Below are 57671 nucleotides of genomic sequence, written 5' to 3' on the forward strand. Positions count from 1 at the left end.
CTGAGTGCGGACAACAATCTGGCCGAACGGAGCCTTCGTCCGCTGGTGGTAGCGCGCAAGATCAGCGGGGGTACGCGGAGTAGCCGCGGTAGCAGGATCACGTTGGCCCTGGCCAGTCTCTTTGAAACGTGGAAAGCACGTGGGCTCAATCCCCTTACGCAGTGCTTCAGTATGCTTGCTCAAGGCCCTTAACCTCGAAGCTGAAATTTCTTACCTCAAATCTGAACAGTTACTCAAGCTAGATTGTTTGACTAAAATCTCCTATTTCGTTATAATGAGCATGGAATCGCATAATTGCAACACAGAGGTCGCCCAAGGCCCGGAAGCCCGGCGACAATGGGGGAAGACCGGTTAAGTCCGGCGCTGTCCCGCAACTGTAGCCTCGGCATAACCGAGGAAGCCAGATTACCCGCCTCTGTGGTGCTCCTAGTGACCCTTCGCGAGAAAGGGGGTGGGAGAAAAAGCAAAAAGAACGGAACCCCTTGTCCGAAGTGGCAGGGGGTTTATTTTTCTTATCTCACAAAGAAAGGATTTGAGCGATGCTGAAAAAACGTATTGACTTGTTCATTGTACTGGCGTTGCTTGTTGCGTTGATCGGAATGAGTGCTTGTAAACAACGTGTACAACAGTCTCAACAAAGTCCCGCTCAACAAGCAGCGGAGAAGGCTCTGACCTGGCTGCGCACGCAGCAACAGGAAGATGGCAGTTTCAACATTGGCTTTGGCCACCCTGCGGGTGTTACCTGCGATGCCGTGCTGGCTATCGCTGCCAGTGGTGGCGATCCAGCAACATGGCGCACTGTGGCGGGCAAACCTTCCCTCATTGATTACTTGGCTGCACATAGTGAAGAATACGCAACAGACGCAGCCACCACAGGCAAATTGATCGTCACGGTGGTTGCTGCCGGCCTCAATCCCAGAAATTTTGGCGGGGTTGACTATGTGGCCCATCTGCAATCCTTTGCCAGTGCAAAAGGAGTCTACGATCCAGGTGCAGTGGGTCAAGCCTGGGCCATTCTCGCGCTGAAAGCAGCGGGGCAAGAGGTGCCTGCAGAGGCGTTGACTGTGCTTAAGAGTTACCAACTCGAAAGTGGTGCCTGGAACTCAGCCTTTGGACCAGACAACGATACCGTTTCTTATGTATTGCAGGCGCTTATCGCCGGAGGTGAACCCAAAGACTCTCCAGCGATCCGCAAGGCTCTAGCGTTTTTCCAAGAACAGCAGAATGAGGATGGCGGGTTCCCGGCCATCAAGCCTTCCGAGTGGGGCACGGACACGAACGCTAATTCCACCGCTGCGGTTATTATGGCACTGTACGCTGTCGGCGAAAAGCCCGAAGATGCCAAGTGGAGCAAACCTAGAGGCAATCCCATGACAGCCTTGTTGTCCCTGCAGGCTGCAGACGGCAAAATCGAGTTCCAGCCCGGCGTGGGTAGCCCAATCATGGCCACTGTTCAGGCCATCCCGGCGTTGCTAGGCAAGACTCTTCCAATACGCAGTCAGCGCTAGCGGAGAACTTGGTGGTCGGCGCTCGTGAGAAAACACCGACCACCAATACCTGCCTTAGGTAAAGATGATGAATGGCAAGAAATCGGCACGAACGACGTTGATCCTGGTTTTGCTGTACCTCGCGTTCATATCCACGTATACCGAAACTGCATCTTCGGGCGCTGCACAACCAAAGCACTGGGCCGGTCTTGTGGTGCAGTTTGGCGATGGCAGCTATATCACACGCTGCATACCCTTTGCTGAGGACAGCATCAGCGGCTTGGAGTTGCTCATGCGCTCGGGGCTGAGCATTGTAACGTGGGGTGGTGCTGTATGTCGCATCGAGCAGGACGGCTGTGACTATCCCACCATGCCTTGTTTCTGCCAATGCACTGGTGCCCAATGCCTTTACTGGAGTTATTGGCATTGGCGCGATGGACGTTGGGTCTATTCACAAGTGGGTTCTGCTGATTACCAGGTGCGCCATGGCGATATCGAGGGCTGGTCGTGGAGCGAGGGACAACCTCCTCCTGTCGTTCCCTTTGAGCAGATTTGCCCTCCAGAGTCAGTGGCCATTTTAGAACAAGCACATACTGCTACAGGGATTGACCGAAGCGCTATGCTGGTACAATATGCCGCTTTTGTCCTCATGACAGCGGTACTGGTCGGCAGCTTTTTCTTCCTTCAAAAACGCCAAAGGGAGCGATAACCAATGCCCTACCACACGCTTACTTGGCTGGCATGGCTTGCTGCTGGAGCGTACCTGGCTTTGGTTAACCAGCAGCCACTTCAATCGCTGCTGTTTATCCTGGCGACTGGTTTGGTCTTTACCGTAGTCAGCCGTTCTAACGGCACACAATCGGGCACGGAATCCGCCTCGCTGCCTGCAGGACAATCGCTCAAGGTCGAAGGGTGGAGCACCTTTCTGCGCTTCGGCCTGTCGGTCTGGTTCGTGGCGCTCATTTTCAACCTGCTGTTCTCGCATACTGGCAACATTGTGCTATTCGTCTTGCCATGTAAGTGGCCCTTTATCGGCGGCCCCGTCACCTTGGAGGCTTTGCTCTACGGACTGGCCACCGGAGCTAGTTTATTTGCTGTTTTGCTGGTTTTTGCCACCTTTAACCTGGGGATGGATGTGCATCGTCTGTTACGCTGGCTTCCAGCGGGGCTTTATCAGGCTGGCCTGATTGTTTCCATCGCCTTGACCCTTGTACCCCAATTGATCACCAGCCTCAAGGACATACGGGAAGCCCAACGCCTGCGTGGACATAAATTCCGAGGAATCAAAGACATGATACCCCTGTTTGTGCCTTTGTTGACCACAGCTTTGGAGCGCTCCTTGACCCTGGCTGAATCCATGGAGGCACGCGGCTTTGGCGGGATTGACCAATTCACCATGGCGGCCTCAGGCGTTGTCCCCATATCAACGACTACTGAACTCTCCACAACGAGCCTCCCACGCAATGCAACGTTGGCTGGATTGCTGGCGTTACTGGCAGGTCTTGTGTGGCAAGCGACAAACCGAGCGCGATGGCTAGGGTGGTCATTGGTTGGCTTGGGTGTTCTATTCGTATGCATTGCGCTCTACCTACAAGGCCGACGCTTGAAGCGCACGCACTATCGTCGCGAAGTATGGCAGCAGCGTGATACCCTGGTAACGCTGGCTAGCCTGGCGTCTATTTCGATTGCTGCTTATACACAGGCACGGGATCCTGCCGCCTTATTCTATTACCCATACCCGCCTTTCTCCCCGTGGCCCAGGTTCACACCGCAACTTGGATTGGCTATTCTCCTGCTCGCTGCCCCCGCTATGTTATGGCCTTCTCGTGAAATATCCATCAAGCAGGCAAAGGACGATAACGGATGAGCAATCCATGGATTGAACTGCAAGACGTGACCTTCCGCTACCCTCATAGCGACCATACTGTGCTGAACCAGGTAAGCCTGACCATACAGGAAGGAGATTTTGTCCTGGTCGTTGGGCCGTCAGGCTCTGGCAAGTCTACACTGCTACGTACACTTAATGGGCTCGTGCCTCATTTCAGCGGTGGGCGCATCTCCGGGAAGATCAGGGTAGCTGGTTACGATCCAATTGCAGAGGGGCCGCACCGCATGAGTTCCATCGTTGGTCTTGTGCAACAGGATCCGGAAACGCAATTCGTGGTAGACACGGTAGAAGATGAACTGGCTTTTGGCATGGAAAACCAGGGATTGCCACAGACCGTCATGCGCAAGCGAGTGGAAGAGGTGCTAGATCAATTGGGCATTGCCCACCTGCGCCATCGGCGGATTAGCAGCCTCTCTGCAGGCGAGAAGCAACGAGTAGCCATTGGCTCTGTGCTCACGCTACAACCCAAAGTACTCGTGCTGGATGAGCCAACCTCACAACTCGATCCTCAGGCCGCAGAGGAAGTATTAACCACGCTGCGCCACTTGAACCAGGACCTCGGTCTGACCATTGTGCTCTCTGAGCACCGCCTGGAGCGTGTCGTGCAGTACGCTGACTGCATCCTATATCTCCCCGCACTTGGCAGTCGGCCCATATTGGGTACGGCGGAAGAAGTGCTGCCCCAAGTCCCATTCGCACCGCCATTGGTACAACTGGCCCAGGCTCTCGCTTGGCAGCCTATGCCACTGACGATCAAAGAGGCTCGTGCCTTTGTCAATCAAATGAACCTGCAGCGTGCGTTTCCCCATGAAACGCTTCAGCCAATTTCGCCTCAGAGATCTGGCTCAACGCGTGTCGAGGCTCATGATGTATGGTTTAGCTACAATGGTGTGGAGGCACTACGCGGACTCTCCCTGCGTGCGGGTGAGGGCGAATTGATTGCGCTCATGGGACGTAACGGATCGGGCAAAACCACGTTGTTGAAGCATCTAGTGGGGTTGTTGCATCCCAAGCGTGGCTATGTCACGGTACATGGTCAGGATACGCGCAAGGCAACCGTGGAAGCGCTCATCCAATATGTAGGCTATGTACCGCAAGACCCCAATACTTTGCTCTTTGCCGATACGGTTCGTCAAGAACTGGAATTCACACTCCGTGCACATTCACTGTCCTTAGCAGGCTCGCAATCATGGCTGGAGCGTTTGGGATTAGCTCCACTGGCTGCATTGTATCCACGGGACCTGAGCGTTGGCCAACGTCAACGCGTAGCATTGGCTGCTATTCTGGTTGCCGAGCCGCTAACCCTGCTCCTCGATGAGCCCACGCGTGGGCTTGATCACATCGAAAAGCAAGCGCTGGCTGATTTCCTGCGCAAGCAAGCAGCGCAAGGTCGCACGGTCATTCTCGCTACGCATGATGTAGAACTGGCCGCCGAATGCGCGCAGCGTGTGGTGATCATCAGCGAGGGCCAGGTGGTTGTAGATGGCCCCGTGCGCGAAGTGATGAGCCAGTCACTTGTCTTTGCTTCACAAGTGAATAAGCTGTTCCGCGACCCTCGCCTGCTCACCGTACGCGATGTCCTGGAGGCTCAAAGGCGATGAAATGGGAGCGATTGGTGAGCTGCGCGATACTGATTCTGGCTACGCTCACTGGTATCATCGCTTTTGCCTATCCATTTTTTACCCCCACTGCAGCCAAGGGGCAATTTGCGATGGCCCATGCTCAGGATGCGCCAATCGTTGCTCTGACGCTGACCCTGTTGTGTGTAGTAATTCTTGTCGCTAACGTGACCAGCCGCCAGATGAGCGCTAGAACGATCGCTGTGCTTGGTGTACTGAGTGCGGTGAATGCCATCTTGCGAGCCATCCCAGGCCCAGGCGGATTCTCAGCCATTTTCTTCTTGTTGGTGCTGTGTGGCTACGTGTATGGGAGTACTTTTGGCTTTCTGGTAGGCGTGTTGTCGTTACTGGTCTCAGCACTCATCGGCGGGGGCGTGGGGCCGTGGCTTCCCTACCAGATGTTCACGGCGGGTTGGATGGGGCTTACATCCGGCTGGCTGCCCGATTTGCGGCGCTGGAGGCTCGCTGAGTTGCTCATGCTCGCTGTGTGGACAGTGTTATGGGGTTTCATCTTTGGGGCTATCATGAACCTCTGGTTCTGGCCGTACATCTCCCCAGCACAAACAGCTCTGAATCAAGCCTGGGAAGCAGGACTGCGCCTACATGAAGCACTCAGGCGCTATGCCGTTTTCTACGTGGCCACCTCGCTGTGGTGGGATGCATGGCGCGCGGCTGGCAATGCGCTGCTGACCCTGTCGCTGGGCGTTCCCCTGCTCAAGGTACTACGCCGCTTCGAGCGTGTGTTGGGATTTGAGGTAGCGCCTAGAGTTTGACAATTTGGATAAAGTGGAGCAAAATTGCCAAAAATACAATGCCATAAGGAGGCATCTATGAAAAAGTGGGAATGTCAAGTATGCGGATATATTTATGATCCTGCAAAAGGTGATCCCGATAATGGTGTCCCACCCGGGACAGCATTCGAAGACCTGCCTGATGACTGGGTCTGTCCAGACTGTGGGGCAGAAAAGGATATGTTCGAACCGATTGACTAGGAGGAGACGAAAATGAAATTAGGTGAAAGAATTCAATCTGCCGATTGGAAAGCAGAAAAACATGTGCCGGTGATCGAATGCCCTGATCAGGTCGAAGCGGATAAGATGTTCACGGTCAAAGTCAGCGTGGGCAAGGAGATCGCGCATCCCAATACCACCGAACACCATATCCGCTGGATAGATGTCTACTTTCAACCAGAAGGGGACAAATTCATCTACCATGTAGGTCATTTTGAATTCAGTGCCCACGGCGAGTCAGTGAAGGGGGCCAATCAGGGGCCAGTGTACACCAACCACGAAGCGCAATTCTCGATGAAGGTGAACAACCCTGGCACGCTAATTGCGTTGTCTTACTGCAACATCCACGGGCTATGGGAGAGCGCCAAAGAGATCAAGCTGTAAATCTGTTGATCTAGCGACATGGCAAAAGAAGCCCCGTTCTTTCTAGGAGAATGGGGCCTTTTTGGACCCTAAGAGCTGGAGAGGGCTCATTTGCTTAGCGTTCGTCTGGCAGTGTGCTCCTCGCCTTCACGTTCGAGAGCGATTCAATCATTTGAATAATTGCCGAATGGTCGAGTTCGCCCAAGCCGTTTGCCTGCATTGCACCGAATAATTCGCGTGCCAGAGCGGTTGCCGGCAAACTGCATTGATAAGCCCGCGCCGTTTCAAGCACGATATTCAGATCCTTGTAGTGCAATCGGCTGCGAAATCCGGGTTGGAAATCACCCTTGATGACTCGTGGACCGCGCACATCCATCACCCGTGATTGCGCAAATCCTCCGCTAAGTACCTTTAGCACAATAGCGGGGTCAACACCGGCTTTGGCGCCTAGCACAAGTGCTTCGGACATCGCGATCATGTGCAGTGCCGTAGCGATTTGATTGCAGGCTTTCACGATCTGCCCTGCGCCAGATGGACCGCAGTATATTGGTTTGCCCAGCAACTTGAAAATAGGCCTGGCGCGCTGAAAGACATCCGAGTCACCACCAACCATAATGACCAGGGTGGCATTTCTGGCGCCTACATCCCCACCTGAAACCGGAGCATCCAGCATGGGGCAGCCCTTTTCTCCTGCGGCCCTAGCCACTTTGATCGCCGTCACCGGCGAAATAGTAGACATATCAATGAGCAGAGTGCCGGGCCTGGCGCCCGCCAGTATCCCTTCCTTACCAAGGTAAACCTGTTCCACATCTGGCGAATCAGAGACCATGGAAATCACGACATCGCTGCGTTCGGCCACATCTTGGCAGGATTGCCCCGCCTCCGCACCAAGCGCCAGCAGGGGCTGCATCTTCGCTGGCGTGCGGTTGTAGACGACTAAGGGATGACCGCCACGCAGCAAATTTGTCGCCATAGGCGCGCCCATGATCCCCAGGCCAATGAAACCAAGCTTCTCTTTAGCCATGTTGTTCCTCCCTTTTGTTCATCGTGCCAAAGAGTATACTATGAAAAACCAGATTACTCGAATGAGAAAGCCAGAAACGCTGCTTCTTTGGGCTGTGGTGGTGATCGGAATCGTATTCACAAGCAGTTGTGGGCCAAGTACAACCCCTACTGAGAAACCAGCAGCAACACCGACGGCTCGGCCATCTCCTACTCCCCAACCAACAGTACTCAAACCATTAGCCAAGGTGGGATCAGCGCTAGAATGGTACCCTATTGCTGAGAAGGAAGCCATGGCTTGGCAGGGTGACGCCGTCTTGCATTCGGTGGTTAGCGGCAACATTGCTAGTGATGGCAGTTCACTGCCCTGCTTTGAAGGAGCTCTATAGATGCCCGTACGGGAGAGGTAAAGGAACGGCCATAAGTACAAGGGCAATGGCTATCCCTTGCGCTGGCCTCGACTTTTGAGCACTGCCTCTGAACCTCGTGCATAGAGAGAGTGTGGCAATAATTGAATGACTTCATTGAGCTGCTCCACGGCCTTGGCTTCCTGACCAGTGCGAAGATAGGCCAGACCTAGGTTATAGCGACAAGCTGCTTCATATTTAGGGCCACCGCGGCCATGGGGCATGTGGGCCAATACATCACTGAGCAGTGCAATGGCTTCCTCAAAACGCTTCTGCCGGATCAAAACGACTCCGATATTGATCTGCCCAATGGCCTGGCTAAATGCATCGCGGTCCAGGCGCAATGCCAGATGGAAAAGGGACAGAGCCTGACCGTATGCTCCCCGCGCCAAAAAGGCGTTACCTACGTCTATCAACAGCCGTGCGCGCATCGTGAACAGGTACACCAAGACCAGGAACAGCACAGGATGAATAGCTACTCTCGCTGCCCAGGTTATCAGGAGCACAACCCCAGTAAGTCCAAGCACTTCCCAGGCAAAGTGGCCAGGCAACCCCTCTCCGCGCATCCACGAGAGACCGCCAAAGCCCAAAATGAACAACAGAGCCACCAATACAAGCAGCATGTACGGGTTCACCGGAATCCACACTCCATTGAGCATGTAAGCCAGAGCCGTGTTTTCAGCAAAAAGTGGGGTATTGCCGAAAGAGCAAGAAAGGGTCTAGCTAGCGAAAACTCGCTCCGCTACGCGTTCCAGCATAGGCACGCCCCGCACTTCTGTCTCGAAGAGGGGCACCAGCGCACAAACATTGGGAAAACTGCGCCAGATCTCCTCCATGTAGCGCTCTTGCATTAGGACACGGTTGCGCACGAATTCTGGCGCATCAGGCCCCACAGACTCTTTATCAATCAGCATGTTGACAATTACGCCACCCACGGGAATGCCAAAATCTTTGAACCAGTTGATGAAACGCTTGATAACGGCAATGGGCAATGCCTCCGGCAAGGTGATGAAGAAGAAAGCCGTCTTTTGGTCATTGGTGAGCAGCATTTTTGCCCGCTCCATGCGTTCACGGAGGCCAACCAGGTACTCCATTAATGGGTCCTTCTCCTCTTTCTTCTTGCTATAGGAGAGAAGCTCCTTCAACGATTTGGCCTCCTCGCGGCTCTGCAGCATCTTGTTCACCCACATCGAATAGACGCTCGACATGCCTAAGAGGCGCCTGGCATTGGCCGTTGGAGCGGTGTCAAAGACATAGGCTTCGTACTTGTCCTCGAACATGAGATCAATCATGTTCTCAAACATCGCTGACTCTTCGAAAGCCGGGTTCATCGTCGCTGATTCAACAAACTCATCCGCTCTAGTTTTGATGTCCGCATAGCGCAGAAACCATTCGATCTTCTGCGTGAGTTCCACTTTTGACTTCGCAATGGTATCTTTGGTGTCAATTTCATACGCCCAGAGGTTAGGCACCCCAGCGACCGCGGTAGGCTTTCCAAAGACATCCTGATCAAGCAAACTGCTGAGGGAATGCACGGGGTTCGTCGAAGCCAACAAAGTCCGTTTCCCCTGCCGCGCCATCCACAATGCTGCTGCCCCAGCCATCACCGTCTTGCCCACGCCGCCTTTTCCCCCAAAGAAGAGGTATTTCATTTGGGGATGTTCAGCCAAAAATTGGCAGGTGTTTGTCGTAATCATGCCTCACCTCCATATAGGGCCTGCGCTACCTTGGCAATCATTTCTATACCCGTGATGTCGCGCTCGAACTCGGGCACGCATGCCAATACATCCTTGCCAAAGGTTGCATCTATCTGCTTTAGGTACCGCTCTTGCATGGCAATGCGATTGCGCAAATACTCCGGGATGTTCTGTTGCGCCAACTCTGGTGGGATCACGCGGTTGACAATGTAGCCACAGATAGGCACCTGATATTTGGCGAACAGCGCGGCTGCTTTCACCGTGTCGCGAATGATCATATCTTCTGGCGTCACCACGAAGAAGAACGCCGTTCTTTCCCGATCGGTGAGGATACCTGACGATGTGCTGATGCGCTGTCGGATATACTGTAACTCGGCCAAGATCTGATCCTCTTCGGTCTGCTTCTTGCGCTCCAGAATTGCCGCCACCTGGGCATACTCCTGCATCTCCTCACGTAGTTTGGTAATTTTCTCAATCCATTCGTTGTAGATACTAGCCATGCTCAGATAGTACAGTGCATGACCTAAGGGCACCAAGTCGTAGATGTAATAATCATAATCCCCACCGACGACGATGTCCACAACTGCATCGAAGATGGCGCTTTCCTCCATGGCGGGCTCGGCTGCGGCAGCCTGAATATAGTGTTCAATCTCCTCGGGCACGGTATCCATGCCGTACATATCGAGAATTTTGTAGCGGATTTCATCTTGATATGCTTTGATTCGTTGGTCAGCGTCAATCTCTTGGGCGAAGAGATTGGGGATAATCTCGACTGGCCCTTTGCCAAAGATATCCCGTTCAAAGATGTCTGAGAGCGAGGCCTGGGGATCTACGGAGAAGACCAGCACTTTATACCCCTGCTGGGCCAGCCAGTAAGCAGTAGCGGCAGAAAAAGTCGTCTTGCCCAGTCCGCCTTTGCCACCAAATTCGATGTAGCGGCGGTTGGGATTAGCACGAAAGTTTTGCGCGAGCAGTGTCAAGTGTACACCCCTTTCTAAGCCAAAGCATCGGTCAGGTCGCGCTCACGCAACATACGTCGCTTCCAGGTACTGATTTGTGGCACAACGTATGGCAAGAGTCGCAATGAATAATAAGGCGGCAGGATAGGCACGCCCAGTAAATCCCCCATGGTGATGAGGATGAACAGGTGTTCCATACTACCGCGCGTCTTGAGCGCATAACGGGTCATGTCATGTCCCGCCATGCCATAGAGCAGTTCCTTGAATGAACGACCAAAACGCGAAAATGCACTTTCCTGTTTTTCTTCCTCAGTCATTTTTGCTCCTTTCTAAGATTTACCTGCTACTCGAACATGATCCATTCGGCTCACAGACCGGATTCATTTCAAGAACTCAGCTCTTCGGCTTCTCGGAAAGCGAGTCAATCTACCCCCTCAATCAGCTCTGCCAGGTCTGTCCAATCCCGCTCACGGAGTAGCGAGCGTTTCCAGCGGTTGATCTGCGGTACTACGTATGGTAGCAAACGCAATGTGTAGTAAGGAGGCAGGACAGGAATTCCAACCAAGTCACCGAAGGCAATCAACATGAAAAGTTGCTCGATTTCTCCCCGCTGGCGACGCAGGCCACGTACCCAATCAAAAACGGTCATGCCATAAAAGATCTCGCCGATCAAACGCCTGGCCCAGCGGAATCTCTTCCGTATTCTACTCAGCACCGATGCATGAACCTTATCCTATCACTTAGAAACCAGGTTTCTGTCAGAAACCTGGTTTCTGTTCTGTGCTTGTCGAGTCTTGTACGGCAGAAGGCTTCGGCAGACCCCCTGCCGTACAAGACGAGATTTGGCTATGGTGCCTTCTCAACGGCTTCGGGACGCCGCTTCTGGAGGGCCTTCCAGCCATCCACAATGAGGAAGGCTGCTGCAACGACTAGCACCACGGCAATGATCCCCACCAAAACCGCAGCAATAGCGGCCTGCGAGGTCTTGGCCGTTGCTACACCCTTGAACTGGTTATAGGCGAGTAAGATCAAGGCCGCTATGGTTGTAATGAGCATGAAGAGGGAGGGATAAAGCGCCCATGTATTTCTCTTCCCCTCATCCTTCAGCCATAGTGCGATAAGTAGCAAGGCCAGGCCAGCCATCAGTTGATTAGCGGCGCCAAAGGCAACCCAAATGGTCAACCAGGGCACGACCCAGACAAAGATGGCCGTCAGGATCAAGGCTAAAATGGTACCCACATGGACATTCTTAAGGACGGGTACTTTGTCACCGGCCAATTCAGCACTGGCTACGCGCATGAAACGCACCGCCAATTGCATGATGGTCAATCCCATGATGGTCAGGAAAACCGAGCCATAGGCGACGCCAAAATCGTGAGGCACACCAAGACGATCCAAGAAACGAGCCAACCCTTCGGCAAAGACCCCTAGCGCAGCGGCTTTCCCTAGCGTTTCCTTATAGCCAGCCAGACCGCCAAAAGCGACAGTCGCCGTCAAGAAGGAAATGACCGCCAAGACCATCTCTAGGAACATGGCGCCGCCTCCAACGGGCAGGGCATCCGTCTCGCACTCCAACTGGCGCGCTGTACCAGAAGTGGAGACCAGGCTGTGCCAACCAGAGATCGCGCCGCAGGCAATGGTGACGAACAGCATCGGCCACAATGGTCCTATACCGATGGTCCAGGATGTAAAGGCTGGGAAGTCACCCATGCCAGGGCGCCAGATGAGCATGCCCAGCACACCCCCCAACATCCCCAGTGCGATGATCCAGAACGAAACATAGTTCACTGGCTGCGCCCAGGACCAGATTGGCATCACAGAGCCGAGATAGCAAAAGAGTAGGACAAGCAGGCTGCCGATAAACTGTGCCTTTGTTACGGTCAGGAAAAGCACAGGGGAATTGGGAAGACCGTACAGCCCAGAGAAGAAGTTGGACACTGCTGGCAAAGTGCTGATCCAGATTCCTACAAAGGAAAGCAGGACAGTAACAACAGTGGTCAGAATAATGTCTCTCTTCCATTTGTAGAGCATTTGCCCAGCCAAAATGCCCATCAGTGTCACGGCAATCATCCCAAACGGCACTCGCGGGTTGACCATTAAACCTTTTCCCACCGTGTTGCCGAAAGAGCCCATGATTAGTAGCAGGTAAAAATAGAGGAAGAGCATGAGGATGTTGCGCGCGCGCGGCGAGATCAGCTTGTAACTCAAGGCTCCCAAGGTGTCTCCATCACGACGCACGCCCATCATCATGCTGCCATAGTCCTGCACCCAACCGATGAAAAAGGTGCCAAGGATGATCCAGAGCAAAGCCGGCAGCCAGCCCCACTGTACGGCTGTAATCGGGCCGATGATAGGACCGAGAGCAGCGATGGACTTGAACTGATAACCGAAGAGAACGTTGCGGCTAGCCGGGATGAAATCGACGCCATCCATGTACATCTTAGCTGGGCAGGCCTTCTTAGGGTCTGGTTGGATGACATTGCGGTTTATACTGCGCGCATACACTCCATAACCCAGGTACAAAGCAATGGCAGCAATAATCAAAACAAGAATTGTGTTCATTTTTCTCCCCTCCTATAGTAGCATACCAAGATCTTCTACCTCTCATCAAGGCAAAGCATAACTCGGCATGGCTTATTGACCGACTCACCACCTCCTTTCCGAAGTGGGAATCAGCGGCACTGGATGAGGGGAATCTATGATGCCTTGTCGCTGCTCCCCATCGAACAAGCGAGCTGCCTGATTAATTGATATTTTACTCTTATTCCGCCTGTTTGTCAAATCTCAGGACGATTTGGATGTAGTTCAACTTGGGGGCAAGTTGTTAAGTCTTGGCCGTCAACGAATAAACGGATGCACGTTGCTGCACATTCGTTTATTCGTGTCCATATTCGTTGCTGGCTGTCCGGCATATCGTCGGCTATGTTCGCCCCGAAACTGAACAGCTCCCGGCAATTTGCATTGTCTCCCCAGTAGTTGCTGCGGGCTCTGGCCAGGGAATAATACTTAGCCTAGGAGAAGCAACGAATTCCCTGAAACATGTTAGCGTTACTTTGACAGCACTCCACTTGTCCACTATACTTGGCTTGACTATCAGCCCGAGAGTGACTGGAGCAAGTTATATGACTACACCAGTGCGCCGGCAATACCTGCGCATTAAGAAGCGTTTCCCAGATGCTATTGTCCTCTTCCGCCTCGGTGACTTTTACGAGACCTTCGACGACGACGCCAAGCTAGTCTCCGAAGCATGCGACATCGTGCTCACCTCTCGGCCTGTTGGCAAGGGGGAGCGTGTACCTCTCGCGGGAGTTCCCTACCATGCGGTCGAAAGCTACTTGGCGAAGCTGATCTCCGCTGGACACAAAGTAGCCATTGTCGAGCAAGTGGAACAGGCAGAATCCAGGGGACTGATGGGGCGTGAGGTGGTGCGTGTGGTCACGCCGGGCACAGTAGTTGAGCCTGCCTTGCTAGAAGAAAAACGTAACAACTACCTGGCAGCAATTGCTCTCCAATCTGAGCGGGTGGGGCTGGCGTATACTGACATCACCACAGGCGAGTTCAAGGCCACTCAGTTCGATGACAGACAGCCATTACAGCAAGCATGGCAAGAGGTAGAACGACTGCAGCCAGCCGAAGTATTGGTCAGCGAAAAAGCCAGTCTGCCTGAGGAATGGAATAATAGGTATACCTTCACAAAATACGCGGACTGGCATTTCGATGTAGGGAATGCTCAGCATGCTTTGCTGGAGCATTTTGGAGTCGCTACGCTTGATGGCTACGGTTGCGCGGGTTTGCCGCTGGCTATATCTGCGGCTGGAGCGATTGTGCAATACCTACAAGAAACGCAGAAAACAACCCTGCAGCAGCTCACTCAGTTATCCACGTATTCTACGCAAGCATTCATGACCCTCGATGCTGCCACACGCCGCAATCTGGAACTGATGAGCACCATCCGCAGTGGCACTGTGCGTGGTTCGCTGCTGGGCGTGTTGGACGATACTCAGACGGCAATGGGCGGCAGGCTTTTGCGGCAATGGCTCAGCCAGCCTCTGCTCAATTTGCCTGCGCTACAGCGCCGACTGGATGGCGTGCAGGCTTTTTACGACGATATTCCTCGGCGCACGGCCTTGCGCGCTTTGCTCAAGCGTGTTGCGGACATAGAGCGGCTCACCAACCGCGTCGTGCAGCGTATCGCTACACCACGCGAACTGATTGGGTTGCGTGACTCGCTACAGGCTGTATCGGAGATCATCCCTCTGCTCAACGCAATGGCCTCATCTACTTGCATTGCTTCCCTAGCAGGATCGCTTGATCCATGCCCTGAAGTGGTCACGCTTATCTCACGGGCTATCGTGCCCGATCCCCCAGCAACACTGGCTGCAGGAGGAGTCATCGCTCGGGGCTTTTCCAACGAACTGGATACGGTGCTAAATGCAGCGCACAATGCCAAAACTTGGGTTGCTAATCTGGAGCACCAAGAGCGTCAGCGCACAGGCATCAAGTCCTTGAAAGTAGGGTATAACAAAGTCTTTGGCTACTATATCGAGGTCACCAAAGCCAATTTGGATGCGGTGCCCAAGGATTATATCCGTAAGCAGACGCTGGTGAATGCAGAACGTTTTATCACACCTGAGCTGAAAGAGCACGAATCGGTTATCCTCAATGCCGAAGAGCGTCGCGCAGAGCTGGAACGACAGATCTACCTGCAAGTCTGTGAGCAGATAGGGGCTGCGGCTCCGCATATGCTCGCTACAGCCCGTGTTCTGGCTGAATTGGATGTGTACGCAGCACTGGCTGAAGTGGCGCAACGCAATCGCTATGTGCGACCAACTTTGAATGAAGGCGATACCATCCGTATTACTGGTGGCCGCCACCCCGTGGTCGAATTAACTCTGCACGAAGAACCTTTTGTGCCGAATGACACGTACCTTTCACCACAGGAAGCAATTTTGGTGATCACTGGCCCCAACATGTCAGGTAAGAGCACCTACTTGCGTCAGGTTGCCCTCATTGTCCTAATGGCGCAGATTGGTTCATTCGTGCCCGCGGATGCGGCGGAAATCGGCATTGTGGATCGCATTTTTACCCGCGTGGGCGCCCAAGATGAAATCAGCGCTGGACAGAGCACTTTCATGGTAGAAATGGTGGAAACCGCCAACATCCTCAACCATGCTACCAATCGCAGTTTGCTTATCCTGGATGAAATCGGGCGTGGCACAAGTACCTATGATGGCATTTCCATTGCCTGGGCGGTCGTCGAATACATCCATAACCATCCCCGCTTACAAGCCAAGACCCTTTTCGCCACGCATTATCATGAACTGACAGAATTGGCTCGATTTCTGCCTCGCGTGCGCAATTACAATGTAGCAGTGGCAGAGGAAGGCGACCGAGTGGTCTTTCTACGCAAGATCGTACCTGGTGGCGCTGACCGCAGTTACGGCATCCACGTTGCCCAATTGGCTGGCCTGCCCAAACCCGTAATCCGTCGGGCAGAGGAAATCTTGAAAAGGCTGGAAGAAGAAGTGCAACGCTCTCCTGCTGGTACAGCACCCCGCCGTGTGATGCAAGTGCAGCAATTGTCTCTCTTTCCAGCTAGCCATCCCGTGCTGGATGAACTGAAAGAATTGGATATCTCTTCTATGTCTCCCCTGGAGGCGATCAACAAACTCTATGAATTGCAGGAGAAAGCAAAACGCTCATGAGCATAGTCAATGCTTTTCAAGGTTTGTCTCCCGTCTTACAGGCGTTGCTGGCCACGTGTTTTACCTGGGGAATGACCGCCCTGGGAGCTGCTGCAGTCTTTACCTCCAATGAGATCAGCAAAAAGACACTGGACATATTGCTCGGCTTTGCCGCCGGGGTGATGATCGCGGCCAGCTACTGGTCTTTGCTTGCTCCTGCCATCGAGATGTCAGAGGGCAGGAGCATTCCCGCCTGGTTGCCCGCTGCGGTAGGCTTTCTCGCTGGCGGACTGTTCCTGCGTGGTATTGACCTAGTTCTACCGCACTTGCACCCAGGTGCTCTTATGGAAGAAGCAGAGGGCATCCATACTACCTTTAGACGGATCACCCTGCTTGTGCTAGCCATTACATTGCACAACTTCCCTGAGGGGTTGGCTGTGGGAGTGGCTTTTGGAGCGGCTGCGGCTGGTTTCCCTTCTGCCAATCTGGCAGGAGCAATTGCCCTGGCCATTGGCATCGGCATCCAGAACTTCCCAGAGGGCATGGCCGTTTCCATGCCCCTGCGCCGTGAAGGCGTTTCATCGCTAAAAAGCTTCTGCTATGGGCAGCTATCTGCGCTCGTTGAACCTATTGCAGGCGTGTTCGGGGCAGGAGCTGTTCTCTTGGCTCAGCCTATTCTGCCCTATGCTTTGGCTTTTGCGGCAGGGGCGATGATCTTTGTCGTGATTGAGGAGCTAGTGCCCGAATCGCAGCGTGGTGGCAACACCGATTGGGCCACTATGGGTGCTATGGCCGGTTTTGCCGCTATGATGATCCTGGACGTGGCCTTTGGGTAGAGTCACTTACGGGAATCATAATCGTATTGCTTAGCAATAGCCTTCAAAAGCCTATCTTTACTTTCCCCAAGTCTACCTGCTTTATCCTTTGCACAGTAATGGCTTTCTCTGTAACGCGCGGATAGCTCCTACTGCTGCTATAACCACTGCCAGCAAGCCCGCCGTCCAGGCCACCAAAGGTGTTGCCATGTGTTTCACCGCAATGCCCGCGAAAGCCCATACAATGACCAGCACATAAGCCAGGTCTCTGCGGGTGAGATGGACAGCCAAGGCTATTCCGGCAGCGATAACCAGCATAATCGCTGCCCATGCAGGGGCACTGATGCCCCAGCCGCTCCAATTCCAGTAGGACAAGAGCGCCGTAACATTCGCCACGGTCGCTACCGTGATCCAGCCCAGGTAGATGCTGAATGGAATGTCTACCAGCCATTTCTCGGCCGTTGCAATCCGCTCGTGGCCAATGTCCAAGCGGAGGTAAATCGCTATCAGCGAGATGAGGAGGATAAGCATCACGGCTACGGTCAGTGGAAAGAATTCATAATGCCAGAGAAGGATCCACACAGCATTTGCCAAGCAACTCAGGACAAACCAGTAGCCAACACGTGCTAACCGTCGGTTATCCCTTTGTGCGGGCAATAATTGATAAACGACAAACCCCAATAGTCCAAGGTAAATCAACCCCCAGATGGAGAAGACGTAGCCCGCTGGGACAAAATAAACCCGGAAGCGATCCGATATCTCTCCCGTGGTCTGGCCGTTGAGGGGCAAGGCATTGGCCAAACCATTGATAATTACCATAGCAAGGAGAGCCAATAGGTTAAGTATCTGTCTTGATCCGATCTTTTTCATCGCGCGATTCTCCCTTCCTCATGTAAGACACAATAATAAGTGTGGGGGCTTTCAGCCATGTTTTTTAGGAAGTTCCCGCTGGTAGCACTACTTTGCTAGCACTTGGGCTAACTCCAGCAAACGCACATCCAGCTCTTTCTTCTTACTCACCACTTCCTCTAGCGGAGTGCCTGTGATTTCACCTTTATTCAGACCCATCAGCAGACCATATTCGCCACGAGCGATGTGCTCTGTTGCCGCCGCCCCCATGCGAGTAGCCAGCAACCGGTCCGAAGCGGTAGGCGCACCTCCTCGCTGGACGTGTCCCAAGGTGGTTGCCCGCAATTCAAAGCCCAATCGCTCACGGTGTTTCTGGAAGTATTGTAGCAATCCTTCAGCATTGTATTTGGCTCCTTCTGCAACCACGATGAGCGCGTGCGACTTGCCGCGCCGATAACTATCGCGCAGCTCTGTAGCCAGAGCTTCTGGGTCGGTTTCTACTTCAGGGATGACCACCGCCTCTGCACCACCCGCAATACCGGACATCAGGGCTAGGTAGCCGCAATTGCGCCCCATTACTTCAACCAGGAAAGCCCGCTGATGCGATGAAGCCGTGACTTTCAGCCGGTCTATAGCCTCTAAGGCGATGTTCAGAGCAGTGTCTACACCGATGGTGATTTCCGACCCGTAAAGGTCATTGTCAATGGTGGAAGCCACTCCTACCACAGGGAAGCCCATCTGGAACAGCTCATGAGCACCACACTGCGATCCATTTCCACCGATCACTACCAGAGCCTCAATATCTTGCTGATTCAATGCCCTCAATGCTCTGAGGCGTCCTTCTTCGGTCTTGAACTCAGGGCAGCGGGCACTGCCCAGCACAGTTCCACCCATTTGGATGATGCCGCTGACATCGCGGGCTTTCAACGGCACAAAATTCCCCGCGATGAGACCTGCATAACCTTGCCGCACGCCAAAGACTTCCCAACCTTTATCCAGACCAGTACGCACCACGGCGCGAACAGCAGCGTTCATGCCTGGTGCATCTCCTCCGCTAGTCAACACCGCGATACGCTTCATGTCGTATCCTCCATCTGTTGTCGGTCAAGGCCTCGCCATATCTGCTCTGTTTGCAGCGCTCATGTATGGTAGAGACTGCTATATAGCAGAGGATGTTGCCTCCACCAACCTTGCAACAAGTATAGCATTGTATTCCCTAACGGTCAATAGCAACTGTCCCGCGCTTTCAGCCATCGTCTTACAATGCAAGAGCAGAAAGCAGAGTTCTCTTGGGCATCCAATCTCTTTGAGGTATAATACACTTGCAATTTATCAAGAAAGGGCTTTCAGGGCATGGAGATTGGCATAGTTAGACAAGTTGATATTGAGCGAGAAATGAAGACGGCGTATCTGGATTATGCCATGAGCGTGATCACTTCGCGTGCCCTGCCTGATGTCCGGGATGGGCTAAAGCCAGTGCAACGCCGCATCCTCTATGCCATGAACGACATGGGTCTGCGACACGACAAGCCCTATAAGAAGAGCGCACGCATCGTTGGCGAGGTGCTGGGCAAGTATCATCCCCATGGCGATGTGGCCGTCTACGATGCCATGACCCGCATGGCCCAAGATTTCACGATGCGCTATATGCTCGTGGATGGACAAGGCAACTTTGGCTCTATAGATGGCGACAACCCCGCCGCGATGCGCTACACGGAGGCACGCCTGGCTGCTATTGCGGAGGAAATGCTAGCCGATATTGACAAAGACACCGTGGATTTCATGGACAATTTCGATGGCACGCTGCGCGAACCAGTGGTTCTACCTACGCGTCTGCCGAATTTTCTATTGAACGGTGCCTCGGGTATCGCAGTAGGCATGGCTACTAATGTGCCGCCTCACAATTTGAACGAAGTGTGCGATGCCACGATTTTCCTCATCGACAATTACCGACGCATCGATTCCATTTCTGTTGAAGAACTGATGGAATTCATCAAGGGGCCTGATTTTCCAACGGGAGGCACCATCCTGGGACTGGAAGGGATACGCAGCGCATACGCCACCGGCGCTGGCAAGATCGTGATGCGCGCACGTGCACACTTTGAAGAGGCTGGGGGAGGCAAATCGTTGATCATCGTCACCGAGCTTCCCTATCAGGTGAGCAAGGCCGGCTTGATTGAAAGGATCGCCGAGTTAGTGCGCGACAAAAGGATCGAAACAATATCCGATCTGCGCGACGAATCAGACCGCCAGGGCATGCGTATTGTCATCGAGTTGAAGCGCGGGATGGAACCGCAGCCCACTTTGATGCAGTTGTACAAGTACACGCCAATGCAGAGCACATTCAATGTCAACATGTTGGCACTTGTCTATGGCGAACCTCGTGTTTTGTCGTTGAAGAGAAGCCTGCAACTCTTTATTGAACATCGCCAAGAAGTTATCACCCGTCGTAGCCGCTTCGAGCTCGAGCGAGCCAAATTGCGTGCGCATATTCTAGAGGGCCTGAAAATTGCGTTGGACCACCTAGACGCGGTGATTGCCACCATCCGCCAATCCCAAAGTGCCGAGACGGCGCTGACTAACTTGCAGCGCAAGTTCAAGCTAACGGAAACGCAGGCACGCGCCATCCTCGATCTGCAATTGCGTCGTCTGGCAGCGCTGGAACGACGCAAGATCGAGGAAGAGTATGCAGATACACTAAAGCAAATCCAGTACCTGCAAAGTCTACTAGCCAATCCACGCAAAATCCTGCAGCTCATCAAGACGGAACTACAAGAGTTGAAAGAGCGTTATGGGGATGGGAGACTTACGCGTATTTCGGAAAAGGAAGCGGAGGAGATCAAGGTAGAAGACTTGATACCCGAAGAGGATGTGTTCGTCGCCGTTACACAAAGAGGTTACGTGAAAAGAGTCTTGCGACGCAGCGATCTCTTTCCCCCAACAGGTCGGGATGCTGCCCTCCGCGCAGTAGCCACGAATACGCTGCATAATGTGCTCTTCTGCACGAACAAAGGACGCTGCTTTACCATCAAAGCACATCAAATTCCCGATTCGACAAACGGCATCCCTCTCTCCAACTTGCTGACCATAGAATCGGATGAAATTGTGACCTCCATTGTAGAAGTGCCGGACTTTAAGGAGGTCTCTTTCCTCACCATGTGTACAGCCCACGGGCGTATCAAACGCACTCCCGTGGCAGAGTTCTCCGCAATACGCTCAAGTGGTCTGAGTGCCATCACGTTGGACAATGGCGATGAGTTGCGTTGCGCGGTAACAACGAATGGTAGCCAGGAATTGATCCTCGTTACAGCAAAAGGGCGAGCGATACGCTTCAAAGAGGATGAAGTACGGGCCATGGGACGCAGTGCGGCTGGTGTGAATGCCATCAAACTGGATTCAGGCGACCACATCATCGGGATGGATGCAGTGCAGGAAGGAGGAACTTTGCTTGTCGTGAGTGAAAAAGGCTATGCAAAGCAGACACCTCTGACGGCATATCCGACCCAAAGTCGATATGGGAAAGGCATCGAAGCATTCTCGCCTAAGGCTCTTGCCCAAACCGGGCATTTGGTGGCTGCTTGTGTGGTGTATCCCGATGATGAAATAGGCATCTCATCTGCTAGCGGAGCGGCCTTCCGCATCAAAGCTAGCGAGATTCCCACGCAGAGCCGTTCCACGCGGGGCAGTGTCATCGCGCCTCTCAAAGGTACGGACAAGATAGCGGGCATGATGCATATTGCCGCCAAGCCCAAGAAGTCCGCTGTTGCGAGCCTGGTATCGCCACAAAGCAAGAAGCCCCGTCATGCTCGCAAATCTTCTGTGAAACAGCTTGCAACGAAGACCAAGGGAACCGCTACACAGGCGAAGAGAGGGGCGGAAAAAGGCGCAGCTTCTGCTCCCCGCGCACCCACATCCAGGAAAGAGTGAGCAAGGGGTAGCATTTTATGGACTTCAGAGAATTGCTGAGAAAAGGTCGCGGACAATTGCTGGAGCTCATGCCACAGCCAGAAGTAGAAGCGTTGGCAGAAACGCTGGTTGCATTTGCCAATGCTGATGGGGGCACAATTCTGGTTGGGCTCAGCAGCACCGGGATGTTGCTGGAGGAGGTGGAGCCCGAGCACCTGGAGGCATTGCTCCTGCGTGCGCAAGGGATGTGCCGCCCGCCAGTCAAAACAGAGTGGCAGCCACTAGAGGCTATGGGCGGAACAGCGATTGCGATTTCTGTGCCGCGTAGCCCAGAATTGCACAGCCTTTTCGATGGCCGGGTGTTGTTGCGCTCAGGTGCGAAGAATCGTCCCCTGAGTGGCGAGGAGATCAGGTACCTTGCTTCTGCTAAGGGAGCGGGCGAGTACGAATTGGAAGCGGTCCCCGGCGCGACCCTGACCGACTTCGATGAAGACATTATTGCTGAGTATGCGGCCAAGCGCCGCATACGTGGACCGCGCGGCGAGCAATTGAACGATGAGGAACTCTTATCCGATAGTGGAGCCGTGAACACGGAGGGCAAGCCCACTGTAGCTGGCATCTTGCTCTTTGGACGCAATCCGCAGCGCCTGTTATCTCACAGCGGTGCCGTGCTGGTGCGCTTTGCGGGCACGACACCAACTAACCGCGAGGGGCTTCCAGGCTATACCCGACGTGAGGAAATCACCGGATCGCTGAACCAGATCATCGACAAACTTTGGAACATTATCTGGGAAGAAATGCGCCATGAGTCGGTCATCTTCGGCTTGAAGCGCGAGGAGCGTCCCGAATACCCACCAGCTGCAGTTCGCGAGGCCATCGTCAATGCGGTTGCTCACCGCGACTATCGCCTCACGGGTCGCAAGATCGAAGTGCGCATGTTCGACGACCGGCTCGAAATCATCAGCCCTGGTGGACTTCCTGGCCACATCACGCTGGACAACATTGTCGAAGAGCACTTCTCACGCAACCCTCGTATTGTGAGAGGACTCTTCTATTGGGGTTTCATCGAGGAATTGGGACTAGGCATTGACCGCATGATCGAGGAGATGCTGCAGGCTGGACATCCCCGGCCACAGTTTGACGCTACTCCTTTCACTTTTAAGGTAACCCTGCGCAACGTGCGCGAACGCCCAGTGAGCAAATGGGAAAAAGTTCTCAACGAGCGGCAGATCAAAGCCCTGCTTTTCCTGCAGGATCACAACCGCATTACCAATCGCGAGTACCACGACCTCTGTCCAGATGTAACACCTGAAACGCTGCGCCTAGACCTGGTGGATATGGTGCAGAAGGGGATTCTACTGCGCATTGGCGACAAGAAGGGCGCCTATTACATCCTCAAATAAACGATGTAGTTATATCCCAAATTATATCCCAAATATCCCAAATGCGATGGTTCGATGCGCTGTCAAAGCCTGTTGCTGGGGTGCATCGCTAACTGCAGCGAGGATTTCTGGCTGCCTCTTCAATGAATGCCGCTAAGAGACGTCTCATCTTGGGATCGTCCCATACCAAGTCCTCTGGATGCCATTGCACGCCCAGGACGAATCGCTTGTCCGGGGCTTCCATAGCTTCGATCACACCATCTGGCGCAACAGCGGCTACTATTAAGCGAGGAGCCACGTCTCGCACTGATTGGTGGTGAAAGCTATTGACATGCACTTGATTGACGCCCAGGATGCCTGCCAGCCGAGTTCCCTCTTTGACCACTATCTCATGTCCTAGGTGGTTTCGCGGGTGTTCAGGGTGAAAGTTGTGGCGCAAGGCATGAGGAATCTGCGAGGGGATATCCTGATAGAGCGTGCCTCCCAAAGCTACGTTGAGCACCTGTATCCCGCGGCAAATGGCCAATAGAGGCAGATCATCCTCTACTGCCCAGCGCACCAAGAGCAATTCCACGCGATCGCGAGGTGGATCAATGTTCCCCAGCCTAGCTAGACGCTCTTGGCCAAAATGTCGAGGGGCGATGTCTCCCCCACCGGCTAGAAGCAATCCATCCAAGCGTTGATAGATATCCAGCAAGGCCTCCTCATCATCGAGCAACGGAATCAAAACTGGCGCTCCACCTACCGCCTCTAGCGCACGGCAGTAACTCTGCCCGACACAAAAACGGCGATAATTCGAGCGCAGGTTACCTTGGCATGGGATACCGATTAATGGACGCATGTGCGATTCCTTTAGTGGACTAGTCGCAGGAATAACGGCACGAAAGCAAGCGAGACAGCCGCAACCAATTCGACGAGAATGTTCAGAGTGGGTCCGGCCGTATCTTTCAATGGGTCTCCCACAGTGTCTCCTACCACGCTGGCGAGATGGGCCAGAGAACCCTTGCCACCATAGGCGCCAGTCTCGATGCGTTTCTTGGCATTGTCCCAGGCACCACCTACATTAGCCATGAAGATAGCCAAAAAAATACCACTCACGATATTGCCGGCTAGGAACCCAGCCAGCGCCTCACAGCCCAAGGAGAAAACGATGACGAAGGGAGCAGCAACCGCAATCAGACAAGGTGCAACCAACTGCTCCAAAGCCCCCTTAGTGGCGATGTCAATACAGCGTTGATAATCTGGCGGGATTTTGCCTTCCCGCAACCCGACAATCTCTTTGAATTGACGCCGCACCTCTGTAACAATCAAACCTGCCGTACGTCCTACCGCTTTGAGCGTCATCGAAGAGACCAAAGCCGGAAATGCTCCTCCAATTAGGATGCCAGCCATCACCTTGGCATCGCGAATATCAAGGCTTTGCACCTTTGTCGCAGCAGAGTAAGCAGTCAGCAAGGAAAGCGCAGCGGCAGCAGTAGCACTGACCGCAAAAGCCTTGGCAATGGCTGCCGTGGTGTTGCCCGCTGCATCCAGACGATCGGTGATGCGCCTAATATGCGGATGCTGCCGTGTCATTTCAGCGATACCACCTGCGTTATCGGCGATAGGTCCGTAGGCATCCATGGACAACGTGATACCAAGAATCGAGAGCAAGCCCACGCCCGACAGCGAAATGCCATAGATACCCCACGCTCTGAAGGCAATGACCATGGACAATCCCAGTATAACCATAGGCAAGGTAGCGCTCTGCATGCCCACGGCTAATCCAGTGATGAGGATAGTGGCCGCGCCGGATTCACCTGAGCGAGCAATGGTATCGACTGGGCTTCCAGAAGTGAAGTAATCTGTAATCAGCCCGATGAGCACACCGGCAACCAGTCCTGCAGAAGCAGCGTAAAAAGCGCGCATGTCTCCTAGATAAAAGATAGACAGCAATAAAATCCCCAGCAACGTTGTCGCTCCGCTGCTGACCATGCCGATGCGCAAGAGCATTTCTGGCCCTACCTTTCCAGTTCGTGCCAGCGTCTTCACCGCAATAATTCCCAGTACAGAACCAATCATTCCTACAAAAAGAATCCACAAAGGCAAGAGTATGCCTTTTTCCCCTAAAGGCGTGCCCAGGATAGTGGTAGCCGAGGCACCCAGAATAAGGGCGGCAATGGAAGTATCCACATAAGCCTGGTAGGTGTCTGCACCCATGCCTGCCACATCGCCCACATTGTCGCCCACGTTATCTGCGATGACCGCTGGGTTGCGTGGATCATCCTCCGGTATGCCTACCTCTACTTTCCCCACCATGTCAGCTCCTATGTCTGCCGCTTTGGTGAAGATGCCCCCGCCAATACGTGCGAAGATGGCGGCAAAACTTGCGCCAATGGAATAACCTGTCATCACGGTCAGTGGATTGGGCACTAGCCTCAAAAAGTGGAACAGCAGATACACCGAGGATATACCAAGGATGCCGATGCTCACGGCGGCCATGCCCAAAACCGACCCACCAGAGAAGGCCACAACAAAGGCATGGGTAGGGCCATTGCGGGCGGCAAAAGTCGTACGACCATTCGCGCGTGTGGCGATGGCCATGCCGATATAGCCAGCCAGTACAGAAGTGCCCGCGCCGATGATGAAAGTGAACATTATATATGCGTCTAACGTCACCACCAAAAAGGCAGCGAAGAAAACTGCTACGATGGCCATGATGCGGTATTCACGTCGGAGAAACGTAGCTGCGCCTTCCTGGATGAAGGCGGAGAAATTGACGATCTCAGGTGGACCTGCCTCTTTGTTCATCGTGACTCGGGCAAGATACAGGGTAAACAGCAGCCCCAGCAGCCCGGCAATGGGAAAAACAAAGGCAATTGAAGACACGGTCATTGTGTAATACTTTTCCTTCTAATTAGGATAATCAAAATTGAAAAGGTCGAGAATAATCTTCCCATAGTTTAAGGATGGGCGGCTTACCAGCCCGGCATGAAGAGATGCAGAATCGAAATAAGGCAGCCCGGTGTGGGCGTTGGCGGTGTTGGTGGCGGTGCAAACGGTGTGTTCAAATGGGCCTGATAGGCGTCCGCACGTCCTTTGCCTTGTGCATTGGCATCCAACCCCAGGTCCTTCGCTGTGTTCATTAGCCGTTCTTTCAATTGCGACGGCGTTAAATCCGGAAAAGCTTCCAGCAGCAGAGCTACGATGCCCGTGCCGTGAGGCGTAGCCATACTGGTACCAGATGCTCGCGTGTACAGTGCATCTACGGGTGTACCCATGGTGGTACCTTGTGCACGGCAAGAAACAATGCCCACACCGGGCAGTAGAATATCTGGCTTCACTCGGCCATCGCTCGTGGGCCCACGCGCGGAAAAGTTAGCAATCGTACCTTGGTTGGAGCAGGCGCCTATGGTCAGCACCTTCCTGGCGCAGCCAGGAGGTCCGACGGTGGATGCACCTGGGCCATAGTTGCCCGCGGCCACACAAACCATTACACCTTGTTCTACTGCTGCGTCACAGGCAGTGGAAAGGGCATCTGTCCCATCGCAAGGCCCCACGCCACCCAGGGATAAATTGATAACCCTTACGTTCTGCTGTACTGCCCAATCCAGGCCAGATATCACCTCGCTCATGTAACCTGAGCCGTCGCCGTGCAACACCTTAGCAGCATAGATGCGTGCTTCGGGCGCAATCCCTTTATACGTATTGCCCGCACCCGCTGCAATGCCAGCCACGTGAGTGCCATGCCCATTGTTATCACGCGGTCCTTCGCCGGTAAAATCCTCCATAGCGATAATGCGCCCGGCAAAATCGGGATGTCCGGGGTCAATACCCGTATCAACAATCGCAATCGGCACATCGCGCCCGGTAAAGCCAGCTGCCCAGACCTGCGGAGCACGGATGAAAGGAGCCGAAGTGTCCAAGCAGGTACGCACAGGCAAGTCCGGCCAGATGTATTCCACTGCAGGATCAGTAGCAAGGGCTTGAATCTGCTCAGCAGAAGCACGCATCGCCGCTGCAGGGATGAGAAAGAAATGTCGTGCACGCGAGATGCCCATCAAGGGCCGCGCGGTCAGAGCGATATGCTCTCGATATTTCACAATGATGCGATGCTCTTGCGGCGCTCCCGGAGCAGCCAGCGCGTCTGCTAGAGCAGGGGTTATTTTGTTTTCACTCATGTCTGCCTCCCTTGCTTTCCTTTTTCCGTTGCAATGTCATGCGCCTGAGCAAACACCTGGCGATCTTCCTCGATTTTCTCTACCCAAGGCTCTTGCATAAGAGCCAAAGCCATCTCTGCGGTACAGGAAATAGCTACAGCGTTGATGAGGCGGAAAGAACGCAGCACAGGGACGTTCAATTCAGACAGCCGTGTTCTCGCCTGTGCTATATCACCCGTAACATGCACAATGAGGCGTACAGTATCCTTCGGGCGTCCCTGTAACTTGGCCTCAAACGCTCGCTCTACTTTGCCCATTCTCGTCCGCCACTACAAAAGCTATAGCATAATCGCACGAATGCGATAGACTGATCGCAAACTCCCTCAGACCTAGCTCGTCAGCCCGAGCTGCCGCACGGCCATGCAAGCGGACCAATGGCTTGCCTCGTGCATCGGCCAACACTTCCATCTCGCACCATAACACTCCAGACAACCCAGTCCCCAAGGCCTTGGAAATCGCTTCCTTAGCAGCAAAGCGTACTGCTAGTTCCGGCACCCGTCCTCGGCACAAAGCAAGCTCAGCAGGGGTGTATATTCTGGTTAAGAAACGTCCCTGCCAGCGCGTGATCGCCCGCTGGATCCGCTCGATTTCCACAATGTCCACACCCACGCTGAGCATCAGGAGTTCTCACAAGGGTTGTCCATTCGCGTCGTAGCCCCGGCCAACGCCGCGATAGATAAATCCCAATTGCCTCATCTTTTCAGGTTCGTAGATATTGCGCCCGTCAAAAAGCACGCGTTGACGCATGGACTGGGCAATGCGCGCCATGTCCAGTTGCTTGAACTCATTCCATTCTGTGACCAGGATCAAAGCATCTGCACCCTCAGCCACTGCATAAGGATTATCACAATACGTCACATTGTTGAGGATCTTGCGCGCGTTGTTCATCGCCACTGGGTCATAGGCTTTTACCTGCGCCCCCTCATGCTGCAACATGTGGATGATCTCGATAGAAGGGGCATCGCGCATGTCGTCCGTATTTGGCTTGAAGGAGAGCCCCAGAATACCGATGGTCTTACCGCGGAAATTGCCCAGGATCTCGCGCACTTTCTGGATGACGCGCTTGCGCTGATCGTAGTTGATCTCCATGACTGCACGCAGCATCTGCGGGTGACAGCCGTGTGTTGCTGCGATATGGGCCAGAGCTTTGACATCCTTGGGGAAGCAAGAGCCGCCCCAGCCTACGCCTGCGCCGAGAAAGGCATGGCCAATGCGCTTGTCGCTGCCCATGCCTAGAGCCACTTCCTTTACATCTGCCCCAAGCGCCTCACAGATGTTCGCCATTTCATTGATAAACGAGATCTTGGTTGCTAGGAAGCAGTTCGAAGCGTACTTGATCATCTCCGCGGTGCGCAAGTCGGTGATAATGGTGGGAGATTGTAATGGGGCATAGAGCTCGGCCACTTTCTCCGCTGCTTGCCGATTGGTTGAGCCAAGCACGATTCGGTCGGGGTTCATGAAATCATAAACAGCCGAGCCCTCGCGCAGGAATTCTGGGTTGGAAACGACAAAGAATTCCACATCGTTCACCTTGTATTCATTGATAATGTCGGCTACCCAGTCTCCTGTCCCAATGGGCACGGTGCTCTTGTTCACGATGATCACGGGCTTGACCAGCCTTTTGGCAATATCCTCTGCGCACTGGGTTACATGGGAAAGGTCGGCTTCCCCCTCGCTTCCAGAGGGCGTGCCCACGGCGATGAAAATAAACTCGGCATCACGCAACCCTTCATCGTAGGAAATGGTGAAATCGAGGCGCTGTGCCTCATGGTTACGGCGGACCATTTCCTCCAGGCCGGGCTCGAAAATGGGCAATATGCCCTTCTTTAGTCGCTCTGCCTTCTCCTTATCGCGGTTGACGCAGATGACCTTGTTGCCCAAATCGGCCAGACATGCTCCAGTAACCAAGCCAACATAGCCTACGCCGATGACACAAATGTTTTTCATGCAGTGGATTGCCTCCTCAGGTATATGGTAACATCAGAATATAGCATTGGAGAGAGAAATTGTCAAAAACATAATAGGGGTGTGCAAGTTTGACAAGCGGCGTATTTGTTGTATAATTTTATCTCGAAACAGCGCTGTCTCTTTCGAGAGAGCACCCAATACCTGCTTTCACTGCAGTAAAGGGGAGGGTCCCCTCTTGATTCAGGAGCTCTCTTCGTGAAGAGTAGATGAGGCTCGTATGTCGTTGGTGACATGCGTGTAGGTGCCTGTACAGGCTCTGCGGCGAGCCAAGCTCTCCTGGAAGGAGTTCAGCGCTTTTTGGTTCTCGTTATGGATTGAACCAAAAAGCGCGGGATGTGGTGAAAAATAAAAAGATATACGGTACTTCTTCCGCTTTGTGAGGAGTTTCATTTTACCTGTGCCTTTGACAAGGCAGCCAAATAACTCAAAGGAGGTGATTCTGCCTTAGCCAATCCAGGTAAACCGCTGGGCTGTTGACACGGGGGTGGGTTCCCTTGGTTTTCAGCCAGTGAACTATTGATCAAGCAAGAAGGAGGGCAATTGTGAAAAGCAAGGTTTGGACTCTCATCGCTGTTTTCGTGGTGATTAGCATGGTACTGGCATCCTGCCGTCCGGCAGCCACGCCAACACCGACACCTAAGCCGCCGCCAACGCCAGTGCCACCAACTGCTACACCAAAGCCCAAGCTCAAGATTACGGTGGCCACTGATGCCACTTGGCCGCCATTTGAGTATGTGGACGAAACAACCAAAGAGTTTGTGGGCTTTGACATTGACCTGATGAAGGCCATTGCCGAGGCGGCTGGCTTTGAGGTGGAATTCGTCAATGTCGCTTGGGATCCCCTGTTGGCTGGCATGGCCACAGGCCAATACGATGCTGCCATCTCTGCTATGACCATCACAGAGGAGCGCGCAAAGCAGTTTGACTTCTCCGAACCCTACTACAATGCAGGACAGCTTATTGCTGTGCGCATTGATGATACTCGCATCAAAGGGCCAGCAGACCTGGCGGGCAAAGTAGTGGGTGCTCAGCTCGGCACAACCGGCGCTATGGAAGTGGAAAAAATCGCCGGTGCCACGCTCAAAAATTATGACACCATTGACCAAGCTTTCCTGGATCTCATCAATGGCCAGATTGACGCGGTGGTAGCGGATAACCCATTGGTGGCTGGCTATGTAGGGAAATACGCGGGTAAGATCAAGAGCGTCGGCGAACCCTTCACCGAGGAATTCTACGGCATTGCGGTGAAAAAGAACGCACCAGAGATCCTGGAAGCCATCAACAAGGGCCTCAAGGCAGTGAAGGAGAAGGGCCTCATTGCTCAGCTCGAGGAGAAATGGGTCAAAGCAGCAGCACCTGCGCCAGCGCCAACGCCTGAAGCGGCTTGTGTATTAAAATCCGTGGAGAAGGTGGATGACTACACCGTTAGGTTCACCTTCCATCGCCCCCATGCTCCCTTCCTGGCACAGTTGGCTTCAGCCATGATGCCCATGGTCAGCCCTGCGGCAGTGATGAAGTACATGGACGAGAGCTTCCGGAACCCAGTGGGCACAGGGCCGATGAAGTTCGTAGAGTGGAAGCCCGAAGATACCATCACCATTGTACGCAACGACGATTACTGGAGCGAAAAAGCCAAGCTGCAGAAGATGGTCTTCCGCGTCATCAAAGAGGACACCGCCCGGCTTCTGGAACTGCAGGCAGGGACGATTGACGGTGCTGACAGCATTCGGCCTGACGACATCCCCGTGGTCAGGGCAGATCCGAACCTGCAACTGTACCTACGTCCGGCATTCACCATCGGCTACCTGGGGATGAACACAGACCGCGAACCCTTCAACAAACTCGAAGTACGACAGGCCATCAACCATGCCATTGACAAGCAGGCCATTGTCAACGCTGTTGCACCCGAGACCGGACAGCCAGCGAAGGAATACCTGCCGCCATTGATGTGGGGCTATAATGACGAGATTGTGGACTATGAGTACAACCCTACCAAGGCTAAGGAACTGCTGGCCAAAGCTGGTTATCCCGAAGGTTTTGAGTTGTACTTGTGGTATCTACCGGTGCGCCGCTCCTACTACCCCGAGGCCAAGCTAATCGCCGAAATTATACAGAGCCAACTCAAAGCTATCGGCATTAACTGCCGCCTGGTAACTTACGACTGGGGTACTTACTTGTACAAGATCCGCCATGATGAGGCAGATCTGTGGATGCTGGGCTGGATGTCCGACTTTGGCGATCCGGACAACAACCTATTCACCTTCTTCAGCGGCTCCACCGACAGCTGGGCCAAAGGGCCGCCTGACAAGGAGCTGTATGACCTCTTAGTCAAGGCCAGGTCTGAGCCTGATATCGCCAAGCGCACTGAGCTGTATAAGCAAGCCAACCAGCGTATCCATGACATCGCTCTGGGTGTACCGGTGATGCACAATGCGGGTGCCTTTGCCGCCAAGAAGGAAGTTAAAGGCATCGTGCCTGATCCCTTCTATCTAGAGTATTGGTGGGATATCGAGACTCCTACCGGTACCTTCATCTGGGGGCGAGCTGGCGATGCAGTCGGCCTGGATGCCTGGGATGAGACCGATGGCGAATCCTTCATGGTTACGAACCAGATCTTCGAGGGTCTGTATGCCCGGAAGCCCGGAGCGACGGAAATCGAGCCAAAACTAGCGGATGGGATGCCTGAAGTTTCCGCCGATGGCTTGGTGTGGACGATCAAACTCAAGAAGGGCATCAAGTTCCACGATGGAACGGACTTTAATGCTGATGCGGTAATCTTTAATATCGAGCGGGCCTGGGATCCGGACCATCCTTATCGCAATACCGCCCACACCAATGAATATGTCTACTTTGCCGACTTCTTCGGCGGATTCAAGGGAGAATAAGTTCATCCGGTTCTAAATCCTACCACAGTGCAGGGAGAGTATTTCCCTGCACTGTGGCCTGATAAGAGGGCAGACATTTGACTCGCTATATCATCCAGCGTTTGATACTATTGGTTTTCGTTCTATTGGGGATTTCCGTCATCACTTTCACCATGATGCACCTCGTGCCAGGCACTCCGGCTGATGTGATGTTGGGAGAGCATGCCACGGACGAGAAAGTAGCACGCTTCAGGAAAGCGTACGGCCTTGATGATCCCATCCCCGTGCAATACCTGCGCTATCTCGGCAAAATTGCGCGCGGTGATTTTGGACGCTCTGTGCGTACCAATTTCCTGGTCACGGAAGAATTGGCCCAGCGTTTGCCGGCCACGGTAGAGCTGACTGTTGGCGCCATGCTTGTGGCTTGCTTGATTGGCATTCCTGCCGGCATCCTCGCTGCTTATCACCACAATTCATTTTTCGATTTAATTACCATGGTTGGTAGCCTGATCGGCGTTTCTATGCCGGTTTTCTGGCTCGGTCTGGTCTTGAGTTATATTTTTGGTTTCCGACTCCATGTACTTCCTCCTTCAGCACGCCTGACAGTGGGAGTAGAATTGCCTACTATCACAGAAGTCTATAACCTTCGCACTATCTTTACGGGTTCCTTTGGCAACAAGATCATAGCATTCAGCGATTTCCTTTCGAATTTCTATGTTTTCACTGCCCTAGTCACTGGCAATCCAGAAGCTTTGATAGATGCCTTGAAGCATCTCATCCTTCCTTCTCTAGCTCTGGGGACGATCCCTATGGCGAATATCGCCCGCATGACCCGTAGCAGCCTGCTCGAAGTCTTGGGCCAGGACTATATTCGCACTGCCCGGGCTAAGGGACTTCCGGAACGAATGGTGATCTTGGTACATGCCTTGAAGAACGCCTTTTTGCCCATCATCACCGTCATTGGCCTCTTATTGGGTGGCCTCTTGGGAGGTGCTATCCTGACAGAGACCATCTTCTCCTGGCCTGGTATGGGCCGCCTGGTAGTGGACCGCGTCCTAGCCCGTGACTATCCAGCCGTGCAAGGTGGTGTCATGGTGATTGCGTTATTATTTGTGCTGCTCAATCTTTTAGTGGATATATCCTATGCCTACCTTGATCCTCGCATCCGTTATGAGTAGAATGTTATTCCACGTCCTTGGCACTAATTACGCTTTGTTGAGAAGGCACAAATGAGATCAGCAAGCCTGCAAGAACTGAGTTCTACTACCTTCCAATTAGAAAAACGAGTTCCAACCAATCTGTGGCAGGATGCGTTACGCCGATTGTTGCGGAACAAGTTAGCTGTTGTGGGCATGTTGATTCTAGCTGTTTTTTTGCTCTGTGCACTATTTGCTCCCCTCTTAGCCCCGTACGATCCATTGGAACAAAGGTTAGTTTTGCGTCGTCAGCCCCCTTCACAACAGTATCCCTTTGGCCTGGATGATTTGGGCCGCGACATTTTGAGCCGCATTATCTTTGGGGCACAGGTCTCTTTGCGTGTAGGAGTGCTTTCAGTTAGCCTGGCCATTATCCTTGGTACTTTGTTGGGCCTTGTATCTGGCTACTTGGGAGGTTGGGCCGACAACCTAATCATGCGCTTTATGGATATTGCGTTGGCTTTTCCTGCCATGCTGTTGGCTATCGCCATTGTGGCTATCCTGGGGCCTGGCCTGATGAATATGTTGATTGCCATTGCCCTTGTTTCTATCCCTACTTATGCTCGCTTAGTCCGCTCTCAAGTGCTATCTGTCAAAGCACAGGATTATATCCTAGCTGCACGGGCGATTGGTGTAACCCACAGCCGTATACTCTTTCGCAACATCCTGCCCAATTCTATCACTCCCATTATTGTTCAGGGCACGTTAGGCATAGCTACAGCCATCCTGGATGCGGCTGGCCTCAGTTTTCTGGGGCTAGGGGCTCAACCCCCCACGCCGGAGTGGGGAGCTATGTTGGGTGAGGGCAGGTTTTCCATGTTTACTGCTCCTCACATTATCATTTTCCCTGGTATAGCGATTATGCTCACTGTTTTGGGGTTCAATCTGCTGGGCGATGGCCTGCGCGATGCCCTGGACCCACGCCTGCGCATGTAGAGCTAGCCGATTGCTGCAGTTCTAGCTACCTTCATTCATGCGGGAATGAGGAAACTTTTATCATGACATACAAAGAGATTCGTGCGAATACTAAAACGCTCACTTCTACCGAAGAGACCAAGCCTATTTGGCAACGAATAGACCGCTGGTGGCTGCTATTTATCAGCGTGGTGCTCATTACCCTGTTTTTGATCAGCAGCAAGCCAGATCCGTATCGGCGCATCTTCGTCTTCCTCGAAGATGGCGTCCGCGTGACCATGAGCATTACGGTGTTATCTTTTTTATTGATACTTTTGGTAGGACTGATCGGCGGGCTGGGGCGCATAGCCAAGAATCCTCTTATCAAAGGGATCGCCTCGATATACGTTGAGGTTATTCGTGGCATACCGCTTTTGGTACAACTCTTGTTCATCTATTATGCCTCTCCTATCTTACTGCGAGATGTTGGGATAAAACTGATAGGCGCCTGGCCGAGTTTTGCCCATAGGTTAATCAATATCAAATTGAATCCCTTTGGAGCGGCTGTAGCAGGCCTGACTATCTGTTACGGAGCGTACATGTCGGAGATCTTCCGTGCTGGTATCGAATCCATTCCCAAAGGGCAAATGGAAGCGGCACGCTCGTTGGGGATGAGTTATTTTCAGGCTATGCGCTACATCATCTTGCCCCAAGCTGTACGCATTATTTTGCCACCCGTAGGCAACGAATTTGTAGCGCTGTTGAAGGACTCTTCGCTGGTCTCGGTCGTAGCCGTCGCCGACATGACGCGTAGAGGGCGCGAGTTTATGGCCAGTACTTTTCTGGCTCTTGAAACCTGGATGATGGTGGCGCTGTTGTATTTAGTCATGACCCTGTTTCTCTCTCGTATTGTAGCCTATCTAGAGAGGAAGACGACTTTTGTCCGATAACATTATCGAAATCGAACATGTGAGCAAGCGTTTTGGGCGGGTAGTTGCCTTAGATGATGTCAGCCTGACCGTGAAACGTGGTGAGGTGGTGGTCATCATTGGCCCCAGTGGCTCCGGCAAGTCTACACTCCTTCGGTGCATCAACCATCTGGAGACAATAGACAGCGGGCGGATTGTCGTGGATGGCATCCCACTCACCGAGGCCAAGAATATTGACAAAGTACGGGCTGAGGTGGGCATGGTTTTTCAATTGTTCAATCTTTTTCCCCACCTGACAGCTCTGGAGAACATTACCTTAGCACAACGCGTCGTGCGCAAGAGGTCACAGCAGGAGGCGGAAGAGATCGCTCGTCAACTACTGGCCAAGGTAGGCATTCCGGAGAAAGCAAACGCCTATCCTGCGCAGCTTTCTGGTGGTCAACAACAACGAGTAGCTATCGCTCGCGCGCTAGCCATGCAGCCAAAGATCATGCTTTTCGACGAACCAACTTCTGCACTGGACCCAGAGATGATCAAAGAAGTATTGGACGTGATGTTGGATCTGGCCAGAGAAGGTATGACCATGGTAGTGGTATCGCACGAGATGGGCTTTGTCAAAGCCGCTGCCAAGCGCATCTTTTTCATGTGCGAGGGGCATATCATTGAAGAGACAACGCCTGATGGCCTTTCGTTGGCTGCCTGCAAGGAAGAACGCACTAGGCAATTTCTTAGCAAGATACTGATCTAGTGCCTGCCCTTTAGATTCCCCAAAGTGCTCTAGTCCTAATAATGCTCCACGCGGCGTTCCGAACCCGAGCGCAGACGCTCGATATTCGGGCGCAACTCGAACAGGATCAGACCACAAGCCAGCACTCCATAAAGCACATATATCGCTGGTGACAGGGACAGCAAACACGAGACTGCCAGTGTGATGAGCATAGTTACTGCGGCGACAATAGATGTTACGGATGCAATCCGCGATAGGCAAGCCGCTACCACAGCGGCCACGGCCATGAAGGGCAAAACGTGAGGGGCCAGTACAAGTATCACCCCAGCGTTGGTCATGGAGCCTGCGCCACCGCGAAAGCGTAGAAAAATGGAGCGATTATGTCCCAACACCGCAGCCAATCCCGCTACTACTGCTGCGCTGCTTGTCCCCAACAGCACGCGCGCCAGCCCAACGGATAATGCACCTTTCAGGAAATCTCCCATAACGGTGAATATCGCAGGGCCTTTGCCGGCGGCACGAAGGATATTCGTCCCTCCGGTGCGGCCACTGCCATACTGACGGGGATCTATACCTTTCCATAGCTTGGCAAGCACATAGCCTGTAGGAAACGATCCTAGCAAATAACCCATTCCCGCTACTAGTATATAGCGCAGCACTGTCATTGCCCACCTCGCCTCAATCCTTCAGTTTGCACTTTTAAAACACTCTTGCACCCCTGTGGTTACTATGGATGCTTTCTATTTTTCGCATTGTGGGAAAAATCGCCGTATAATGTGCCTACTAACTTCGCAAGGAGGAGAAGATGTCGCACTGGAGACAGTTCTTCTGTTTGACCATGACGGTGGTCTTGCTTATTAGCTGTGCGCCCAAACCTACCCCCATACCCATCGTGCCAACTGCAACGCCTTTGCCAGCTATAGCTACGCCAATCTCGGAAGAACCATTGTATCTGTCCATTATCTGGCACCAGCACCAACCACGTTACTACAAAGATCCCCAAACCGGCATTTACAGCAAACCTTGGGTACGCTGCCATGCCACCAAAGATTACTATGACATGGCTGCCATGCTGAAAAAGTACCCCAAGATCAAGGCAACCTTTAACCTGACACCGAGTCTGATCTTTCAACTGCAGGATTTGGTTGCAGAAGCCAAGGATCTCTATTGGGTGCTGGCTGAAAAACCGGCTGCTAGCCTAAGTGAAGAAGAGAAAATCTTTATCCTCAAGCGTTTCTTTGATGCTAATTGGGATCATGTCATTCGCCGTTATCCTCGCTATCAAGAGTTGTTGGCCAAGCGCGGCAGCGATGACAGCGATGCCACTGTGCAGAAAGCATTGCCCAACTTCACCGAACAAGATTTTCGTGACCTTCAGGTGTGGTTCAACTTAGCCTGGTTCGATCCCGATTTTCTGGCTGAGGAGCCATTGCTGAGCCTGGTGAACAAGGGGAAAGGCTTTAGCGAGGAAGACAAAACTATTATCTTTGCTAAAGCTTTGGAAGTGATGGAAATGGTCCTGCCTATGCATAAAGAACTGCAAGATACCGGGCAGATTGAGGTAACCTTCACGCCCTATACACATCCCATTCTGCCCTTGCTCTATGACACGAACCTAGCCCTGATCGGTATGCCTGATGCCAAACTGCCGGAACGTTTCTCTTTCCCTAACGATGCCATTGCGCAGATCCAGAAGGGAGTGGCCAAGTACAAGGAACTATTTGGCAGGGAGCCTCGCGGGATGTGGCCGGCAGAGGGAGCTGTCGCCCAGGAAATCGTGAAAATGGTTTCTGATGCCGGTGTTATTTGGATGGCTTCTGGAGAACAGGTGCTGGCCCGTTCCCTGGGAATGGATGGGTTTACTCGCAATAGCAAGGACGTTGTACAGGAAGCCGATCGGTTATATCGCCCCTACTATGTCCAACACGGCGATGGGCGCCCAGTGGGCATGGTTTTCCGCGACCTGCTTATCTCGGATAAGGTAGGCTTCACGTACAGTGGCATGCCTGGTCAGGAAGCGGCGAAGGATTTCATGCGCAGGTTGCGTGATATCAAGGTCCGTCTGAAGGAAGAAAATGCTGCCGGCCCGCATCTGGTCACTGTGCTGCTGGATGGAGAGAACGCTTGGGAATACTACGATAATGACGGCAAGGAGTTCTTGAACGCTTTGTACCAGCAATTGTCCGAGGCTTCGGATATTGTCACCATCACTCCCTCTGAGTATCTGCAAAAGTTTCCAGAGCAGCGCAAGATCGAAAAGCTCTGGGCAGGCTGCTGGTTTACACCGGACTTTTCCACTTGGATTGGGGAAGACGAAGAAAATCAGGCTTGGAACTACTTGCAGAAGACGCGGATGATGCTCATTAACCGGCGCAATGCGGTTTCCGAGAAGCAATTCGAGGAAGCCATGGAGTTGATGTACTTTGCCGAGGGCTCAGACTGGTTCTGGTGGTACGGCTCGGATCAGAGCGTAGCGGATGAGCGCGCTTTCGACACGATGTTCCGGCAGACGCTTATGGATATCTATCGCACGATGGGCGATGGCGTACCAGACTGGCTATATGTACCCATCATGCCACCACAACCTCCTGTGCCGACGCAAGAGATAGCCGGTTTGTTCACGCCTGTGATAGATGGTGTGGCCTCTGAAGGTGAGTGGGCGCAGGCTGGTTATTACCTCAAATCAGGGGGAGCCATGGCCCGCGCCGAGGATGTGATTTCCGCTCTATACTACGGCTTTGACAAGAAGAATATCTATCTGCGCATAGACGGGCGCAGCAATTGGTTTACGCTGGCTCCTGATCTCACCATCGCGGTTTACTTCTCGAACCCACACGCGAAACAAGTTAACACCTTCTCGCGCTATGGTGCTGTTGCCACTCCCAAAACTATCCTAGGGTTCGGTGCGGCTGGCGAAGCCGCAGTGCGCATCCAACAGGGCACAGTGAGTGCATTTTATGCCAATGCTCTGGGATACAATCAGTGGGAAAAAGAAACGCCACTGGCAGATGCTGCTGTCAAAGGGACAGCCATTGAATTGGCTGTGCCGTTCAAAAACCTAACAGATTTGGAGGCAGGCGATCGGATCAATCTGTACGTTGTCGTGAGTCGAGCGCTGACAGACATTGATGCAGCACCACTGGGTGGTCCAGCTTTGCTTGTTGTGCCCGATATCAGCGCTATCACACCCATTCTCGTCATTGACGATCCTGAACACGATGACTATGGCCCAGGAAGTTACACCTATCCTACCGATGGCGTGTTCTTGGCGCAGTGCTTCGATGGCAAGCAATTTGTTGTCGGCTACGATGAGAACAACCTCGTACTCATCTTCTCCATGTATGGCCCTGTTGCCAACCCTTGGGGTTCTGCCGTCAATTTGTCCGTGCAAGCATTCGATGTCTACATAGATATGGACCACCAATCTGGTTCAGGGCGACGGTTGCTGTTGCCTGGACGCAATGCTGCCGTTTCCAGCGAGGATGCCTGGGACTATGCGGTATGGGTAGAAGGCTGGACACCGGGAGTCTTCAAACTGGATGCAAAGGGCAACCCCCAGAAAGTAGATGTTTCCATGAAGATTGTTGTGGATCCTCCGGGCAGGAAGGTTACCGTACGTGTGCCCAAGAATGCATTCAGTAGCTGGGAGCCGCAGAGGTGGGGTTACTTAGCTGTTGTACTTGGTCAGGAGGGATATCCGGCTGCTGGGGTATGGCGCGTGCGCGACGTGGAAGCACAGAGTGCACAGTGGCGTTTCGGTGGAGCTCCGGCTGATACCAATCACACGCGTATCATTGATGTTTTCTTGCCTGCTGGAGCCTCTCCAACCCAAGAAGAATTGCTGAGCCAATACCCCGCTTCGCAGGAAAAGGATATGGACAAGCTCACACCGGACGATTTTGCACTACTCCCTGTGTTACGTGTGCAATAAGCCAGTTGAAGAAGAACAAGGGCGAGAGCAATCTCTTCGCCCTTGTTCTTTTGTGCCTAACTAATCCTCCAAGATCAGCCGTCTCCGCTGGAAGCGGGCAATGCCAATTGCTAATAAGATAATGTCCAAAGCCAGCGTTACCAGGCCTACTACAATGCCTACGAGGTTCAAGTTCGCAGTGCTCAGTATCTGCAGCAGAGTATCCTTGGCTGAAGCCGGCAGGGCTTGCAACAATAGCGGGCCACCGACGAAAAGCACTAGCGTGGCAACGCTGAACACTTGCGCTGCTGCACGGGCAGTGGGCGCCCGCAGCGAGATGAAAACGCCAATTGTTGCAATGAACAGACTGCTTAGGATGGTCCCGAACACGATCATGATCAAGACCGCACCGGGGTAAAAGAAGGGGCGACTAGTCCCCCTGGCCACATTCAGAGCAATTAGACTGAGCAACATAGAGGCCCAGACTATAGTAATGCTGTAGATGACGCAGGCAAGTACCTTGCCCAGGAAGATGTCTCGGTCGGAAAGTCTGGTGGCAAGTAGCGTTTCCAAGGTGTGGCGTTCCCTCTCTCCCGCGAAGCTATCCGCAACTGCTCCGCCTGCCAGGATAAAGGGCAGCACAATGGAGAAAATTCCTGCCAGTGGGCTGTTGACCCAGGCTTCGCGCTCCTGTAATGGCAGGATAACGCCAAATACGAGCAACAGGGGCAGGTAGGAAAGCAAGCGCGAGCGCATCCCGCCTCTGGCATGCCACAGTTCTTTTAGTTCCTTCCACACGATCGTCATAATATCTTCCATAGTTACATTGCTCCCAATTCTTGTTCTTCTTGCATGAGCGTGACAAAAGCCTCTTCCAGGCTGCCGCGACCTTTGCGCACTTCCTCCACTTCAGCTCCCTCGCTGACCAGCAAACTGATCAAAGGCGCTGTCTCTGCGCCTGGTTCGAGTTCTACCTGCAAATGATCCGCATGCAGAAATACAGAGGACACTTTGGATAGGGCGCGCAGTGCCTCGACCGCACTGGTGCTAAAACCACGTCCGTAAATTGCAACCGTTGGCTTGCCTGTGCGTGCTCGCAATTCTTCTGGGGTGCCCATCGCAATGAGTTGCCCCTGCCGGATGACACCGACCATATCGCATATCTTCTCCGCCTCAGCCAGATTGTGCGTGGTCAGAAAGACGGTCGTCCCTTCCTTTCGCGCTAGGTTCTGAATGTCCTCGCGTAGAGCGACAGCCGCGACCGGGTCTAAACCCGCTGATGGTTCGTCCAAGAAAACTAGGCTAGGCCGGTGCAGCAGGGCACGAGCGATTGCGACTTTCTGTCTCATGCCCTTGGATAGCTTGGTGATGTCTGCGTTGCGCCATTCCCATATGCCTAGATGCTCCAGAAGTTCTCGAATGCGTGCCTGGCGAACTTTCTTGTCCAGGTGATAGATGCGACCAAAGAATTCCAGATTATCCAAAACGGTCAAACGCTGATACAAACCATCGTGTTCAAGCAGAACGCCGCTGTGCGCACGGATTGCATCGGCCTGAGTAGCAACATCATATCCCAACACTGTTGCCGAACCACCGCTTAGCTCTAGAAGACCTAGCAGCAGACGCAAAGTCGTGGTCTTGCCTGCACCGTTGGGCCCCAGGAAGCCGAAGATGGTCCCGCTTAGCACCTGTAACGATACCCGGTTCACCGCGCAGAGGCTATCAAAATAGTGCGTTATCTCTCTGGTCTCAATGGCATATGTCATTCTGTTTTCCTTTCACTCTACGCTTGGCGATGTAGCCACAAACTGGCTATAAACTGTGTGATGAGTCCAATGGCCATGATCAGGCTGACCTGCTCGATAGATAACACATCCTGGCTATGCAGAGCAGCCCAGATGATTACCGCAGCCATGAGGACAACCAGAACAGAAAAGCCATAGGATGCTGCTTTGAGCGAGATGGTTTGTTCCCGCTCATCATGCTCTAGAGGCGAGAGGGGCCTATCGTCGCGAATCACATAACGGCCACTGTAAGGCAGCCAGAGGTAAAGCCCAGTCATCAGCAAGACGCCGAACAAAATAATCTCGCGGCGTGCTTTTAACAGGATCATCAACCCTATCCAGGCTAAGATAAGCATCCCTCTGGTAATGTAGTACCAGTACAGTCCTTTTCGCATCTTATACTCCTTCCACATCCTCCTCGTCTTCCAGCCAGAAGGCTTCCTCTAACGGCACCTGCAGCACATGAGCAATGCGCAATGCCAGAAATACAGAAGGGAAATAGTTCCCTTTCTCGATGGACAAGATTGTCTGACGGGTAACCCCAACCGCTTGGGCCAATTGTTCCTGCGTCAAGTCATGCCGTGCGCGTAATTCCCTTAAGCGATTACATAAACGAGCCATTTCCATCTCCACAATATCACTGCCATGTCATATAGCAATAGAGATGGCATAATTGTACATTAAATTTTACTTTTTGTCAAATTTACTTTACTTGATTGGTTGTCAAGGATTGGGTTAAAGCCTTACTCGTTGGTTGTACGAAGCATCTTTTGCTTGCTGAAAGGCAAGAATAGTGATATAATAAACCTTGTGCAATTCATTGACTTATTCTGTAGTGGAGTTATAGGCATATGTACACAGTTTCAGATTTGCGCAAAGGACTGACTATCACTATTGATGACGAACCGTATATCGTGATCGCATTCGAGTTCACCAAACCAGGTAAGGGACAAGCGCTCTACCGCACCCGCCTGCGCAACATGGTGAATGGAACGATTATTGACCGTACCTACCGCTCAGGCGATACACTGGAGCCTGCCGCGCTGGAACAGCGAAGCATGCAGTACCTGTACCACGAAGGCGGCGTGTACCACTTCATGGATACTCAAACGTATGAGCAGTTTGGCATCAGCGAAGAAGCACTGGGGGATGCGAAGAACTATCTGATTGACAATCTCACGGTGGATGTGCTCTTCTTCCGTGGGGAACCTATCGGGGTTAATGTCCCTAATTTTGTCAATCTGCGCGTGGTGAAATCTGCGCCTTGGGCAAAAGGGGATACCTCTAGTTCCGATATGAAAACCGTCACCGTGGAAACGGGATACGAGCTCCGCGTTCCTCCTTTTGTTAACGAAGGCGATCTGATTCAGATTGACACCAGGACAGGCACGTACGTGACCAGGGTCAAGGAGTAGCACGTTGAACTGGCGGTTGGCCAGTCGCAAGAGAGCGCTCGTGATACGAGCCGCCGTTCTACAGGCGATCCGAGAATTTTTCATCGCTCGTGGCTATCTGGAGGTGGAAACGCCACAGCGTATCCCTGCTCCAGCCCCCGAAGCACATATTGATGCCATTCCCGCTGACGGTTGGTTTCTACAGACTTCTCCTGAGCTATGCATGAAACGTCTGTTGGCGGCTGGCTATCCTCGTATCTTTCAAATCTGCCATTGCTGGCGGGAAGGGGAAAGAGGCAGCCGTCACATCCCCGAGTTCACCATGCTGGAGTGGTATTGTGCCGGCAGCGACTACCATGGCCTAATGGATGAATGCGAGGCGCTAATTCAGAGCGTGGCACGCAGAATGGGTTATGGGGATAAACTCGTTTACCAAGGGAAAGAGGTGGAGTTGAGTAGCCCATGGCCCCGGCTCTCGGTCGAAGAGTCCTTTTCCCGTTATGCAAAGGTTTCCATGGCCCAAGCTTTGGAATGTGATCTATTCGATGAGATCATGGTGCGAGACATCGAGCCTCACTTAGGAGTTAGCCAGCCTGCTTTCCTCTACGACTATCCGGCGACGAGAGGAGCGCTAGCACATTTGCGCCCTGATAAACCCTCCGTAGCCGAACGCTTCGAGCTCTACATCGCTGGACTGGAACTAGCCAATGGATTCTCTGAGTTGACGGATGCCGCGGAACAGCGAGCGCGTTTTCTACGGGATGAAACTTACCGCCGTTCGCTGGGGAAACGCCCTTATCCTATCCCGGAAAAGTTCCTTGCCGAATTGGGGGAAATGCCCCCATCGGCCGGCATAGCCTTGGGGATAGATAGGCTGGTCATGCTATTCGTAGATGCAGCCTCTATTGATGAGGTAGTGGCATTCACGCCAGAGGAGCTGTGAAGGCTATGCTCCGTGCCGAACTCAAGGCGCTATATCTGATCTCCTTCTCTTGCTTGCGGATGGCTTCCCGACTGTGAAAACATTACGTTTCGGTAGTGATCGCACAGTTCTCGCAACGCGCATCGTTCACAGCGTGGGCGACGTGCTTGGCAAACCTCGCGGCCGTGGCGGATTATATTAAGGTGGAAGGTATAGTACGTCTCCTGTGGCAGCAGGGTTTCCAATAGTTCGTGTGCTTTCTCGCGTGAAGCGCTTGCTGGGATCAGACCAAGGCGTCTGGTGACACGGTGGATATGCGTATCCACGGGGAAAGCTGGCATATCTAGAGAAAAGAGCAGGATAATGGCTGCTGTCTTGGGACCAATGCCATTCATGGTAGTAAGCCATTGTTTTGCTTCTTCGACCCTCATCTGACGCAGGAAATCCAAGCTCAGTTTGCCCTGCCTCTCCGTGATGTACCGCAAGGCTTGCTGGATGCGCGGAGCTTTCTTTTGGCTCAGTCCAGCGATCTGAATTGCCTCCATCACTTCTTCAACTGGTGCATCACGGACCTGCTCCCAGGTAGGAAAACGCAGTCGTAGGGCGCTAAAAGCTTTATCGCGCAATACATCATTGGTATTCTGACTAAGGATGGTAGAGACCAACTGGGCAATGGGGTCTAGGTGCTGCTTTTGGGGACGCTCACCATAAAGCTGTACCAAGCGCTGATGCACTTCGAGTGTTTTCTCTTGGGGCTCCATGATCTGTCGTAGAACCTTCGTTTATTCTGGAGTGGGGCTGTGTGAGGCAAGCTCTTGCTGCAATACCTCTTCACCATATTCAAGCTGGAAGGCTTCCAAATAGGCTTTGAGCAGCCGCAGCAATTCCCTGGCGTCCTCTTGGGAAAGGCGCATCAGTGTCTCGCGCAGGCGCTTTTCGCGGCTGCCACGTACCTTATCCAGTAAATCCAGCCCTGCGGGAGTTAACTCTACCAGAACTTGGCGCCGATCGTGTGCACTGCGTCTCCGTTTTACCAACCCCATCTTCACCAGGCGACCGACAATACCAGTCACAGTGGCACAATGCTGTAAAGTGTCATAGGCCAATGTGCTCATGGTAGGGTTCTCGCCATGGGACTGAATAGAGCGCAGCACAAAAAACTGTGGTGGAGTAAGACCAAAACTATCTAGGTCCTGTGCAAAACGTCGTTGTTCTAGCCACCCAACGCGCAAGATCAATTGCTCAATGCTCGCTAGCTGTTTCAGGAGATCCTGCTTTTCCAATGCGCTCCTCTTATCAAGTAGAGAATTCATCAATTGGTTATTTAGCAATGCTAAATATATCACAGGTATGCAGGTTTGTCAAGCAGCGCGATAAAAGCACTTTCATGGTCTTGCCCCCTTGTTATGATGATTCACACAAGAACGGGTATAAGATCTACTCGGTTTGACAGGCACCCGAAACCGAGGTAATCTACTATCGGTGCGGATCAGAGTGGCATGAAATCTCCATCGCAGCGTGGGAGAGGGAAAGTTGAGCATGAAGAAAACAGCGCTGCTTTTGATTGCCATACTCGCTATAGTCCTCATTGCGTTGATTGTCTTGCGCCTTGCACCACGACAAAGCTCCCAAACATTTTTGCTTCGTGAAACAGTGCCAAGTGCCCAGGAGACAGCCCTCGTCATAGTGCATGCCCCTGGCAGGATAGTGCCCGGCAGACAAGCTACCCTGACTTTTCCATTGGAGGGCTTGTTAGCAGAGATTGTCGTAAAGGTAGGCGAGCGAGTTCAGGCAGGGCAGCAGCTAGCGCGTCTAGATACCCGACAAGCGGAATTGAGCATCGCTCACGCTGAGGCCACATTGAAGGTGCGCGAGGCGCGCCTCAGACAACTTACCACAAGACCAACCCTGGCTGAGTTCCTGGCGGAGAGGGCTCTGGGAGAAGCAGTGCAAGCATTGAGCGAGGCTGCAGAAAAGCAGATTGATCTGCGAGACAAGCAATTAGCCGTTGCAGATGCAGAGCTGAAATTAGCTGAATTGGCGTTGCGCGATGCACAGCGCGCCTATGAGCAAGTCGCATGGCGTCCTGATATAGGAATGCTGCCAGAGGCGCTGGCTTTAGAGCAGGCCACAGCTGAGTATCAGCGGGCACAAGCGAACTACAACTCGACATTGGCGACGAATGAGTACCTCTCTGCTCTCCATAACGCTGCGCTCCAAGTGGTGCAGGCCCAACTAGAGGTGCAAAAGTCACAGCGTTCGATCACGGATGATGAAAAGGCGATCGCCGAAGGGGAGGTTGAACAAGCACGACTTGCTTTGGAGCAGGCGAAGCTCAATTGGGCGAATACGATCCTGACCGCCCCTTTTTCAGGAACTATTGTTTCGATAGAAGCAGAAGTCGGCCAGGTGGTCAACCAAGCCATGCCTGTATTAGTTCTGGCAGATCTTGATCATTGTCATGTCGAGGCGCAGGTTAACGAGCAGGACGTCGGGCGTGTGCAAGTAGGCCAGGAGGCAACCATTACCTTGAAGGCCTTCCCCGATACCCCCCTCAAGGGAAAGGTCATTTCCATTGCGTCATTGGCTAACAATACAGAGGGGGAGGCCAATTATACGGTGAGGATAGCACTAGTCCCTACTGATTTGGCAATCCTGCCTGGCATGACCGCCATGGTGGACATAGCTACCTCCGTGCCGGTGGTCAGGGGTGTAGGTATTACTCCGACGTTGACCAAGGCGACTCCAACCCCTGACCCTTATCAGATTCCGAGGGAGCATATGGTGACATTCGATATTGAGCAGCGGGGTGTTCGCGATCCTGAGGTATTGCGTGCTATGAGGACTGTGCCTCGCCATGAATTTGTGCTTCCTAACTATGTGAACCGGGCATATGGTGATCACCCATTGCCTATTGGTTATGGCCAGACCATTTCGCAACCCTATATCGTGGCAGTGATGACTGAGTTGCTGAAGCTGAAGCGTGGCGAGCGGGTGCTAGAGATTGGTACTGGCTCTGGTTACCAGGCTGCGATTCTGGCGGAGCTGACCGATGAAGTATACAGTGTAGAGATCATCGAGGAGCTGTACAAAAGAGCCACTGAGACATTGACCCGACTTGGCTACTCCCATGTGAAGACCAAGCATGCCGATGGTTACTATGGCTGGGAGGAATATGCTCCTTACGATGCTATTATTGTTACCTGCGCTCCTGACCATATCCCACAACCGTTGATCAACCAACTCAAAGACGGCGGACGCCTGGTGATTCCTGTTGGCCCTCCAGGCGGCTACCAGACATTGTGGTTAATTGAGAAGCACGGGGACGAGATCATGTCTAAAGAAATCATGGGAGTCGTCTTTGTCCCCTTGACAGGTACACATCCTTCTCGTTAGCAATCCTTTGGAGAAGAGCAGAAGCAGCTCCCGTGCTACCAGATACTGGACGGTGGGGTGGATGCTGCGCCTTGTTTCTAAGACTGATTTGGCTCCCGCACAAAGGCTAGTAACAAGATCATGGCTACAGCAGCGCCAATCAAGTTGCCTAAAATAGGACCTCGGAATCCGAAGGCTTCGTAGATTAGACCTCCTACATAGGGCGCAGGAAAGGATAACAGCCCGCGGAAAGTACCTAGCCTGCCTATCTCTTCTGCGCGTTGTCGCTCAGGAACGCTATTGGCAATCCAGGCCGTGAAAGCTGGCGTCCAAGTTGCTACAACTAGACCCCAAAAGATCTCTAGCATGAGAAAGGCGGGGAAGGATTGTACAATAAGCCATCCTGTGGCCACAAACACAGCAATTGCTTCCGATAAGGCTAGAAAAGGTATGTAACCGCGCCGATCTACCCATTGCCCAATAAACCATTGTGAGATAGCCCAGCTTGCAGAGCTCACGCTGGCCATGAGCCCCAATTGAAATGGCGTAAATCGGTATACTTTGGTAAGCAAGCCAGGCAAGATTCCAGCGCCCATACCATAAGCGAACATATCTATCGTGACAGCGACGTAAAAACTGCGTAATCCCGATGGAGGCGTCATAATCCTCTTGAGCAGGGCCCAAAACTCAGAAGCGATCAATGGTGTGCGAGCCTCTGAGTGCAGCGTCTCATGCAAAGCAAAAGCAACTAGACATAAGGTGACAAATTCCAGCAAGGCGCCAACTAGGAGCACAGCCAAAAAACCATAGCGGCTAGCCAGAAATCCGCCCAAAGTTGGGGCAAAGATACCCGAAGCAGCGAATGTCACTCCTATACGACCGAAGGCCAGGCCGCGCTCTGCTGGCGGTACGGACTCAGCCGTGATCGACTCGGTCGCAGGGCGGGCGATGGCGGTCAATCCGAGCATGACCACGCCAGGCAAGAGCAAGCGCCATTCGCGAAGCCATCCAGCCAAAGCAAAGGCAACCATTGCCACAATCCCGAAAGCACTGGCAATGACTACAAATGGCTTGCGCCCGTGGCGATCGGATAGCCATCCACCTACGGATAGCGTTGCTGTGGACATGATGCCCTGAAACCCTCCAATGCTTTCCAGCAAGCCCAGCACTGGCATTGAGGCACCCAGGCTGAGGACAAAAGGTTGCCAGATAGCCCGCACCATATTCCAGCGGCAGCCAAAGAAAAAGTTGCGTAGCGCCAGCACGCGCAAATTCTGCATAGGCAGGGATTTTGGGGGCGGCTGGGGAGATGCAGTGTTCATGGCATTGTTTTCGACGTAGGATGTGATTGCAGGTACATCATGACCGCACTGGCCAGGAAATATGTCAATGCTCCCGCAACGAGAATACGAGAGAAACCGAAACTAACTGCGCCCATCACTGCTAAGATAGAGCTGATGACTGAAGCAAAGCCGTTGACTGCCCAAGCCCAAGGAATCCATTGTGGAGCACGTTCCTCCAATAGGCGAATGCCCCCTGGCATGGGCTGTCCAAGCAAAAAGCCGAGGGGACCGAGGCTAAGTACAGCAACGATCAGGCGCAAAGGAAGGCTCCAACCAATAGCAAGAGCGAACAACTCAGAGAGCAAAAAGGGATAAGCGAGCACGACTACGATCAGGACAGGCAAGACGCGCAGCAGGGGGAAGCGGTTGGCTACAAAGCTACCCAAGCCTGAAAAGAGCAAGATGGAAAATAATACGAGGGAAAATGAGTATGTAGGCTGGCCCAAGAATAAGATGAATTGCTGTAGCAAAGGCATCTCAACAAAGAGGAATCCCAAGCCCAGGCAGGCAAAATACAGCAAGTAAAGAGCAGTCAAGTGTAATGAGAATGAGGCGATGAGCTTTTTGCGTGGGCTCAAAACAAGCGGCAATAGAATAAACACGGCAGATAGGAACATCGCTAGTACCAGGAGAGCTACCAGGATAAGGAAGCCGCTGCCGCCAAAGGGCTGCCATGTTTTGCCTAACCCCCTTAGAATGCTTTGCGTCTGGGCCCATTTGAAATAATGGAAGAAAAAAGGGCGGTCATCGCTTGGTGGTGAAACTTCATAGGGGTATTGTTGGAAGAAATCCTGCTTTCCACTGCCCGTGAGGACTTGGCGGAAGGTATCGTAGTGCGCTGTATCACGAAGTACGTTGTAACGATTGGTCTCCTCGGCTGTCACATCCATGTAGTAAATCAAATCAAAGTGGCATGTCGCGCAGAACTCTTTAAACCGCGCGATTTCATCACCGCGAAAGGGACTACGTTTGGCCAGGATTGTAACCGTGGACCAGGTGCGAAGGGCGATAACTCGTTGCGAGGGGTCTCCGATGCCAGCTCGTTGCAATGCCTCTGCCACCAATGCGCAGGCGCGTAATTCTTCCGTAGGCGGTGATTGCACCCATCTGGTAATCACCAGAATGCCCTCTTCTCGCAAGTGGTTCAAATATTCAATGAAGGCTTCCACCGTGTAAGCATAGGATTCGGATAGACTGTAAGCTCCCGAGATAACGGGCTGGTACGTATCGCTCAGAGACAGCTGCACGACATCAAACCGCTCCTGGGAGCGGCGGAGATAGCTCCGTGCTTCTTCCAAGACGACGGTGACTCGCGGATCATCGTAGGCTACCGTACCGCATTTATTCGCTTGCTCACGTACAGCCTGTACAACCAACGAATTGCTCTCTAAGGCGACGACAGATGACGCACCGTTAGATAGCGCAGTCAAGAGGTCCAGTCCTCCGCGGGGCTCGATCACCAGAGCTCGTGCACGAGGGCGCAATAGGTAAGCCAGCGTCGTAGGCAGGTATCGTAGGAAACGTTCATCGGCTGGGCTTTGCAGGCAGGTAATAGGACTTAAATTGGCGCCATCTACCAAAAGCCCCAATTGTCTGGGCAAATCCTCGGTGAAAGATAGGCTTAGCCCTGGCGCAGAGTGGATGGCTGTGCTTTCCACTACGTCCACGCGGGAGAAAGCGTTCCAGCGACTGAAAATTAGCTTGGCTTCTGGGAAGAGCAAGGATATGCTTAATGTCTTGTAAGGGGACAAACGCAAGGCCAAGCATGTAGGTGGATGCAGCAACATAGCGAGCAAAATCACAAGTAGTGCAGGGTAGAGAATATACGAGGCAGGCCGTCGCATAAATTCTTGCCAATTCTTAGGCAAAGGAGCGGCACCTAGACTGAAGGTGAGGGCTGCTACCAGTCCCAGAATGCCGGCGCTGATTACAGCTCCAGTCCCTCCCAGGATTGGTACAAAGACCAGCACCAGCAGGCTGCCTGCAGCTGAGCCCGCCAGGTTGGCAGCATACAACACATTTGCCCGCCTAGGCCAGGCAGCAAGGGAAAGACCAATGCACAGTCCTGCAAAGAAGAAAGGCAGGATCAGAGCTGGATAGTAAAGGGTTAGGTAGAGCAACTGTCGCTGCTCCAAAGCAATGCGATAGGAGTCGAAAGGGACATAGTTAATCGCCAGGTAAGCAACCAGGATGCTGATAGAGAAGAAACAGGCATTCGTTGCCAGGCGTTCCATCACGACATAATCCTGGTTGTGAGAGGATCTGTCGGTAGGGAATTGTTGGCTACTTGACTTTGGCGGGCGCAGCGTTAGCCATGTGCCGCTTGCTCCAAAACCCAGCAGTGCTACGCTGACACTGATGAAAGCAAAGTGGTACCACTGTGTTACTGCAAAGAGGCGTGTCAGGATGAGTTCAAAAAACAGCATCGCTGCCGATATGAGAAAGACGCCAGCGTATAAGGTGATCATTTGTGCACCTCGACAGCTACCAAGGGCCAGTTTCCAGTGGACAGCGGGCAAGCATCGCACCTGTAAAGCATTCGTCGTGGCTTTTCTCAGGTGCTACCTAAGTGCCCCAATCTCTGGGGTATAGAAAATCATGCCCCACATCGCGCCGGCTAACCTTGGCGATAATCGGCGGCATGCGCTTGAACTGCGAGGCGCGCATTTTGCGAAGCACCGTGTCCACAAAATGGGCATCAAATCCAGCTGCGATCGCTTCTTCGCGTGTGTACCGTTCGTCCACCAATAGGCAGAGGAGTTTATCAACTTCGGCATAGGTGAAACCAAGTTCGCCTTCGTCTGTCTGGCCAATCCATAGGTCCGCAGATGGGGGCTTTTGTATGATATGCTCTGGAACGCCTACTGCTCTTGCCATCTGACGCACTTGAGTTTTGTACAAATCCCCAAGCGGATTGATCGCTGATGCCATGTCGCCGAAGATCGTTCCATAGCCAAGGAGCAACTCCGTCTTGTTGCTGGTGCCAATGGGCAGGCCATTCCAAACAACAGAGTGATCGTAGAGAATGATCATGCGCATTCTTGCCATGACGTTACCCCGGCGTATATCGCTCATCTCTGGGTCTTGTTCCAGATAGGGGTCTACCATTGGCGTAATATCCACGGTCTTGCTGTGTACCCCTGTGAGCTCTATAACTTGTTTGGCATGCTCGGCGCTATCTGGCGTGCTGGTTCGATAGGGCAGAAGAAGAGCCAATACATTTTCGGCGCCGATGGCCTCAACCGTGAGAAAGCATGTCAAGGAGGAATCCACCCCTCCAGACAGATTTAGCACCGCTTTCTTGAAGCCAAAGCGTTCCAACTCGTGCCGCAAGAAAGCAACTAAGACATGACGTGTTACATCCGTATTCAGCAACAACTTGGCAGCGATGTCCAAAGTTCACCTCCGTGTACGAGCGGGAGCCTTACGTGATAGCAATCGCTCTGGAATGGGAAATGGCTTCATTCTCACTTATTACTCGTTACTCCTCATAGTACAAGATCCGCTCCACTTCCCGACACAACAGCTCCGGCCGCTCATCCCGTAGTAGCGGCAACTGTATCCTGACACGCCGCAGGGCGCCTAAATCCAATTCTGCGACCAGCAAAGCCTCCTCAAAGTAAGGGGCTTGCGCCACAAGCTTACCATCTGGCCCAAATATCGTCGAGCCACCCCAAAAATTGAGCCCATCCTCAAATCCTACTCGGTTGCAATGCAGGACAAAATTGGTGAGAAAAGTGGCATATACTTGATTGATCAATTCCACAGAGCGTGAACTGCCCAGCACAGCCTCGGGACTCAAGCCTCTCCCAGGGCTAGCGGAAATCAGCAGCAGGATATCCGCTCCATCTAGCCAAAGGGCATAGGGCGAACTCATGTGCCAGAAATCTTCGCAGATCAGAATGCCCATGCGTGCGAAGCGAGTGTGGAAAGCGCGGAGACTGTCCCCCGCAGCCAGGTAACGGCCCTCTTCAAACATGCCGTAAGTAGGCAAATAAACCTTGCGATGTACGTGGACGATTCGCCCTTGTGATAAATAAGCAGCCGCAATGTAGTAGCGATGGCGCTGATCCTCCTCTACAAAGCTAACAACCAGATCCATAGCCTGGCTTGCAGAGAGCAGTTCGGTCATAGTTGGGTTGGTTTCTGCGCTCGATATAGCTACATCGGGTACCAAGTCTTTTAATAAGTAGCCGGTCAGCGATAGTTCCGGGAAGCAGAGCAATTGCACTTTTTGCTCCTTTGCCTTTTCAATGGTGTCTAGGTGTAGATGTAAGTTGCTCTGTACGTCCCCCAGCTTGGGACTGATCTGCGCTAGGCCAACTTTTATTTTTGTCATCTTGATCTCCCTCGCATTTTTGCCCTTCGTCTGAACCATAGATACATCAGCAACATGGCAGCAATGGCAACTTCTATCACTTCTGCTACTTGTGTGATGCGGAGAAACCCAAGGGATGGGGCTTCATCGGCTCGGGTAAATTCCAGTAGGAAGTGTCCTAGGCCATTGGTGAACAGATAGATCAATCCTAGCGAACCAGGCTGCAGATGCAACCTACTCAATCTGTGCAAACCGAGGAATAGCAAGACACCTAGGGCACAGGCCAAAGCTTGGGTCGGAAGGCGCAGCGCGCAAATGCCGTAGAGATCTGGCAACCAGATACTGAACGGAGAGCGCATAATCAAGCCATAATTGGCCCCATGTATCCACGCGCCAACCCAACCTAGAGCCTGAGCCAGGGATACGGCAGGCGCCGCCAAGTCCATAAGATGAGGAAAGGATAGGCCTGTAAAGAACGAATAAAGCAATAGGGCAAATATCCCTCCAAGTAACCCCCCTTGAAAGACCAATCCACCTCCCCAGAAATTGAGCAGTGCAGCTGGATGGCCTGCATAGTCCGCCCAATTTGGCAAAACATAGGCTAGGCGAGCGCCAATAAGGCCACATGCTAGTACCCATAGTGCAGCGTCCAATATTTGCAGGCTTAGGTATCCCGTCCTATTCCCTCTAAGTTTGGCAGCCCGATAGCATTGCCACTGCGTGTAAATCACAGCGGACACAATGCCCAACCAGATAAACACCGAGTATGAATACAAAGAAAAAGATCCATAGCGAAGCAGGATAGGATGCATAAGTGGTATCTACCTCTTATCCATTCTCTACCAATCCAGTGAAGACAAAGACGGCTTCCATGTCGTCAGGCATTGGCATGGGATACCCAATCTATATGTATTGGGACCATTCTTATTCCTGAAGACTTTCTACAATGTGTGCGTATTTGTCCGCTAACTCCTCAGCGGCAGCAGTCGAGTCTGATTCTGCGTAGACGCGAAAAAGCGGTTGATCAGGATCAGGTAGAACCAGCACCCAATCTTGCCCCAACTGCACTTTGACGCCATCCACCTGTATCTCCCGGTGCTCCTTGTAACGTTCGTGTAATAAGCGCATGACAGTCCCCTTGGCTTCCCACGGGCAAGGAACAGAGCGCACTGCCATGTACTGTGGGGGCAGCGAAGCCGTGATTTCAGATAGCCGCACATTTTGTGTGGCCAAGAATTCGAGCAATTTAGCCAGAGCCATTATGCCATCCACTGCGGGTTGAAATTGAGGGAAGATGAAATTGTCAGCACCATCCGCAGCCATTACGACACCTTCTTGGGTCGCAGCTTCCATGACATCGTGCATGTCTGCTTTGGTACGAATCACACGTCCACCGTATTGCGCTGCAACCATTTCTAATGTGCGAGAGACAGTAACAGGCACGGCGATGATGCCCCCACTATATGCGCGCAATGCTAGAGCTGCCAACGCAATAGTGGCAACGCCACTGGGCAGAATCTTGCCTCGATCGTCCACTAGAAAGATTTTCTCGCCCCCAACGTCTAACCTTACCCCTAGGTTCGGACCCAGCGCCGCGCAAATAGCAGCTAACTGCTGCAAAGATTGTTGGAATTCCGCGGATGGAATGGACATCTTGCTTTCATCTAGCGCCGCATTGAGTTCCACCACTCTGACCCCAAGATGTCGGAGGATATTAGGCAAAACAAGCGAGGTGGGAGCGTTGGCATAGTCCACAACGATGGAGAAAGGAGCATTTTGGATGGCCTGGGTGTTCAGCCGGGCGAGAAAATCAGCTGTATAAGTCTCAATGACGTCAGGTTGATACTCAATGAGCCCGATCTCATCGAGATAGACGCGTCGGAAATCCTCGCGGAAAAAGATGCGTTCTATGTTGCGTTCGGCATCTTTGCTCAAGTTCAAGCCACGGCTATCCATGAACTTGATATCAACCACGCGGTTGTCATGTGGAGAAAGGCGGACATGGAGGCCACCCGCCGCCCTAATTTTGCGGGTAATGTAACGAGCCACGGGGATGGGCACGCTGCGCAAATCACGCACGTGAATGCCCGCAGAGGGCAAGCCAGAGATCAACCCGCGCTTCAGCATACGGGGGCTGCGGTGGGGATCGCGGTTGATGGTTACCACGGCTCCTTTGGGCAAAGTAGTGCCAAAGGCTGCTCCCAACTTGGTAGCGAACTCCGGCGTCAGATCCACATTGACTTGTCCAGTGACTCCATATCGCCCAAAAAGCACACGGCGCCCTTGAGAACCCCAGATAATGCTGGCTTTCACTGTTGCTCCGGCTTCGACTACTTTCTCCGGCCATATCTTGACATTTGGATGAATGATCGCTCGCTCGCCAACTGTGCTCATGTCACCCACTACGGCGCCTTCAAAGATGACTACTTTGCTCTTGATACTGCATTGCCGGCACACGATGGCGCCACGCAGTTCTACTCCTTCGCCCACGTAAGAATTTCGCCAGACAATGCTGCGGTCAACTTGAGCTCTGTTATCGATAATGGTATAGTCGCGGATTACGCTTGGCCCCCGCACAACCACGCCTCCCTTGATTTTCACGCCATTTCCTAGATAGATGGGGCCATAGAGATGTGCATCTGGGGCGATCTCTACATTGTCACCACTCCACACTCCAGCGCCGATTTCTCTGCCAATGGGTTCGAGATGGACACGTCCCTCCAATACATCGCTGCACGCACGCATATATTCCTGAATATTCCCTACATCGCACCAATAACCATCAGATACATAACCATAGAGAGGTTCACCTTTTGCTAGCAGGATGGGGAACAGGTCTTTGCTGAAATCAAAGGCTTTGCCTGCTTCGAAGAGGTCCAACATTTGCGGCTCTAGCACATATATGCCAGTATTGACTGTGTCGGAAATGACTTCGCCCCAACTGGGCTTCTCCTGGAATTCTAGGATGCGCCCTTCTCCATTGAGAATCACTACGCCATATTCCAGTGGATTCGGCACTCGATATAAAGTCAATGTCGCTACCGCTTTTTTAGCCTTGTGGTACTGAATGATGGCACTGAGGTCAAAATCAGTTACTGCATCGCCGCTGATCACAATGAAAGTGTCATCCAAGTATTGTTGCGCATTCTTCACACTCCCCGCCGTGCCAAGAGGGATTTCTTCGATGGAATAGTTGATTTCCATGCCCAGCGCTGAGCCATCTCCGAAATAATCTTGTACTATGTCAGCCATGTATTGCAGAGTCAGCACTACTTGGGTGATGCCATGTCTTTTTAAGAGCTCCAGGATATGAAAGAGCACAGGTTTGTTTACCAGGGGTACCATTGGCTTGGGGCGGTTGATGGTCAATGGCCGCAACCGTGAACCCTCACCACCCGCCATGACAACCGCTTTCATGAGGCTATCCCTCCTCCAATATGGTGCTGGCATCCATTTTGTTTGCAATTACATCATACCACAAAGTTTGCCATAAGCCAATATCTTCTACATTGCGCATGCTTTGTGCTATAATGGATAATAGCACAGTTCTGGATAAGGCATGGAACAGCAGATTCGAAACAAAGCCGAGATAGAACGATTGCTCAGTTTGGGTCGTGCCACAGCGGAAGCGGGGCATTGGTCTGCAGCTCGACGCTATTTCGTTCGTGTGCTGAGAATAGACCCTGCTAACGAAGAAGCCTTGCTTTGGCAAGCAGGGCTAGCCGATGACCCTCGTGAGTCCATTGCCTATCTGCAGCAAGTGCTGAAAATCAACCCCAATAATAAGCGGGCACAAGCAGGCCTGGAATGGGCAAAGCAGCGGATGCAAAAGACCCAGCAAGTGGCCGTCGAACGAGCAATCTTTTCCTACTTATGGCCTGTTCTTCTGATAGGTTTGTTGCTGCTCTGCATCGCAGGGGGCGCGTTCAGCCTAATGAATAATGATGCTCTGCGTGGCTTTATCTTTGCCCCCACCACTACATCTACGGCAACGCTGACGCCCACTTCTACACCTACATTGACGCCAACTGCCATGCCCACTGCAACATCCACTCCGACTGCCACGCCTACTGCTACGCCGACCAGTACTGCGACACCCACGCCTACAGCAACGAATACCTTGATGCCGAGCCCTTCGCCAACCCAAACTTCCTCGCCGACAGCCGTTCCTCCTATAACTCAGCCTGTGCGTGGCGAGAAGTGGATCGAAGTTGACCTCTCTACACAGAGGCTCATTGCCTATGAGGGGGAGGTAGAAGTTTTTCGTGTTGAGGTATCGACAGGCGCTGCCAGCACGCCTACGGTAACTGGTCGTTTCCGCATCTATCGCAAATTGCTCTCGCAGACGATGGTCGGCCCAGATTATGTGCAGCCCAACGTGCCCTATGTAATGTATTTCTATGGTGCGTATTCCCTGCACGGGACTTATTGGCACAATGACTTTGGTCGGCCGCGCAGTCACGGATGCGTGAACCTTCGTGTGCAGGATGCAAAGTGGCTGTTTGAGTGGACCGATCCCCCGCTTCCGCCAGGCGCCACTGAGGTCTGGGATACTACACGTGGTGCCGGCACTTTGGTAGTGATCCACGAGTGAATTGACTGTTGTCGACTTTTATGGTATAAAAGCGCCAAAGCGGTGAAGGAGAGAGTAGGAGATCCACCGAAGCACAGAGAGCTACGCCAGGTGAGAGGTAGCCTTCAGGAATCTCTGAAAGACACTCTGGAGCTGCGCGGTCGAAAAGCTGATTAGCAAAAGAGCGCCTCGTGTCGTCCTGAATGG

51 protein-coding genes, 1 riboswitch and 1 other annotated feature (1 of these 53 running past the window's edge) are annotated in these 57671 nt (G+C 52.9%); of the genes, 23 read left to right on the forward strand and 28 right to left on the reverse strand.

Annotated features, from left to right (window positions below; genetic code table 11):
• From H5T67_04965 to H5T67_05000, 8 genes are all read left to right on the forward strand, one after another.
• A partial coding sequence (locus H5T67_04965) for a transposase (GenBank protein ID MBC7244665.1) occupies window positions 1–192 on the forward strand: 192 nt, incomplete at its 5' end.
• Window positions 193–288: 96 nt separating this feature from the next.
• Window positions 289–432, forward strand: a riboswitch (cobalamin riboswitch).
• Between the two features lie 107 nt (window positions 433–539).
• A complete protein-coding gene (locus H5T67_04970; GenBank protein MBC7244666.1) occupies window positions 540–1508 on the forward strand; it encodes a terpene cyclase/mutase family protein in 969 nt (322 codons plus the stop codon).
• A gap of 67 nt (window positions 1509–1575) precedes the next feature.
• Window positions 1576–2196, forward strand: coding sequence for a hypothetical protein (locus tag H5T67_04975; protein MBC7244667.1), 621 nt, complete (start codon window positions 1576–1578; stop codon window positions 2194–2196).
• A 3-nt stretch (window positions 2197–2199) separates the two neighbouring features.
• Window positions 2200–3354, forward strand: a complete 1155-nt coding sequence (locus H5T67_04980) for an energy-coupling factor transporter transmembrane protein EcfT (protein MBC7244668.1) — start codon at window positions 2200–2202, stop codon at window positions 3352–3354.
• Window positions 3351–4976 (forward strand): energy-coupling factor ABC transporter ATP-binding protein, encoded by a 1626-nt coding sequence (locus H5T67_04985; GenBank protein ID MBC7244669.1) that lies wholly within the window; start codon window positions 3351–3353, stop codon window positions 4974–4976. The genes H5T67_04980 and H5T67_04985 overlap by 4 nt, the downstream gene beginning before the upstream one ends.
• The gene (locus H5T67_04990) at window positions 4973–5767 is read left to right on the forward strand and encodes an ECF transporter S component (protein MBC7244670.1); all 795 of its coding nucleotides are present in this window, start codon (window positions 4973–4975) and stop codon (window positions 5765–5767) included. The genes H5T67_04985 and H5T67_04990 overlap by 4 nt, the downstream gene beginning before the upstream one ends.
• 57 nt (window positions 5768–5824) lie before the next feature.
• Complete coding sequence (locus H5T67_04995) at window positions 5825–5986, forward strand: rubredoxin (protein MBC7244671.1); 162 nt, start codon at window positions 5825–5827, stop codon at window positions 5984–5986.
• Between the two features lie 12 nt (window positions 5987–5998).
• Window positions 5999–6388: a Neelaredoxin gene (locus H5T67_05000; protein MBC7244672.1), complete on the forward strand. Its 390-nt coding sequence runs from the start codon at window positions 5999–6001 to the stop codon at window positions 6386–6388.
• 94 nt (window positions 6389–6482) lie between these two features.
• Here the strand turns inward: H5T67_05000 and H5T67_05005 are convergent, their stop codons facing one another.
• Window positions 6483–7391 carry a 2-hydroxy-3-oxopropionate reductase gene (locus H5T67_05005; GenBank protein ID MBC7244673.1) on the reverse strand — a complete coding sequence of 303 codons (909 nt, stop codon included), beginning with the start codon at window positions 7389–7391 and terminating at the stop codon, window positions 6483–6485.
• Window positions 7392–7431: 40 nt separating this feature from the next.
• Here H5T67_05005 and H5T67_05010 point away from each other — a divergent pair, with 40 nt between their 5' ends.
• The gene (locus tag H5T67_05010) at window positions 7432–7758 is read left to right on the forward strand and encodes a hypothetical protein (protein MBC7244674.1); all 327 of its coding nucleotides are present in this window, start codon (window positions 7432–7434) and stop codon (window positions 7756–7758) included.
• A gap of 50 nt (window positions 7759–7808) precedes the next feature.
• Here the strand turns inward: H5T67_05010 and H5T67_05015 are convergent, their stop codons facing one another.
• The 6 genes from H5T67_05015 to H5T67_05040 form a co-directional block, all read right to left on the reverse strand.
• Window positions 7809–8411 (reverse strand): tetratricopeptide repeat protein, encoded by a 603-nt coding sequence (locus H5T67_05015; protein MBC7244675.1) that lies wholly within the window; start codon window positions 8409–8411, stop codon window positions 7809–7811.
• Between the two features lie 84 nt (window positions 8412–8495).
• Entirely contained in the window at window positions 8496–9473 is a 978-nt protein-coding gene (locus H5T67_05020; GenBank protein ID MBC7244676.1) for an ArsA family ATPase, read from the reverse strand.
• Window positions 9470–10447: a TRC40/GET3/ArsA family transport-energizing ATPase gene (locus H5T67_05025; protein ID MBC7244677.1), complete on the reverse strand. Its 978-nt coding sequence runs from the start codon at window positions 10445–10447 to the stop codon at window positions 9470–9472. Before H5T67_05025 ends, H5T67_05020 begins: the two co-directional genes overlap by 4 nt.
• 20 nt (window positions 10448–10467) lie before the next feature.
• Window positions 10468–10749 (reverse strand): hypothetical protein, encoded by a 282-nt coding sequence (locus H5T67_05030; protein ID MBC7244678.1) that lies wholly within the window; start codon window positions 10747–10749, stop codon window positions 10468–10470.
• A 104-nt stretch (window positions 10750–10853) separates the two neighbouring features.
• Window positions 10854–11147, reverse strand: a complete 294-nt coding sequence (locus H5T67_05035) for a hypothetical protein (protein MBC7244679.1) — start codon at window positions 11145–11147, stop codon at window positions 10854–10856.
• A 131-nt stretch (window positions 11148–11278) separates the two neighbouring features.
• Entirely contained in the window at window positions 11279–12994 is a 1716-nt protein-coding gene (locus H5T67_05040) for a hypothetical protein (GenBank protein ID MBC7244680.1), read from the reverse strand.
• A gap of 560 nt (window positions 12995–13554) precedes the next feature.
• On the opposite strand from H5T67_05040, the gene mutS reads away from it, so the two are divergent.
• On the forward strand, window positions 13555–16137 hold the full coding sequence (mutS, locus tag H5T67_05045) for a DNA mismatch repair protein MutS (protein ID MBC7244681.1): 2583 nt from the start codon (window positions 13555–13557) through the stop codon (window positions 16135–16137).
• Complete coding sequence (locus H5T67_05050) at window positions 16134–16952, forward strand: ZIP family metal transporter (GenBank protein ID MBC7244682.1); 819 nt, start codon at window positions 16134–16136, stop codon at window positions 16950–16952. Before mutS ends, H5T67_05050 begins: the two co-directional genes overlap by 4 nt.
• Before the next feature lie 81 nt (window positions 16953–17033).
• Here H5T67_05050 and H5T67_05055 read toward each other — a convergent pair whose 3' ends face one another.
• Both H5T67_05055 and pfkA read right to left on the reverse strand, forming a co-directional pair.
• Entirely contained in the window at window positions 17034–17801 is a 768-nt protein-coding gene (locus H5T67_05055) for a tryptophan-rich sensory protein (protein ID MBC7244683.1), read from the reverse strand.
• Window positions 17802–17888: 87 nt separating this feature from the next.
• Window positions 17889–18860: a 6-phosphofructokinase gene (pfkA, locus tag H5T67_05060; protein MBC7244684.1), complete on the reverse strand. Its 972-nt coding sequence runs from the start codon at window positions 18858–18860 to the stop codon at window positions 17889–17891.
• 315 nt (window positions 18861–19175) lie between these two features.
• Between pfkA and gyrA the strand changes: the two genes are divergently transcribed.
• Window positions 19176–21707 carry a DNA gyrase subunit A gene (gene gyrA / locus H5T67_05065; GenBank protein MBC7244685.1) on the forward strand — a complete coding sequence of 844 codons (2532 nt, stop codon included), beginning with the start codon at window positions 19176–19178 and terminating at the stop codon, window positions 21705–21707.
• 17 nt (window positions 21708–21724) lie between these two features.
• The gene (locus H5T67_05070; protein ID MBC7244686.1) at window positions 21725–23089 is read left to right on the forward strand and encodes a putative DNA binding domain-containing protein; all 1365 of its coding nucleotides are present in this window, start codon (window positions 21725–21727) and stop codon (window positions 23087–23089) included.
• An 88-nt stretch (window positions 23090–23177) separates the two neighbouring features.
• Here H5T67_05070 and H5T67_05075 read toward each other — a convergent pair whose 3' ends face one another.
• The 6 genes from H5T67_05075 to H5T67_05100 all read right to left on the reverse strand — a co-directional run bounded on the left by H5T67_05075 (window position 23178) and on the right by H5T67_05100 (window position 29214).
• Window positions 23178–23909, reverse strand: coding sequence for a gamma-glutamyl-gamma-aminobutyrate hydrolase family protein (locus H5T67_05075; protein MBC7244687.1), 732 nt, complete (start codon window positions 23907–23909; stop codon window positions 23178–23180).
• An 11-nt stretch (window positions 23910–23920) separates the two neighbouring features.
• Window positions 23921–25936, reverse strand: a complete 2016-nt coding sequence (locus H5T67_05080) for a sodium-translocating pyrophosphatase (protein MBC7244688.1) — start codon at window positions 25934–25936, stop codon at window positions 23921–23923.
• Window positions 25937–26025: 89 nt separating this feature from the next.
• Window positions 26026–27228 (reverse strand): S8 family peptidase, encoded by a 1203-nt coding sequence (locus tag H5T67_05085; GenBank protein ID MBC7244689.1) that lies wholly within the window; start codon window positions 27226–27228, stop codon window positions 26026–26028.
• The gene (locus H5T67_05090) at window positions 27225–27524 is read right to left on the reverse strand and encodes a hypothetical protein (GenBank protein MBC7244690.1); all 300 of its coding nucleotides are present in this window, start codon (window positions 27522–27524) and stop codon (window positions 27225–27227) included. Before H5T67_05090 ends, H5T67_05085 begins: the two co-directional genes overlap by 4 nt.
• Window positions 27499–27885, reverse strand: a complete 387-nt coding sequence (gene acpS / locus H5T67_05095) for a holo-ACP synthase (protein ID MBC7244691.1) — start codon at window positions 27883–27885, stop codon at window positions 27499–27501. The genes H5T67_05090 and acpS overlap by 26 nt, the downstream gene beginning before the upstream one ends.
• 9 nt (window positions 27886–27894) lie before the next feature.
• On the reverse strand, window positions 27895–29214 hold the full coding sequence (locus H5T67_05100; protein ID MBC7244692.1) for a UDP-glucose/GDP-mannose dehydrogenase family protein: 1320 nt from the start codon (window positions 29212–29214) through the stop codon (window positions 27895–27897).
• Window positions 29215–29777: 563 nt separating this feature from the next.
• Here H5T67_05100 and H5T67_05105 point away from each other — a divergent pair.
• The 5 genes from H5T67_05105 (at window position 29778) to H5T67_05125 (ending at window position 35866) form a co-directional block, all read left to right on the forward strand.
• Complete coding sequence (locus H5T67_05105; protein MBC7244693.1) at window positions 29778–32120, forward strand: transporter substrate-binding domain-containing protein; 2343 nt, start codon at window positions 29778–29780, stop codon at window positions 32118–32120.
• Between the two features lie 77 nt (window positions 32121–32197).
• Window positions 32198–33277 carry an ABC transporter permease gene (locus H5T67_05110; protein ID MBC7244694.1) on the forward strand — a complete coding sequence of 360 codons (1080 nt, stop codon included), beginning with the start codon at window positions 32198–32200 and terminating at the stop codon, window positions 33275–33277.
• 51 nt (window positions 33278–33328) lie between these two features.
• Window positions 33329–34231 (forward strand): ABC transporter permease, encoded by a 903-nt coding sequence (locus H5T67_05115; protein MBC7244695.1) that lies wholly within the window; start codon window positions 33329–33331, stop codon window positions 34229–34231.
• Window positions 34232–34293: 62 nt separating this feature from the next.
• Window positions 34294–35139 carry an amino acid ABC transporter permease gene (locus H5T67_05120; GenBank protein ID MBC7244696.1) on the forward strand — a complete coding sequence of 282 codons (846 nt, stop codon included), beginning with the start codon at window positions 34294–34296 and terminating at the stop codon, window positions 35137–35139.
• Window position 35140: 1 nt separating this feature from the next.
• Complete coding sequence (locus H5T67_05125; protein ID MBC7244697.1) at window positions 35141–35866, forward strand: amino acid ABC transporter ATP-binding protein; 726 nt, start codon at window positions 35141–35143, stop codon at window positions 35864–35866.
• A gap of 35 nt (window positions 35867–35901) precedes the next feature.
• Here H5T67_05125 and H5T67_05130 read toward each other — a convergent pair whose 3' ends face one another.
• Window positions 35902–36510: a glycerol-3-phosphate acyltransferase gene (locus tag H5T67_05130; protein ID MBC7244698.1), complete on the reverse strand. Its 609-nt coding sequence runs from the start codon at window positions 36508–36510 to the stop codon at window positions 35902–35904.
• Window positions 36511–36650: 140 nt separating this feature from the next.
• On the opposite strand from H5T67_05130, the gene H5T67_05135 reads away from it, so the two are divergent.
• A complete protein-coding gene (locus H5T67_05135) occupies window positions 36651–39776 on the forward strand; it encodes a glycoside hydrolase (protein ID MBC7244699.1) in 3126 nt (1041 codons plus the stop codon).
• A gap of 60 nt (window positions 39777–39836) precedes the next feature.
• On the opposite strand, the gene H5T67_05140 is transcribed toward H5T67_05135, so the two are convergent.
• Genes H5T67_05140 through H5T67_05155 form a run of 4 tightly spaced genes read right to left on the reverse strand, consistent with a single transcriptional unit; the run spans window position 39837 to window position 42160 of the window.
• Window positions 39837–40574, reverse strand: a complete 738-nt coding sequence (locus tag H5T67_05140; GenBank protein ID MBC7244700.1) for an ABC transporter permease — start codon at window positions 40572–40574, stop codon at window positions 39837–39839.
• Between the two features lie 2 nt (window positions 40575–40576).
• Complete coding sequence (locus H5T67_05145) at window positions 40577–41521, reverse strand: ABC transporter ATP-binding protein (GenBank protein ID MBC7244701.1); 945 nt, start codon at window positions 41519–41521, stop codon at window positions 40577–40579.
• Between the two features lie 17 nt (window positions 41522–41538).
• Window positions 41539–41934 carry a hypothetical protein gene (locus H5T67_05150; GenBank protein MBC7244702.1) on the reverse strand — a complete coding sequence of 132 codons (396 nt, stop codon included), beginning with the start codon at window positions 41932–41934 and terminating at the stop codon, window positions 41539–41541.
• 1 nt (window position 41935) lies between these two features.
• Entirely contained in the window at window positions 41936–42160 is a 225-nt protein-coding gene (locus H5T67_05155; protein MBC7244703.1) for a helix-turn-helix transcriptional regulator, read from the reverse strand.
• A gap of 230 nt (window positions 42161–42390) precedes the next feature.
• Between H5T67_05155 and efp the strand changes: the two genes are divergently transcribed.
• Window positions 42391–42954, forward strand: coding sequence for an elongation factor P (efp, locus tag H5T67_05160; GenBank protein ID MBC7244704.1), 564 nt, complete (start codon window positions 42391–42393; stop codon window positions 42952–42954).
• Between the two features lie 4 nt (window positions 42955–42958).
• The gene (genX, locus tag H5T67_05165; GenBank protein MBC7244705.1) at window positions 42959–43876 is read left to right on the forward strand and encodes an EF-P lysine aminoacylase GenX; all 918 of its coding nucleotides are present in this window, start codon (window positions 42959–42961) and stop codon (window positions 43874–43876) included.
• 29 nt (window positions 43877–43905) lie between these two features.
• Here the strand turns inward: genX and H5T67_05170 are convergent, their stop codons facing one another.
• Together H5T67_05170 and H5T67_05175 are read right to left on the reverse strand one after the other, a co-directional pair.
• The gene (locus tag H5T67_05170; protein ID MBC7244706.1) at window positions 43906–44616 is read right to left on the reverse strand and encodes an endonuclease III; all 711 of its coding nucleotides are present in this window, start codon (window positions 44614–44616) and stop codon (window positions 43906–43908) included.
• Window positions 44617–44637: 21 nt separating this feature from the next.
• Window positions 44638–45138, reverse strand: a complete 501-nt coding sequence (locus tag H5T67_05175) for a MarR family transcriptional regulator (GenBank protein MBC7244707.1) — start codon at window positions 45136–45138, stop codon at window positions 44638–44640.
• 250 nt (window positions 45139–45388) lie between these two features.
• Between H5T67_05175 and H5T67_05180 the strand changes: the two genes are divergently transcribed.
• Window positions 45389–47251 carry a protein-L-isoaspartate(D-aspartate) O-methyltransferase gene (locus H5T67_05180; protein MBC7244708.1) on the forward strand — a complete coding sequence of 621 codons (1863 nt, stop codon included), beginning with the start codon at window positions 45389–45391 and terminating at the stop codon, window positions 47249–47251.
• A gap of 77 nt (window positions 47252–47328) precedes the next feature.
• Here H5T67_05180 and H5T67_05185 read toward each other — a convergent pair whose 3' ends face one another.
• The 6 genes from H5T67_05185 to H5T67_05210 form a co-directional block, all read right to left on the reverse strand.
• Window positions 47329–48552 (reverse strand): MFS transporter, encoded by a 1224-nt coding sequence (locus H5T67_05185; protein ID MBC7244709.1) that lies wholly within the window; start codon window positions 48550–48552, stop codon window positions 47329–47331.
• Complete coding sequence (locus tag H5T67_05190) at window positions 48549–51041, reverse strand: hypothetical protein (protein MBC7244710.1); 2493 nt, start codon at window positions 51039–51041, stop codon at window positions 48549–48551. The genes H5T67_05185 and H5T67_05190 overlap by 4 nt, the downstream gene beginning before the upstream one ends.
• Before the next feature lie 97 nt (window positions 51042–51138).
• Entirely contained in the window at window positions 51139–51963 is an 825-nt protein-coding gene (locus H5T67_05195) for an NAD+ synthase (protein MBC7244711.1), read from the reverse strand.
• 91 nt (window positions 51964–52054) lie between these two features.
• The gene (locus tag H5T67_05200; GenBank protein MBC7244712.1) at window positions 52055–52912 is read right to left on the reverse strand and encodes a carbon-nitrogen hydrolase; all 858 of its coding nucleotides are present in this window, start codon (window positions 52910–52912) and stop codon (window positions 52055–52057) included.
• Window positions 52909–53667, reverse strand: a complete 759-nt coding sequence (locus H5T67_05205; GenBank protein MBC7244713.1) for a prolipoprotein diacylglyceryl transferase — start codon at window positions 53665–53667, stop codon at window positions 52909–52911. Before H5T67_05205 ends, H5T67_05200 begins: the two co-directional genes overlap by 4 nt.
• Before the next feature lie 148 nt (window positions 53668–53815).
• A complete protein-coding gene (locus H5T67_05210) occupies window positions 53816–56308 on the reverse strand; it encodes an NTP transferase domain-containing protein (GenBank protein ID MBC7244714.1) in 2493 nt (830 codons plus the stop codon).
• Between the two features lie 142 nt (window positions 56309–56450).
• On the opposite strand from H5T67_05210, the gene H5T67_05215 reads away from it, so the two are divergent.
• Window positions 56451–57485, forward strand: a complete 1035-nt coding sequence (locus H5T67_05215; GenBank protein MBC7244715.1) for a L,D-transpeptidase family protein — start codon at window positions 56451–56453, stop codon at window positions 57483–57485.
• Between the two features lie 33 nt (window positions 57486–57518).
• Window positions 57519–57671: a binding site (T-box leader), on the forward strand; it runs 189 nt beyond the window's last position.

Source organism: Chloroflexota bacterium (assembly GCA_014360905.1).
Taxonomy (GTDB): Bacteria; Chloroflexota; Anaerolineae; order UBA2200; family UBA2200; genus JACIWX01.

Bases quoted from the DNA above. Each gene is read 5' to 3' on its own strand.
- H5T67_04970 (MBC7244666.1), top strand. From the start codon at position 540: ATGCTGAAAAAACGTATTGACTTGTTCATTGTACTGGCGTTGCTTGTT.
- H5T67_04975 (MBC7244667.1), top strand. From the start codon at position 1,576: ATGAATGGCAAGAAATCGGCACGAACGACGTTGATCCTGGTTTTGCTG.
- H5T67_04980 (MBC7244668.1), top strand. From the start codon at position 2,200: ATGCCCTACCACACGCTTACTTGGCTGGCATGGCTTGCTGCTGGAGCG.
- H5T67_04985 (MBC7244669.1), top strand. From the start codon at position 3,351: ATGAGCAATCCATGGATTGAACTGCAAGACGTGACCTTCCGCTACCCT.
- H5T67_04990 (MBC7244670.1), top strand. From the start codon at position 4,973: ATGAAATGGGAGCGATTGGTGAGCTGCGCGATACTGATTCTGGCTACG.
- H5T67_04995 (MBC7244671.1), top strand. From the start codon at position 5,825: ATGAAAAAGTGGGAATGTCAAGTATGCGGATATATTTATGATCCTGCA.
- H5T67_05000 (MBC7244672.1), top strand. From the start codon at position 5,999: ATGAAATTAGGTGAAAGAATTCAATCTGCCGATTGGAAAGCAGAAAAA.
- H5T67_05005 (MBC7244673.1), bottom strand. From the start codon at position 7,391: ATGGCTAAAGAGAAGCTTGGTTTCATTGGCCTGGGGATCATGGGCGCG.
- H5T67_05010 (MBC7244674.1), top strand. From the start codon at position 7,432: ATGAAAAACCAGATTACTCGAATGAGAAAGCCAGAAACGCTGCTTCTT.
- H5T67_05020 (MBC7244676.1), bottom strand. From the start codon at position 9,473: ATGATTACGACAAACACCTGCCAATTTTTGGCTGAACATCCCCAAATG.
- H5T67_05030 (MBC7244678.1), bottom strand. From the start codon at position 10,749: ATGACTGAGGAAGAAAAACAGGAAAGTGCATTTTCGCGTTTTGGTCGT.
- H5T67_05040 (MBC7244680.1), bottom strand. From the start codon at position 12,994: ATGAACACAATTCTTGTTTTGATTATTGCTGCCATTGCTTTGTACCTG.
- mutS (MBC7244681.1), top strand. From the start codon at position 13,555: ATGACTACACCAGTGCGCCGGCAATACCTGCGCATTAAGAAGCGTTTC.
- H5T67_05050 (MBC7244682.1), top strand. From the start codon at position 16,134: ATGAGCATAGTCAATGCTTTTCAAGGTTTGTCTCCCGTCTTACAGGCG.
- H5T67_05055 (MBC7244683.1), bottom strand. From the start codon at position 17,801: ATGAAAAAGATCGGATCAAGACAGATACTTAACCTATTGGCTCTCCTT.
- pfkA (MBC7244684.1), bottom strand. From the start codon at position 18,860: ATGAAGCGTATCGCGGTGTTGACTAGCGGAGGAGATGCACCAGGCATG.
- gyrA (MBC7244685.1), top strand. From the start codon at position 19,176: ATGAAGACGGCGTATCTGGATTATGCCATGAGCGTGATCACTTCGCGT.
- H5T67_05070 (MBC7244686.1), top strand. From the start codon at position 21,725: ATGGACTTCAGAGAATTGCTGAGAAAAGGTCGCGGACAATTGCTGGAG.
- H5T67_05075 (MBC7244687.1), bottom strand. From the start codon at position 23,909: ATGCGTCCATTAATCGGTATCCCATGCCAAGGTAACCTGCGCTCGAAT.
- H5T67_05085 (MBC7244689.1), bottom strand. From the start codon at position 27,228: ATGAGTGAAAACAAAATAACCCCTGCTCTAGCAGACGCGCTGGCTGCT.
- H5T67_05090 (MBC7244690.1), bottom strand. From the start codon at position 27,524: ATGGGCAAAGTAGAGCGAGCGTTTGAGGCCAAGTTACAGGGACGCCCG.
- acpS (MBC7244691.1), bottom strand. From the start codon at position 27,885: ATGCTCAGCGTGGGTGTGGACATTGTGGAAATCGAGCGGATCCAGCGG.
- H5T67_05100 (MBC7244692.1), bottom strand. From the start codon at position 29,214: ATGAAAAACATTTGTGTCATCGGCGTAGGCTATGTTGGCTTGGTTACT.
- H5T67_05115 (MBC7244695.1), top strand. From the start codon at position 33,329: ATGAGATCAGCAAGCCTGCAAGAACTGAGTTCTACTACCTTCCAATTA.
- H5T67_05120 (MBC7244696.1), top strand. From the start codon at position 34,294: ATGACATACAAAGAGATTCGTGCGAATACTAAAACGCTCACTTCTACC.
- H5T67_05130 (MBC7244698.1), bottom strand. From the start codon at position 36,510: ATGACAGTGCTGCGCTATATACTAGTAGCGGGAATGGGTTATTTGCTA.
- H5T67_05135 (MBC7244699.1), top strand. From the start codon at position 36,651: ATGTCGCACTGGAGACAGTTCTTCTGTTTGACCATGACGGTGGTCTTG.
- H5T67_05140 (MBC7244700.1), bottom strand. From the start codon at position 40,574: ATGGAAGATATTATGACGATCGTGTGGAAGGAACTAAAAGAACTGTGG.
- H5T67_05145 (MBC7244701.1), bottom strand. From the start codon at position 41,521: ATGACATATGCCATTGAGACCAGAGAGATAACGCACTATTTTGATAGC.
- H5T67_05150 (MBC7244702.1), bottom strand. From the start codon at position 41,934: ATGCGAAAAGGACTGTACTGGTACTACATTACCAGAGGGATGCTTATC.
- H5T67_05155 (MBC7244703.1), bottom strand. From the start codon at position 42,160: ATGGCTCGTTTATGTAATCGCTTAAGGGAATTACGCGCACGGCATGAC.
- efp (MBC7244704.1), top strand. From the start codon at position 42,391: ATGTACACAGTTTCAGATTTGCGCAAAGGACTGACTATCACTATTGAT.
- H5T67_05170 (MBC7244706.1), bottom strand. From the start codon at position 44,616: ATGGAGCCCCAAGAGAAAACACTCGAAGTGCATCAGCGCTTGGTACAG.
- H5T67_05185 (MBC7244709.1), bottom strand. From the start codon at position 48,552: ATGAACACTGCATCTCCCCAGCCGCCCCCAAAATCCCTGCCTATGCAG.
- H5T67_05190 (MBC7244710.1), bottom strand. From the start codon at position 51,041: ATGATCACCTTATACGCTGGCGTCTTTCTCATATCGGCAGCGATGCTG.
- H5T67_05200 (MBC7244712.1), bottom strand. From the start codon at position 52,912: ATGACAAAAATAAAAGTTGGCCTAGCGCAGATCAGTCCCAAGCTGGGG.
- H5T67_05210 (MBC7244714.1), bottom strand. From the start codon at position 56,308: ATGAAAGCGGTTGTCATGGCGGGTGGTGAGGGTTCACGGTTGCGGCCA.
- H5T67_05215 (MBC7244715.1), top strand. From the start codon at position 56,451: ATGGAACAGCAGATTCGAAACAAAGCCGAGATAGAACGATTGCTCAGT.